55 protein-coding genes (1 of these 55 only partly in view) are annotated in these 57671 nt (G+C 50.0%); 45 read left to right on the top strand and 10 right to left on the bottom strand.

Annotated features, from left to right (window positions below):
* Nucleotides 1-395 precede the first annotated feature (395 nt).
* From PSAB_RS19540 to PSAB_RS24700, 29 genes are all read left to right on the top strand, one after another.
* Nucleotides 396-791, top strand: coding sequence for a hypothetical protein (locus tag PSAB_RS19540; protein WP_226991731.1), 396 nt, complete (start codon nt 396-398; stop codon nt 789-791).
* A 138-nt stretch (nt 792-929) separates the two neighbouring features.
* Nucleotides 930-1526, top strand: coding sequence for an ATP-binding protein (locus tag PSAB_RS19535; RefSeq protein ID WP_025336272.1), 597 nt, complete (start codon nt 930-932; stop codon nt 1524-1526).
* A complete protein-coding gene (locus tag PSAB_RS19530) occupies nt 1507-2028 on the top strand; it encodes a GNAT family N-acetyltransferase (protein ID WP_025336271.1) in 522 nt (173 codons plus the stop codon). Before PSAB_RS19535 ends, PSAB_RS19530 begins: the two co-directional genes overlap by 20 nt.
* A 248-nt stretch (nt 2029-2276) precedes the next feature.
* Nucleotides 2277-2645 (top strand): hypothetical protein, encoded by a 369-nt coding sequence (locus PSAB_RS19525; RefSeq protein ID WP_025336270.1) that lies wholly within the window; start codon nt 2277-2279, stop codon nt 2643-2645.
* A 233-nt stretch (nt 2646-2878) separates the two neighbouring features.
* Nucleotides 2879-3133 carry a hypothetical protein gene (locus tag PSAB_RS19520; protein WP_025336269.1) on the top strand — a complete coding sequence of 85 codons (255 nt, stop codon included), beginning with the start codon at nt 2879-2881 and terminating at the stop codon, nt 3131-3133.
* 329 nt (nt 3134-3462) lie between these two features.
* The gene (locus PSAB_RS19515) at nt 3463-3915 is read left to right on the top strand and encodes a hypothetical protein (RefSeq protein WP_025336268.1); all 453 of its coding nucleotides are present in this window, start codon (nt 3463-3465) and stop codon (nt 3913-3915) included.
* A gap of 129 nt (nt 3916-4044) precedes the next feature.
* Nucleotides 4045-4506, top strand: a complete 462-nt coding sequence (locus tag PSAB_RS19510) for a hypothetical protein (RefSeq protein ID WP_025336267.1) — start codon at nt 4045-4047, stop codon at nt 4504-4506.
* A gap of 27 nt (nt 4507-4533) precedes the next feature.
* A complete protein-coding gene (locus PSAB_RS19505; RefSeq protein WP_025336266.1) occupies nt 4534-5025 on the top strand; it encodes a GNAT family N-acetyltransferase in 492 nt (163 codons plus the stop codon).
* A gap of 87 nt (nt 5026-5112) precedes the next feature.
* The gene (locus tag PSAB_RS19500; protein WP_025336265.1) at nt 5113-5640 is read left to right on the top strand and encodes a hypothetical protein; all 528 of its coding nucleotides are present in this window, start codon (nt 5113-5115) and stop codon (nt 5638-5640) included.
* A 55-nt stretch (nt 5641-5695) separates the two neighbouring features.
* Nucleotides 5696-6268, top strand: a complete 573-nt coding sequence (locus PSAB_RS19495; protein WP_226991730.1) for a nucleotidyltransferase family protein — start codon at nt 5696-5698, stop codon at nt 6266-6268.
* The gene (locus PSAB_RS19490; protein ID WP_025336263.1) at nt 6258-6719 is read left to right on the top strand and encodes a GNAT family N-acetyltransferase; all 462 of its coding nucleotides are present in this window, start codon (nt 6258-6260) and stop codon (nt 6717-6719) included. The genes PSAB_RS19495 and PSAB_RS19490 overlap by 11 nt, the downstream gene beginning before the upstream one ends.
* Nucleotides 6720-6831: 112 nt before the next feature.
* Entirely contained in the window at nt 6832-7320 is a 489-nt protein-coding gene (locus tag PSAB_RS19485; RefSeq protein ID WP_025336262.1) for a GyrI-like domain-containing protein, read from the top strand.
* Nucleotides 7317-7838: a hypothetical protein gene (locus PSAB_RS19480; RefSeq protein ID WP_025336261.1), complete on the top strand. Its 522-nt coding sequence runs from the start codon at nt 7317-7319 to the stop codon at nt 7836-7838. Before PSAB_RS19485 ends, PSAB_RS19480 begins: the two co-directional genes overlap by 4 nt.
* Before the next feature lie 193 nt (nt 7839-8031).
* Nucleotides 8032-8718, top strand: a complete 687-nt coding sequence (locus tag PSAB_RS19475; RefSeq protein WP_025336260.1) for an HAD family hydrolase — start codon at nt 8032-8034, stop codon at nt 8716-8718.
* Nucleotides 8719-8795: 77 nt separating this feature from the next.
* The gene (locus PSAB_RS19470) at nt 8796-9623 is read left to right on the top strand and encodes a phosphotransferase family protein (protein ID WP_338045088.1); all 828 of its coding nucleotides are present in this window, start codon (nt 8796-8798) and stop codon (nt 9621-9623) included.
* Nucleotides 9624-9658: 35 nt separating this feature from the next.
* Complete coding sequence (locus tag PSAB_RS19465; RefSeq protein WP_025336259.1) at nt 9659-10180, top strand: SMI1/KNR4 family protein; 522 nt, start codon at nt 9659-9661, stop codon at nt 10178-10180.
* Between the two features lie 66 nt (nt 10181-10246).
* Nucleotides 10247-11122: a phosphotransferase gene (locus PSAB_RS19460; protein WP_025336258.1), complete on the top strand. Its 876-nt coding sequence runs from the start codon at nt 10247-10249 to the stop codon at nt 11120-11122.
* Between the two features lie 55 nt (nt 11123-11177).
* Entirely contained in the window at nt 11178-11753 is a 576-nt protein-coding gene (locus PSAB_RS19455; protein WP_025336257.1) for a hypothetical protein, read from the top strand.
* A 109-nt stretch (nt 11754-11862) separates the two neighbouring features.
* Nucleotides 11863-12009, top strand: a complete 147-nt coding sequence (locus PSAB_RS26230; RefSeq protein WP_226991728.1) for a hypothetical protein — start codon at nt 11863-11865, stop codon at nt 12007-12009.
* 22 nt (nt 12010-12031) lie between these two features.
* On the top strand, nt 12032-12325 hold the full coding sequence (locus PSAB_RS26595; RefSeq protein WP_476739327.1) for a GNAT family N-acetyltransferase: 294 nt from the start codon (nt 12032-12034) through the stop codon (nt 12323-12325).
* 215 nt (nt 12326-12540) lie between these two features.
* Nucleotides 12541-13335 carry an SDR family NAD(P)-dependent oxidoreductase gene (locus PSAB_RS19445; RefSeq protein ID WP_025336256.1) on the top strand — a complete coding sequence of 265 codons (795 nt, stop codon included), beginning with the start codon at nt 12541-12543 and terminating at the stop codon, nt 13333-13335.
* A 39-nt stretch (nt 13336-13374) separates the two neighbouring features.
* The gene (locus tag PSAB_RS19440; protein ID WP_025336255.1) at nt 13375-14541 is read left to right on the top strand and encodes an iron-containing alcohol dehydrogenase; all 1167 of its coding nucleotides are present in this window, start codon (nt 13375-13377) and stop codon (nt 14539-14541) included.
* A 28-nt stretch (nt 14542-14569) separates the two neighbouring features.
* Complete coding sequence (locus PSAB_RS19435) at nt 14570-14860, top strand: putative quinol monooxygenase (protein WP_025336254.1); 291 nt, start codon at nt 14570-14572, stop codon at nt 14858-14860.
* A gap of 40 nt (nt 14861-14900) precedes the next feature.
* A complete protein-coding gene (locus tag PSAB_RS19430) occupies nt 14901-16112 on the top strand; it encodes a multidrug effflux MFS transporter (RefSeq protein ID WP_025336253.1) in 1212 nt (403 codons plus the stop codon).
* A gap of 260 nt (nt 16113-16372) precedes the next feature.
* The gene (locus tag PSAB_RS19425; RefSeq protein WP_025336252.1) at nt 16373-18187 is read left to right on the top strand and encodes a cache domain-containing sensor histidine kinase; all 1815 of its coding nucleotides are present in this window, start codon (nt 16373-16375) and stop codon (nt 18185-18187) included.
* A 38-nt stretch (nt 18188-18225) separates the two neighbouring features.
* A complete protein-coding gene (locus tag PSAB_RS19420) occupies nt 18226-19854 on the top strand; it encodes a response regulator transcription factor (RefSeq protein ID WP_025336251.1) in 1629 nt (542 codons plus the stop codon).
* 170 nt (nt 19855-20024) lie between these two features.
* Nucleotides 20025-21302 carry an ABC transporter substrate-binding protein gene (locus tag PSAB_RS19415; protein WP_025336250.1) on the top strand — a complete coding sequence of 426 codons (1278 nt, stop codon included), beginning with the start codon at nt 20025-20027 and terminating at the stop codon, nt 21300-21302.
* A gap of 137 nt (nt 21303-21439) precedes the next feature.
* Nucleotides 21440-28366 carry a TIM-barrel domain-containing protein gene (locus PSAB_RS19410; protein WP_025336249.1) on the top strand — a complete coding sequence of 2309 codons (6927 nt, stop codon included), beginning with the start codon at nt 21440-21442 and terminating at the stop codon, nt 28364-28366.
* 65 nt (nt 28367-28431) lie between these two features.
* A complete protein-coding gene (locus PSAB_RS24700; RefSeq protein ID WP_025336248.1) occupies nt 28432-30081 on the top strand; it encodes an S-layer homology domain-containing protein in 1650 nt (549 codons plus the stop codon).
* Nucleotides 30082-30173: 92 nt separating this feature from the next.
* Here the strand turns inward: PSAB_RS24700 and PSAB_RS19400 are convergent, their stop codons facing one another.
* Entirely contained in the window at nt 30174-30386 is a 213-nt protein-coding gene (locus PSAB_RS19400) for a hypothetical protein (RefSeq protein WP_025336247.1), read from the bottom strand.
* 399 nt (nt 30387-30785) lie between these two features.
* Between PSAB_RS19400 and PSAB_RS19395 the strand changes: the two genes are divergently transcribed.
* Nucleotides 30786-31448: a YheC/YheD family protein gene (locus PSAB_RS19395; RefSeq protein ID WP_025336246.1), complete on the top strand. Its 663-nt coding sequence runs from the start codon at nt 30786-30788 to the stop codon at nt 31446-31448.
* Nucleotides 31449-31805: 357 nt separating this feature from the next.
* Entirely contained in the window at nt 31806-31949 is a 144-nt protein-coding gene (sda, locus tag PSAB_RS19390; protein WP_144240625.1) for a sporulation histidine kinase inhibitor Sda, read from the top strand.
* A 214-nt stretch (nt 31950-32163) separates the two neighbouring features.
* Here sda and PSAB_RS19385 read toward each other — a convergent pair whose 3' ends face one another.
* The gene (locus PSAB_RS19385) at nt 32164-33165 is read right to left on the bottom strand and encodes an NAD(P)/FAD-dependent oxidoreductase (protein ID WP_025336244.1); all 1002 of its coding nucleotides are present in this window, start codon (nt 33163-33165) and stop codon (nt 32164-32166) included.
* Between the two features lie 288 nt (nt 33166-33453).
* Between PSAB_RS19385 and PSAB_RS19380 the strand changes: the two genes are divergently transcribed.
* Together PSAB_RS19380 and PSAB_RS19375 are read left to right on the top strand one after the other, a co-directional pair.
* Nucleotides 33454-34647 carry an NAD(P)/FAD-dependent oxidoreductase gene (locus tag PSAB_RS19380; protein ID WP_025336243.1) on the top strand — a complete coding sequence of 398 codons (1194 nt, stop codon included), beginning with the start codon at nt 33454-33456 and terminating at the stop codon, nt 34645-34647.
* A 1-nt stretch (nt 34648) separates the two neighbouring features.
* Nucleotides 34649-34915: a hypothetical protein gene (locus PSAB_RS19375; protein WP_025336242.1), complete on the top strand. Its 267-nt coding sequence runs from the start codon at nt 34649-34651 to the stop codon at nt 34913-34915.
* Between the two features lie 158 nt (nt 34916-35073).
* Here PSAB_RS19375 and hemQ read toward each other — a convergent pair whose 3' ends face one another.
* Entirely contained in the window at nt 35074-35826 is a 753-nt protein-coding gene (gene hemQ / locus PSAB_RS19370; RefSeq protein ID WP_025336241.1) for a hydrogen peroxide-dependent heme synthase, read from the bottom strand.
* Between the two features lie 178 nt (nt 35827-36004).
* Here hemQ and PSAB_RS19365 point away from each other — a divergent pair, with 178 nt between their 5' ends.
* Entirely contained in the window at nt 36005-36301 is a 297-nt protein-coding gene (locus PSAB_RS19365; protein WP_025336240.1) for a YuiB family protein, read from the top strand.
* Between the two features lie 55 nt (nt 36302-36356).
* On the opposite strand, the gene PSAB_RS19360 is transcribed toward PSAB_RS19365, so the two are convergent.
* Complete coding sequence (locus tag PSAB_RS19360) at nt 36357-37259, bottom strand: LysR family transcriptional regulator (protein ID WP_025336239.1); 903 nt, start codon at nt 37257-37259, stop codon at nt 36357-36359.
* Nucleotides 37260-37386: 127 nt separating this feature from the next.
* On the opposite strand from PSAB_RS19360, the gene PSAB_RS19355 reads away from it, so the two are divergent.
* The 4 genes from PSAB_RS19355 (at nt 37387) to dnaI (ending at nt 41292) form a co-directional block, all read left to right on the top strand.
* The gene (locus PSAB_RS19355) at nt 37387-38178 is read left to right on the top strand and encodes an SDR family oxidoreductase (RefSeq protein ID WP_025336238.1); all 792 of its coding nucleotides are present in this window, start codon (nt 37387-37389) and stop codon (nt 38176-38178) included.
* Between the two features lie 49 nt (nt 38179-38227).
* Nucleotides 38228-38515 (top strand): Dabb family protein, encoded by a 288-nt coding sequence (locus tag PSAB_RS19350; RefSeq protein ID WP_025336237.1) that lies wholly within the window; start codon nt 38228-38230, stop codon nt 38513-38515.
* Between the two features lie 272 nt (nt 38516-38787).
* Nucleotides 38788-40314, top strand: coding sequence for a replication initiation and membrane attachment family protein (locus PSAB_RS19345; RefSeq protein WP_025336236.1), 1527 nt, complete (start codon nt 38788-38790; stop codon nt 40312-40314).
* A gap of 18 nt (nt 40315-40332) precedes the next feature.
* Complete coding sequence (gene dnaI / locus PSAB_RS19340; protein ID WP_025336235.1) at nt 40333-41292, top strand: primosomal protein DnaI; 960 nt, start codon at nt 40333-40335, stop codon at nt 41290-41292.
* A 352-nt stretch (nt 41293-41644) separates the two neighbouring features.
* On the opposite strand, the gene PSAB_RS25550 is transcribed toward dnaI, so the two are convergent.
* Nucleotides 41645-41803 (bottom strand): YqzM family protein, encoded by a 159-nt coding sequence (locus tag PSAB_RS25550; RefSeq protein WP_144240545.1) that lies wholly within the window; start codon nt 41801-41803, stop codon nt 41645-41647.
* Nucleotides 41804-42207: 404 nt separating this feature from the next.
* On the opposite strand from PSAB_RS25550, the gene trxA reads away from it, so the two are divergent.
* A complete protein-coding gene (gene trxA / locus PSAB_RS19335) occupies nt 42208-42525 on the top strand; it encodes a thioredoxin (RefSeq protein ID WP_025336234.1) in 318 nt (105 codons plus the stop codon).
* 129 nt (nt 42526-42654) lie between these two features.
* Here trxA and PSAB_RS25545 read toward each other — a convergent pair whose 3' ends face one another.
* Entirely contained in the window at nt 42655-42897 is a 243-nt protein-coding gene (locus tag PSAB_RS25545) for a hypothetical protein (protein WP_144240544.1), read from the bottom strand.
* An 87-nt stretch (nt 42898-42984) separates the two neighbouring features.
* Here PSAB_RS25545 and uvrC point away from each other — a divergent pair, with 87 nt between their 5' ends.
* Entirely contained in the window at nt 42985-45042 is a 2058-nt protein-coding gene (gene uvrC / locus PSAB_RS19325) for an excinuclease ABC subunit UvrC (protein WP_226991835.1), read from the top strand.
* A gap of 172 nt (nt 45043-45214) precedes the next feature.
* Here the strand turns inward: uvrC and PSAB_RS19320 are convergent, their stop codons facing one another.
* The gene (locus tag PSAB_RS19320) at nt 45215-46468 is read right to left on the bottom strand and encodes an MFS transporter (protein WP_025336233.1); all 1254 of its coding nucleotides are present in this window, start codon (nt 46466-46468) and stop codon (nt 45215-45217) included.
* A 212-nt stretch (nt 46469-46680) separates the two neighbouring features.
* Complete coding sequence (locus PSAB_RS19315) at nt 46681-48426, bottom strand: CPBP family intramembrane glutamic endopeptidase (RefSeq protein ID WP_025336232.1); 1746 nt, start codon at nt 48424-48426, stop codon at nt 46681-46683.
* A 217-nt stretch (nt 48427-48643) separates the two neighbouring features.
* Here PSAB_RS19315 and PSAB_RS19310 point away from each other — a divergent pair, with 217 nt between their 5' ends.
* A complete protein-coding gene (locus PSAB_RS19310) occupies nt 48644-50002 on the top strand; it encodes a TrkH family potassium uptake protein (RefSeq protein ID WP_038597395.1) in 1359 nt (452 codons plus the stop codon).
* Nucleotides 50003-50014: 12 nt separating this feature from the next.
* Entirely contained in the window at nt 50015-50695 is a 681-nt protein-coding gene (locus PSAB_RS19305; RefSeq protein WP_025336230.1) for a potassium channel family protein, read from the top strand.
* Between the two features lie 306 nt (nt 50696-51001).
* Here the strand turns inward: PSAB_RS19305 and thrS are convergent, their stop codons facing one another.
* Entirely contained in the window at nt 51002-52915 is a 1914-nt protein-coding gene (gene thrS / locus PSAB_RS19300) for a threonine--tRNA ligase (RefSeq protein WP_025336229.1), read from the bottom strand.
* Nucleotides 52916-53324: 409 nt separating this feature from the next.
* Nucleotides 53325-54233, bottom strand: a complete 909-nt coding sequence (locus PSAB_RS19295) for a LysR family transcriptional regulator (RefSeq protein ID WP_025336228.1) — start codon at nt 54231-54233, stop codon at nt 53325-53327.
* A gap of 352 nt (nt 54234-54585) precedes the next feature.
* Between PSAB_RS19295 and PSAB_RS19290 the strand changes: the two genes are divergently transcribed.
* The 3 genes in view from PSAB_RS19290 to sdhB are tightly spaced (at most 23 nt apart) and all read left to right on the top strand, a layout consistent with a single transcriptional unit that may run on beyond the window.
* A complete protein-coding gene (locus PSAB_RS19290; protein ID WP_025336227.1) occupies nt 54586-55254 on the top strand; it encodes a succinate dehydrogenase cytochrome b558 subunit in 669 nt (222 codons plus the stop codon).
* A gap of 15 nt (nt 55255-55269) precedes the next feature.
* Nucleotides 55270-57015 carry a succinate dehydrogenase flavoprotein subunit gene (gene sdhA, locus PSAB_RS19285; protein WP_025336226.1) on the top strand — a complete coding sequence of 582 codons (1746 nt, stop codon included), beginning with the start codon at nt 55270-55272 and terminating at the stop codon, nt 57013-57015.
* 23 nt (nt 57016-57038) lie between these two features.
* On the top strand, nt 57039-57671 hold the 5' portion of the coding sequence (gene sdhB / locus PSAB_RS19280; protein WP_025336225.1) for a succinate dehydrogenase iron-sulfur subunit. 132 nt of this gene lie beyond the right edge of the window; the window shows 633 of its 765 coding nt (coding positions 1-633); it begins with the start codon at nt 57039-57041; its stop codon lies off the right edge, out of view.

Raw genomic sequence — 57671 nt, 5'->3', positions numbered from 1 at the left:
TATTCGAAGAGGGAAAAAACATCCGATAACACCGCATTCCCCCATCGGGCCTTACGGCCTTTTGTCGCCAAGGGGGACTTCGAGGAAATTAGGCGACACTCCGCGCAGTCGCGCCTGGTCGGGAGCTAGCTGGGATCTGGCTCTGAGCTTCCTTTTATGTGGTGGGTCGGGAACACAAGAACGCTGTCTGATATCATTGCAAATGTTTTTTAGAATGTGATTCCAGGTGGTGAGTGAAAATCAAAATTCGTATAATAGGGGCTTGTGGTAGCGGCAAGTCCTACATCGCAAGAGAACTTTCGGACAAGTATGGAATAAATCACTATGAAATGGACAATCTTGTATGGGATCGGAGCGCTGTGAATTTACGATTTCCAATAGAGGTAAGAGATTCAATGTTAGATGAAATCATACATAATGGAAATTGGATACTTGAAGGAGCTCATTATAAATGGGGACAGGAGAGTTTTAGGAAAGCTGACTTAATATTTATTCTTCAACCTAATAGATACATTCGTAATCTAAGAGTAATACAAAGATTTATAAAGACAAGAATGGGAATAGAACAATGCAATTACAAACAAACTGTAAAGAATTTATATCAAATGCTATTTATATATAATCGTGGATACGATCAGGAAGGTATGCAGCAGATACTAGAGATTACAAAAGAATATGAGGATAAGAGAATAATAACAAGGAACAAGCAAGAAATATTGGAACACATTGAAGAGTATTTGTTAGCTGACTCAAGAATGCAACGACATCACAAAACACAGCATTCACGCTGAGGGCTGACGCTCTAGGTCTGCAGAAGAGGTTTCGGCGGCACTTACTAGGTGAAAGATCTGACCCAAAAAAATATAATAATCGACTCAAACGCAATGTCCTGTTGCTTGATGCTAAACCGGATAGAATGGGGATTAAAATTGAAACGACGGGTAATTATAACAGTTGGTAAGACTCATAGTGGTAAAACCACTTTTGCAAGAGAGTTAGAACAACAATTAAAAAATTCAATAGTAATTGACCAAGATAACCATGCTGAATTCATAAATACTTACTATAAGTCATTACGTCCGGTACAAGGGTCAAATACCTTCAAATATATCCTCACAAATACAATAGTCGATTATGCTATACAAAAAACTGATCTGCATCTAATACTTTGTAATTCAAATCGCAATCGTATTGGTCGAGCGGAGCTGCTTAGTTATTTCCATAATAGAGGCTTTGAAAGCATATTAGTGTTTTTTGACCTGCCAGACGCTATCCTTCAAGACCGAGTGAGTAATAATCAGCGCAGTAAAACTATATTTCGTACAGCATCTAGTTTTACCGAAGTACTTAACAGACAAATAGCTGAATCACAAAATGAGAATATATCAGATCCTGAAGAAGGGGAGGCAAATTACTTATTTATAATTAAAGAATCAAACCAAGTTCAGTCTGTTATACAAAAAATAATAAATGTTTTTGGATATGCTTGTTATAAAGGAGATCGCTATGAGCGAATTGATGATTAGATGGGCGGATTATCAAGATTGGTTCCAACTAGGCTTGGTTAGTTCAGAATCGTATCGTGAGACTTATTCCGGCATTATCCCAGATACCTATTTAAATGCTTTTTCAATTGAAAAACGACAGATACACTATAAAAGAGCATTACTAGAAGATGCTAAAACTATTGCAATTCTTTTAGTAAATAATGAAGCTGCTGGCTATATAGGATTTGGAATGAATAAAGATGCTGACTTAGATAATACATATGGAGAGATTTATAACATTTATACGTTAAAGAGATATTGGGGGAATGGGTATGGAAAGAAGCTAATTTTTTGGGGGATTGATAGGCTGCAAGAAGCAGGATATTCTAATGTTTCCTTATGGGTCCTTAAAGAGAATACAAGTGCAAAGTGTTTTTATGAGCATTTGGGATTTATAAATGATGGATTAGAAAGAACAATTACAAGAGAAAAAGAGCTAATCCAATTGAGATATTCAAAGCGCCTTGATGAGAACAATTAAGAAAAACTGCAGAAGTTTTACTCGAATAAGTCATCTCCATCAGCACCGTATTCCCGCGGCGGATCGCAAGCGATTCTTAGTCTGCAAGAGGAAATTCGAGGAAGTGAGTTCAGCAGATATACATGTACCGACTAACCACATCGCGGCTGTCCTTATCGGGGCTTAAGTTAGTGAGGCGTCGGGAACACAACAACGTTATCAGAAATCCCCGAGTGAACATATTCAAATTAATAAAAAAGGAGTTTTCGATGAAGAAAATAATAATGATTAGTTACATTTTAACGACTATGTTGGTGGTACTAACATTATCCGCTTGTAGTAATGATAAAAAATTAAACTTAAGTTCAAATACAGCAAAGGAAGTAGAACAAATAGGCAATATAATCTCAGTTGAACGATATGAGAATGTAAAAGCGATTTATAAAAACGAGATAGACGATGATTTCATTTTGATAACAATCGATGGACAGGACAAGACGTTAGGAATGAAAGGAGATTTTGATCTAAAGGAATATGTGGAAGGTGAGCCGATCAAGATTAGTTATGAGATCACTACGAAGCAGGTAGTGGACGGATTTATTAAAAGACCTTATATAACTAGAATTGATAAGAACTAAAATAGAAGATTCAGCTACGAAGTCGGGGACAGTTATAACAAAGCACTCACGCTGCTGGCTAACGACTTGAGTCTGAGGACAAAGTTTCGAGAATGCAATTGGAAGGCAGACAACCCTGCGAGGCTAAGTCTTCGACCTGGCGCTGACGGGCTTTAAGCCTCTCGGGTTCGTGAATACCAGAACGTTAGACGAAATACCCGAAGATTTTGTGAACTTTATATGGGGGAAAGACAGTGAAGCTTAGAATACCAATTTTTATATTTGCACTGGGAGTTGTTTCTGGAATCGTTCAATTGATTAATAATAACTTTACATTATCAAAGACTGAATCATACATTGAAATCATTTTGTTTTTCTTGATCTTAGGTGTAGCAGTATCTACCTGCGAGCGAATAGGAATGAATGATAAGAGAGTCAATTTATATACCGGAATATCTCTAATTGCTGCTGGCATTAATATTGATTTATTTCTTCTTAGAGGCTTGTAAGAGAAAAGAGAAATAACAGAATAAGAGAATAAGGAAATAAGAGACATAAGGATCGATAAATACTGTTTTAGTAAATCGAAGATGTCGGGTAACTCGCCTAACACTGTTTTCACGCATCGGGCCATTCGGCCCTCGGTCTGCCGGAAGTGGTCGGCACGGAAGCGAGTTCAGCGGACACATCCGCGCCGACTAACCGTGTGCGACCGGTTACTGACACAGCCTTAAGTTGATGGGACGTCTTGAATACAAGAACGTTATTTTATATGAAACTCAGCTAATCAATAATAAAACTATTAAAGAATAATTTTAGCCTAGAAGAAGGGGTAAGAATGAAAGAAAATTGGATACCTTTAAACACTCAAGAAGATATTGATAAATTAATCAATATATTTGGGGGATTTCATGATGCATGCTTAAAAGAGTTGTACATGTGGACGGAACATTATGTGGATTTCGACTTATCGATGAGTATAAGTGATAAGTTGGATACTCGAATAAGAGCACTTTTTCAAAGACAGTGGGAGAATCCCTCAGCCTTAGAGCTTTTATTTGAGGAAGTGACAAGATTAAGTATTACACCGAGCACTGAAAACTATGATTCAATTATTTATGATGGAACACTTTTATATAAGGCGGGGCTATTTTACTGGGCAGACGATAAAAATTGGACTCCAGGAAAAGAGACTAATTATGGCGTGAACTGGATTGCAGCAAAAAAGGTAAGTTGGAGAGAAGTAAGTCAGTGGATGGGGAAACAACAAAGATATGGAATAACTAAATGATTCCATAGTAACTTATAGAAGAGCTGAGCATCTCATAACATTCATGCTGCCGACCCTAATATCAACCAAGGCTACTAGAATTCGGGCTAAAATAGCGTGGGGATTACTATTGGATCGGAGAAAGTATTGATGGGGCATCCAATAATGAAATTTCAAAGAAGCATTTTCGCCAAGGTCTTTCTCGGAGTTATTTTATTGATATTCAATGCAGCAGGGATATATTTCGCCGGCATAAAGGTGGCAGCAGTTTTTTTAATACCTTCTATTGCAGCCCTTCTGGCTATTATCGGCAACAGTTATCTAGTGTCTAACGGCACAGTGACCAAATACTTTTTTGGCTATAGACTCTTAGAAATTGATATTCTCGAAATAGATTTAATAGAATTTTATAGCGTGAAAAAATTTGGCACTATAGAAATCAACATAGCCTCCCCCGAAGAAGATGAATATAGATTGCATTTGAAAAATGGAAAAACGATAAAAATACCATCAAATTATACAGACGGAAGAGTAACTATAGGGAGCTACATATGTAAGAAATATAAAGTGAAGAAGAAAGAAACGAGGAAAATAAGATATTTTTACTCCTAATTTTCAGCTCGTGAATTGGAGGACACTATGGAGATTAAACTTGTTCCAGTAAAACAAGAAGAAAAAAACATACTGTTGAATCTATATCAGTTGTACTATTACGATTTTAGCGAGTTCACAAACCAGGATATCAATAAAGAGGGAAAGTTTGATGTGAATATTGATTTCTTTTGGGAAGGAGATCATAGATGGCATCCTTATTTTATAGAGACATCCGGAAGGATCGCCGGATTCGTAATTGTGCTTCTTGAGAATTTAGATGTAGATCCAGATCCAACACATGTTATTTATGATTTTATGGTTATGAAGAAATACAGAAGAAAGGGTATCGGGCATGCAGCAGCAATCCAAGCATTTAAGTTGTACAAAGCGAACTGGAAAATAGTCCAGATGGCGACTAATACTCCTGCAATATCGTTTTGGAGAAAAGTGATAAAGGATTATACAAAAAGTAAATACACTGAAATATTTAGGGATGATGTAAAGAAGTATGTTCAATCATTTAGCACAAAGCCATAAAAGAGTAAATGAGGGGTTATTTTTGTCGGCATCGGCTAACACCGAATTTCCGCATCAGTAGTTAGTACCGGAAAGGAGTTTAATCATTTGAACAAATTTTCTACAATCCTTCTTCTGTTGTTGTTTATGTTGTGTGTTTTACCTGGCTGTACTTCAGATGTTATTGATACGCCAGAGTACAAAGGCAAGCATATAGTTATCGGTATCATAGGAGAACCTCCTACAATAAGAGAAGGAAATGTAAGCTTTAAAAAGATGACTTTTACTCAACTAAAGGATTTACATTCCCTGTCTGAATATGACGCAGTTTTCATTACCAAAGAAAATCTGCCCGAAGCGGCCGGCCAAGAGTACGCAAAAATTTATAAAAGCGCAAGGTTACCATTTTTCTTTATTCAATCTAAGAAGTCCTATCTGCCCTTTACAGACGAAGAACTGTCATACGACGAAGTTCCAGACCTTTCATCCGATACGTATGCCACTGGTTTCTTTCAAAATCATAATAAAATTCAACATTGGGGTTACGGGTTATACAATGACAAATTAAGCAGCTCGAATATTGAGGATGTCTACACACGGATCTTTGAAACCATTGAGTCAATAGCAAGTACGTGAACATCGGGAACGTTATGCGAGAGATCGAAGATATTTTTGTAGATAGGTGGATCAAATGATGCTTGTAGAACGACTTATCAAAATTATGCGTACATATGATTTTTTGAATAGGGATATTGAATTGGTCCGGCAACTCGAACTACCGAATTGGTGGATTGCGGCTGGATATGTGAGAAATTATGTGTGGGATGATTTGCATGGATATTCTAGTCGAACTCCACTGAACGATGTGGATATCCTTTACTATGATCCGAGTGACCTGAGCGAAGAATCAGAAAAGAAATTTGAAGCGTTATTAAAGGCTAAATTGCAAGAATATAACTGGAGCTGTAAGAATCAGGCGAGAATGCATATAAGAAATCAGGACAATCCTTATGATTCAGTGGAGGACGCAATGAAGCGGTGGCCGGAAACCGCAACGTCCGTTGGGATAAGTTTGGGTAGAAATCAGAACATTGAAATCATTGCGCCTCATGGATTGAATGATCTATTCGATTTGGTAATTAGAAGAAGTCCATTTTATAAGGACGAAGACTATTTTTACAAAAGGGTACAAAGCAAGAGATGGCTTGAACTCTGGCCTAAACTAAGATTGATTGAAGAAGAGGGTGATTTCTTTGAAGATTGAGTATCTTGAGACAGACCAAACCGCTTTTGAATTAGTCCAGCCTTTATGGGAACGGCTTAGAGATCGCCATGCTTCGTTGCCCACACACTTTTCAGAGCAAATATCAAAAAATACGTTTGAAGAACGATCAAGAGATCTACTCAACAAGTCTAAACAAGGAAAATTAAAGATCATATTAGCTCGCGACGCGGTAGAGAAGAGGTTATTAGGATATTGCATTAGTTCGATTAATGAAATGAAACAGGGAGAGATCGATTCGATTTTTATCATAGATGATTTTAGAGGTATGGGCATTGGAAATGCATTAATGAAACGGACACTTGATTGGTTTGAGATCAACGGAATTCATAATATTTGCCTATCTGTTTTATTCGGAAATGAACAAGCATTGAAATTTTATGAGAAGTATGGGTTTTATCCAAGAACATATTTGTTAAAGAACAGGGCTTAAAGGGAAATCTATGAATTATTACCATATTGATACACAAGAGCGGGATAAAGTGTAAAATAAGTTAAGGGAGCCAACAACCCGATGAGGCTAAGTTAACTTAGGAGGATGGTTCATGGAGGTACACATTGAAGAAAAACAATCTTTTACCGTTATCGGAAAAATGGGACAGGGACTTTCATCCAAAAGTACAGAGTGGATTCCAAAGCTGTGGCAAGAAGCCAATCAAAATTTTAGTGAAATTAGTAATTTAGCCAAGAAAGACAGTGCAGGTAACCTGGTTGGGATTTGGGGAGCAATGAGTGATGTTTCCGAGAGATTTGAACGTTGGACAGAGCAGGGGAAGTATCTGGCTGGTTGTGAAGTTTTGAATGACTCGGTAGCTCCAAGCGGCTGGACTAAATGGATAATCCCTTCATATAAGTTCGCGGTAATGAAATGCAATCAGAATACATACCGGGATAAATTCAAATACATGGTTAATGAGTACATTCCCAATCATAATTATTCAATCGTGGGAGCCGTGCATGAATACTACAATCCATTCGAAGAAATTGGAGATTTAAATTTGTATTTTCCGATAGAAAGAATCTATGACAAATGATCACGAAGATCATTTTATTGTTAATTGGATTAGTGATTGTAACCGGCTGTGCAGCCCATGGGAATCAGCAAATTCATGTGAGAACACCTACAGATCAGGAATTGGAACGTTTTTTAAGTATAGAAGGAGTTAAAGCACTAGCAGTAAAAAAATACAAGGATCATGCCATTATTCTAGGCGACAGCTCTGTTTACACCTTGTCCATAACAGCGGATAACCAATTTCAGTATGTAGGAAGCTCATGGAGCGGGGGGCCTGACCGGATAGATATAACGGCTGTTACACAGGAAACCCCTTTTATTGGGGTTTTCATTCATCGAAATGATGTATTGGAGCACGGCAACAAAATGAAAATAACCTTTGCAGACGGAATTTCGGTTGAAGAGATTATGCACAATGAGAAAGCTTATATTGTCGACCATCCCCTTGGAAAGCTGACCAATTCCTCAGAGGCTATAGTAGAAATATTTAATGATAAAGGCGAAATGATATATAGTTCGGATGCTAATAATCATTGATGCATTGTTGGAAGGTGAGATCATAATGATATCTATTTTTTTCATGATAATAGTCATTTTTGGGCTAGTCAGTATAGATCAGTCTCTTAGGAAAAAGTTGAAGAACGATGAGAGGATTATAAACCGACTTGATTTGTTGTGGAGTGAAATAAACAAAAGCAATGAAAGAAAGTAAGTTTGGAGGTGGGTCTGCATGAAAGCAATTGGCTTCGACTTAGGGGATACGTTGATTTTTTATCGCAATGTTCAGGCCAGTTGGACCGACCTCTATGAAAAGGCGCTCACAAAGCTTTTGCAGGATATGGGTATGGATCATAACGGCGAGTTAATAGAAGCCGCAGCCCAAATTTTAAAAAAGTTCAATACGAGAATTAATCCTAGAGATTATGAAGTAAAGGATACTGATATTTTTCAAGAAATCCTCCAAGAATGGGGAACAAATAAGGATATTAAGCAAATGATCCATACGTTCTTTAGTTTTTTTCAGGCAGGGTCAGACATATTTGACGACACATTCCCTTTATTGAAATATCTAAAAGAACGAAACATAAAAATCGGAATTCTTACCGACGTACCCTATGGCATGTCTAGAGAATTAGTGATGAAAGATCTTAAGGGATTTGAGCAGTACGTGGACGTTCTGATTACATCGGTAGAGGTAGGCTACAGAAAGCCGCGGAGTGAAGGCTTCATCCAACTGGCCAATCAACTGGGATGTCACCCTGAACAGATGAGTTACGTGGGTAACGAAAGAAAGGATATTGTGGGGGCTAAGCTACTGGGGATGAAAGGGATACTCATCAATCGGGAACGATTAGATATAGATTGGGGACAAGATGTAACGATTTCAGAACTTCATGAGATAGAGAAATTATATTAATAACTCAGGAGGAATTCCATGGAAGAGAGAAAGTTAGAATACATAAAATATATTAAAGAAAAATACCCGGATAAGAAATACAAAAAATCAACTCTAACTTAACGGATGGTCTCCATAACGATGTGATTATAATCAATGATAGGGATGTTTTTCGTTTTGCCAAACACGATTTTAGTAAAAGCCTCCTACATAACGAATACAAGGTGCTTCAAATGGTTAAACCATTCGTTGATTTGACTGTGCCGGATTTAGACATGATTGATGAAGGGGTATCGAAGTATACCTACATAAAAGGCAAACCTATTTATCGGAGAAATATCCTGAAATTAAGCGAAGACGTTCAAGAGCAGATAGCTCAACAATTGGGCGTTTTTTTATCTCAACTGCATTCCATCCCGATGAGCACAATAAGCGAAAATAGAATCAATGCGTTTCCTGGTAATGGAACTAGGTACTCCTATTTAGATTTATTTTCAAGAATTGAAACAAAACTATTTCCCCATATGAAGAGCTATGTCATCGATTGCGTTCGAGATATCTTTAATCCCATTTTTAATCACACGAATTTTCTTGATTACACCCCAACCTTAATACATGGAGATTTAGCTCCCTACCACATCCTTGAGGAATTGAATGAAGTTATCGGGGTTATTGATTTTGGTGTTTCAGGTTATGGCGATCCTGCTCATGATGTTAGTGTTATTCTTGATACATTGGGAGAGGGATTCATCAATAAATTAAGTAAGTATTATACAGGTATTGATTCATTTATCGATAGATTCAGGTTTTATGCCAATGTCTCGTCAATTAGATGGGCACTGATCGGATATGAAAATAATGATGTATCATGGCATCTTAACCATCTGTTTACAGCAAAAGATATAAGTCCATATGGTGGTTGGTGAATAGCAAAAAAAATATGACTAAAGGACGAAAAGGAATGAACATAGGAGAACTTGTAAAAACACTTAAAAGAAGAAGTGATTGTATACTTTTTGAACCAAGTAGCTTACCGAAACTAACGGATAAGATTGATATACCTCAAGAACTGATAGAGTTTTATCGATTATGTGGAGGTGGAACCTTATTTGTTGATAGTGCAAGACCTATTGAGATTCTAAAGCCTAGTGAGGTTCTACCTGCAAATTTGGTCATTCTTGGGGAAGAGGCATACGAAGAACTTTTACTCAATGAAGAAAACGATATTTCTATGAAGTGGTATGTAGTCGCCCAATACGATGAGACAGAATACGTCACAATTGACTTTGACCAAGATCGGTGTGGTCGTTGTTATGATAGTTTTCATGAAACCCATGCTGTAGCAGGAAGTTGTGAAATTATTGCTTTAACTTTTTTGGAATTTCTATCTAATTTGTTAGAAACAACGACTAAAACAAGTGACAGTTTGTATTGGCTAAGAGATTTTGTTCGAATAGGTGATGCGTATGAATATGATTCATAGGAGATCGTGAGGAGTAGAGTTTATATGAGAAATTTCGATTTTACTAGGGAATAAGGAGAAGAACGAATGATAACTGAACCTACTATCCAAGAAATTAATAGAATATTTCAATTGCATCTTGTCAATGAAGAGATCGTAAAAATTCAAAGGTTGTCTGGAACAACCAGTGGCCGTGTTTATAGGCTTGATTCCAGTCAAAACAATAATTATATATTGAAATTTGACGAACCCAATCAAATCCAAATGGTCGAACAATTTCTCAATACTTATCAAAGTTCGGTGCTATTACCAAATATTCTTTTTACCGCTCAAGATAAATCACATTTTATTTACACTTACATCAAGGGTACAACTCATATTAACCGTGGATCAAAGAAAAAATGGTTAACCATACTAGTGAATGAATTGTTCAATAAATACAACAAATATCAACATACAGACACTTGGGGTAGATTAGAGTATCTTCTTCGTTCTTGGAGGGAATTCAATGAAATAAGTGTGGAGGAAGCTAGAGTCAACATTGGAAATGTTTTAACAACGGATGACTATATCTTTGCTAAATCACAGATTATTAAATTATTTGGAGAGGAAATAGGACAAGGAGAAAAATATTTATTGCATGGAGATACAGGGGTACATAATTTTGTATTTGATCAATTCAGTTTAATTGGTGTAATTGATCCATCACCTATGGTGGGACCAATAATTTATGATTTTATTTACGCTTTTTGTTCTTCTCCCGACGATATTAATATTGATACTTTATATGCAGCATTTGATAATCTTAAACAAGGACGCATTGACAAAGTAAGATTGATTGATGAGGTTTCAGTACAGCTATATTGCCGAGTGGGGCTTAGTTTAAAACACCATCCAAATGATTTATCTGAATATCTAAAGGCATGGGAACATTGGAAAGAGCTTTGTAAGAAAACTCAATGAATTAGAATAAAAGGTGAAATATACGTATTGCCAAGGCTGTAGAAAGGAACAACCAATGAAAAAGAGATCATTAATCGTTATCTTAGTCATTTCGTTTCTTTTATATGGGGGTTACCAAGGCTATGAATATTATAGCGATCATTTTGGAGATCAAAGAATAATACAGAATATTTTGGAGCGGAATCATTATGCTATCACCAAAAAGGATGCTGCTGTAAAGCTCGATCTTTCTATTAAACCTGAATGGATTCCTTTCAAGACGGAAAAACCACAAAACCTGAATATTAAGACTGCAGAAAGCCACAACACCAATATCATACTCCAACAAGTGTGGAATCGCGGCAATGATATCTATTTTAGTTTCCATACTACTTATGATTTGAACTACAAAAAGGGAAAGTTTCTATACAACATGTTGTTAAATGATGACGGTACGTATACAACGAAAGGGTCGCCAGAGGATTTCCAGCTAACCAATCTCCGTGGAAGCCAGATTCAAATAGGTCAGACCGGATATGGACCGGGTTCTGATTTTTCCTTCGGAATTGATCCAAGTGAATATGAGAGAATTCGAAACGGATTTAATGTAAGGTATTCGGGGATGATTTTGTATGAGTATTCTAGAAAATAATTCTTCGCATAACAGAAAGACTTAGATGCTATGGCAGTTCATATGGAGAGGCCAGGGATAAGATGAAGAGTATATGATTTATTTTTATAAATAAAGGGAGAATCAAACCATGCTTATTATGCAAGCAGAAGAAGCGGATCTCGAAGAGATTTTAGAGTTGCAGCGTAAGGCTTTTGTGGTTGAAGCGGCGATATACAATGATTACACGATTCAACCGCTGCGGCAGACATTAGAAGGAACTGAAATCGGAATATGAAACACAGACTTTACTGAAAGCGATGGTAGAGGGAAATATTATTGCCGGCTCTGTACGAGCTTTTGTTAATGGGGATACTTGTAATATTGGAAGGCTAATTGTTCATCCGGATTTTCAGAATAGGGGAATTGGCTCCAGGTTGCTTCGTGAAGTCGAACAGATGTTTAAGGAATACAGAAGATTTGAGTTATTTACAGGGCATAAGAGTAAGAAGAATCTTTATTTGTACGGCAAGAAAGGATACAAGATTTTTAAGTCGCAAGTCATAAATGAGAAATTGACGATGATGTATCTTGAGAAGAAGGAAATCTCCTAACACAAGGCACCTTTTAGTACCTATATTACTAAAAAGTACCTACTTTCCATTCGTGCCCATTAGAACTATAATAGCACATACTCATCAAAACCAAGTGTACTTAAGTTTCGGTTTGTACAGGAACTATTTACAGCTCGCGCGATTCGTCAGACCTCTGGCTTGTCGTTGATGGCTATGGACTTGACGGGTACATAATGACACGAAGGAGAATGGTTATGGAATTGAACTTGAAAAATAAATTAGTGTTGATTACAGGATCGACGGCGGGGATTGGTAAAGGAACAGCCATAAGCTTTTTGAAAGAAGGCGCCAAAGTTATTATTAACGGTCGCTCTGAAGAAAATGTTAAAGCAACGGTTAAAGAACTCTCGGCACTCGGAACGGTTTATGGAATTGCCGCAGATGTTGCCGATAAAGCGGAATGCGAGAAACTCATCAATAAAGTGAACGCAATCGGAGATTTGGATGTCTTGATTAATAATACGGGTGTTTTTACCGTAAAGCCTTTTGTTGATGTGACGGATGAGGAATGGCTGGAATATTACCAAATTAATGTGATGAGCGCTGTTCGTTTATCCAGAGCATTCCTGCCCAAGATGATTGAACGCAATGCGGGACGAATCATTAACGTTGCAAGTGAAGCGGGAATTAAACCCTATCCAGAACTCATTCCTTATGGTATATCTAAAACTTCGCTCATTACGCTTTCAAGAGGTTTGGCGGAAGTGGCTAAAGGAACCAATGTAACGGTTAACTCGGTTCTTCCAGGACCGACGTGGACGGAAGGATTCGGCACTTTCATTACAGACCTGGCTAAAGAGAATGGAAAAGATTTGGATACCTTTGTCAAAGATTACTTTAAGTATGACCAGCCGACTTCTCTGATTCAGCGTTATGCCACAGTCGAGGAAGTAGCGGATACCATTGTATTTCTTGCATCCGATAAAGCATCAGCCATCAACGGCGCGGCTCAAAGAGTAGAGGGCGGGATTATCCACAGTATTTTGTAATAACGCGGCTGATGCAAAAAGAAAAGGAGGAGTACACATATGAACCCCTTTAAATTTAGTAATCCTACGAAAATCCTTTTTGGGCGCGGGCAAGTCGAAGAAATTAAAAATGAAATTCCATCCTATGGACGGCGTGTTTTGCTTCTATATGGGGGCGGAAGTATTAAAAAGAATGGGATGTACGATCAAGTGATTAAAGCCCTGTCTGAAATTACAGATGTTCATGTGGTGGAACTGAGCGGAGTAGAACCCAATCCGCGATTAACAACGGTGAATAAGGGAATTGACCTTGTCAAAGACAATAATTTGGATTTTATCCTTGCTGTTGGCGGCGGAAGTGTAATTGATTGTGCAAAAGCTATCGCTGTAGGTGTATACTACGAAGGCGACGTATGGGATATTGTAACGAATAAGGCAGCAGCGGAAAAAGCCGTTCCTTTCGGTGCTATTTTGACCATCTCTGCGACAGGATCTGAAGTGAACGGCGGTTCGGTCATTACGAATTGGGAAGAAAAGGATAAGCGTTTTTTTGTCTCTGATCTTACTTTCCCTAAATTCAGTGTTCTGGATCCGGAAAATACTTTTTCCGTACCTAAAAACCAAACGGTCTACGGTATGGTAGACATTATGTCCCATGTCTTCGAGCAATACTTTCATGCTTCATCCAATGCCCCGCTGCAAGAACGGTTCGGTGAATCCATCCTGCAGACAACAATGGAAGCTGCGCCCAAGTTAATTAATGATCTGGGTAATTACGATTACCGCGAAGTCATTATGCTTAACGCATCATTAGCTTTAAATGGCATTCTATCCATGGGTGTTCAAACGGATTGGGCGACCCATATGATCGAGCATGCGGTCTCAGCCGTTCATGACATTCCTCATGGCGGAGGATTAGCGATTTTGTTCCCTAATTGGATGGAATTTGTCGCTTCCAAGAGACCGGAAAAAGTGGCTCAACTAGGGATTCGCGTTTTTGGAATTGATGCCAAGGACAAAAATGACTCTGACGTGGCGGCTGAGACGATTCAAAAATTACGTGAGTTTTGGACTTCGCTGGGAGCCCCTGAGAAGCTTTCCGATTATGGAATCGATGATACGGAAATCGGCACAATGCTTGAAAGAGCAATGGTAGCCGAAACCCTTGGAAGCTATGTCCCTTTAAATAAAAACGATGTGGAGACGATTTTAAGAAAATCATTATAATCTTTCTAAGAAGGGAGATGAAAGTAAATTGAGCGCTATTTCTATTACAGCCATCCTTCAAGCAAAACCGGGAAAAGAGCAGCTTCTGTATCAAGAGTTAGTGAAAGCAGTAACACCTTCCAGATCAGAAGAGGGATGCATAAAGTATGTCCTCCATCAATCTATCGAAAATAAAGCCGTTTTTGTATTTTATGAAATCTGGAAAGACGAAGAGTCTATCAACTTCCATATTGAGACTGACCATTATAAGCAATACCGGCGTAATACTGAGGATCTTATCGAGTCAAGGCAAGTATACCGACTGCAGGAAGTTAATTGATAATTGGGCTTAATTGCATAAGTCAGGAGAAAATCAAACGATGTCTTCAACAAAAAATGTTAACCGCCTTAGACTGGTCTTGCTGTTAGGCGCTTTTTCGGCACTGGGTCCACTTACAATCGATATGTATTTGCCGTCATTTCCTGAAATCGCTGCTGACTTTGGCACCCGTGCTTCTCTGGTGCAGCTTAGTCTAACTGCTTGCCTGGTAGGATTAGGCCTGGGTCAAATCATTATGGGCCCTTTGAGTGACGTTCATGGAAGACGGAGGCCCATAATAATCTCACTTATTCTCTATTTGATCGCTTCATTTGTCTGCGCGGTCTCACCTAATATTGTCTATTTCATAGCAGCACGTTTTGTTCAAGGCTTTGCCGCTTCCGCAGGAATTGTTATTTCCCGGGCGATCATCCGCGATGTTTATAGCGGACCGGAACTCACCAAGTTTTTTTCACTGCTTATGCTGGTAAATAATATATTTCCCTTAATTGCACCAGTGGCTGGAGGCAGCGTCATAGCCTTTACTTCATGGGTGGGTGTTTTTGTGGTTTTAGGTACGGTTGGATTGGTTTTAGTTATCCTTGCAACCGTAAACCTGAAAGAGACGTTACCTGCTCAGAAGCGAATTTCAGGCAACTTTGGCGAGCTGATTAGAGGTATTCGAACCTTGCTTAAAGATCGTGAGTTTACCGGATACGCGCTTGCACAAGGGATTATGATCGGAGGGGTATTTGCTTATGTATCGGGGACTCCTTTTATCTACCAGAATATTTATGGCGCCTCTCCACAACTGTTTGCAATTTTATTCGGATCAAATGGGATCAGCTTAATTCTCGGTTCACAAATCGTTGGACGCTTTACCCATGTGATCTCGGAGCGGCAATTTCTGCGTTTTGGATTGCTGCTATCCGGCGCGTCCAGCCTTGCGGCCTTACTTGTAATTCTTTTACACGGCCCATTACTGGCATTGGTTATTCCGCTTTTCTTTTTTGTCGCATCGATCGGAACAACTTCAACCGCTTCGTTCTCTCTAGCCATGGGGTCACAAAGTCATATGGCAGGGAGCGCATCTGCACTTCTTGGATTGCTGCCTTTCCTGCTGGGAGCATTCACGTCTCCATTGGTTGGCATTGCCGGTGAATATACCGCAGTCCCAATGGGAGTTATTATCTTGTCGACCAGCTTATTGGCTATCCTAGCTTACTTTGGACTTGCACATAAATCGCAAGCAAGCTATTCTCCGTGCTCTTAATTACAGACCATCTGAAAAGGAACGATAAAAGTGCCGCAGCATCAGTGCATAGCACTTTAGCCCGCTTTAAAAGCGGGCTTTTCACATTTATTCCTCTCCGGTTGCCACCGGATTCTCCTCATAGTTGATTCAGTCGCCCCAGTTTGACACGTCACAGAGATCAATGAGCCGTTAAAATTTGAATTCCAATAGAGTCCCCAAACAAATTGTGATAAAATATTGAAAACGCATTCATCACTATGGGTACCGGCGGTGAGAGGATGAAGCTTTTTCTATTGAATCGGTTCCGAAATTTCACCCGCAGGTTAGGGAATAAGCTGGGGCTGGCTTTTTCGCTCATCGTTTGTGTGCTGATTCTGGTGCTGGCCACCGTCTCCTATTACCGGACAACCTGGATAATTAAAGACAACTATCTTTCCAATACGGCCAAAGAGCTGGAGCATATGAATGAAAGCCTGGACAACTTTGTGGCGCAGATTGACGCGTTGTCGCTGTCGTTCAGGCGGGACGACAACTTTATGGAGGCGCTGATGAGCGATGAGGAGGATTTCTCCAGCCGTCTCTACATGGAGAACCAGCTACGGAATCTGTTCTACTCCTCCAGCGGGGACATCGCCGCCGTCTCCCTGTATATTCCCCGGACCGGGGCCAGGTACACCATATCGAGGCTGACGGACTCCCCGAAGCTGGTGGTCGATCATCCCCGGAACATCACGTCGAACGGGTGGTACAAGGAGGCCAGTACGAGAGCCAACGCATTTCGCAGCATTGAGCCGCCGGCGCAGGGACCGTCAGCTGGGGCTTATGATGCAGAGAACCAGCGGCAGTTTTTTACCTTTCACAGGGCACTCATCAATATTCCGAGTCAGCGGCCTTTGGGAATGGTGTCCATTACGATCAGCTCTGCCTACCGGGATCAAATGATCCGCGATATTCTGGAGCAGGATGCTGAGGCTGTGGCGATTTTAGACCGGAATAATACGAGCTTTTATCACAGCGGCGAGAAGAGCTTATACGATGAGGCCTCATTGCTGCGGTCCATTAATTGGATAAAGCCGGAAGGCTATTTAAATTGGAGCGGCGAACAGCAGGCTTATCTGGTCACTTACAACGTGTCGCCGGGCGACGGCTGGAAGCTAATCAAGCTGATCTCCACCAGCGTCTTGAACGAGCGGGCCAAGAATACGAGAAATCTGGAGTTTTTAATCGGGTTGGCCTTTTTGCTGATCGGCACACTGCTTGTCACCTTTGCAACGAAAACGATTACGCGGCCGCTGAAACGGTTGTCGAAGCAGATGGAGAAGTTGGGGGAAGCGAACTTTGACGTGAAGATTGATATTAACGGGAACGACGAAATCGCTTATCTCTCCAAAAAATTCAACACTATGGTAGCCAAGATCAACGAGCTGATTAATGAGGAGTATAAAGCCAAGCTGGGTGAAAAGACCGCGCGTATGAAGGCGCTTGAGGCGCAGATCAATCCGCATTTTCTATATAATGCCCTGCAGACGATATCGACGGAGGCGCTCGTTCATAGGGTCGATCATATTGACCGGATGGTGCAGGCGCTGGCATATATTTTGCGTTATTCGATTCGGACCGGCGACAATGTAAATCTGGCCCAGGAAATGAAACATGTCGAAAGCTATGTCATGCTGCAGCAGGCCCGGTACGGCGAGAGATTATCCGTCGACATCGCGCTTGAAGGAAGCATAGGCGAAATCCGCGTTCCCAAAATGGCCGTTCAGCTTCTGGTGGAGAATTCGATCAAGCATGTTCTGGAGCAGACCTTGGACCCGGTTCGGATCGCGGTTCGGGGGTATATTGGGGAAGACGGGCTTGCTGTCATCGAGGTCAGCGACAATGGTCCCGGTATTCCGGAAGATCGACTTAAGGAGCTGCAGGAGCTGCTTCAGCAGGATAACTGGATAGTCGGGCAGCAGGAGAGCATCGGTCTGAAAAATTTATCCGAAAGATTGAAGCTGCTTATCCATACGGGCGCCAGGCTGGATATCCGGAACCGTCCGGAGGGAGGAGTATCGGTACAAATCATCATGCCTGCAGAAGACCGGTAGAATAGACAGAGGGCAATCGAACGGGAGGGATCTGACGCATGTATAAGGTGTTAATTGTCGATGATGAACGTCCTGTCCGGACAGCGATCAGGCTGGCGGGCGAATGGGAGCAGCTTGCGGTGTCCGAAATCGCGGAGGCGCCGGAAGCGCGCACGGGTCTGCAGCTGCTGAAGGAGTGGAAGCCGGACATCGTGCTGGTCGATATCAAGATGCCCGTGATGGATGGGATGGAAATGCTGCGCAGGGCAAGCGCCGAGCATCCGGAAGTCAAGTATATCATTATCAGCGGCTTCGATGAGTTTGAATACGCCAGACAAGCCCTCCATTACAAGGTACTGGATTATTTACTGAAGCCGGTCGACCGGACCGAGCTGAACCGTTCCCTGCGCCAAGCCATCCGGCAGCTTGATGAGGAAAGACAAGAGCGCGAGACCGAGCAGCGCCAGCGCATGATGAATAATTTGTCCCTCCCGCTGTTCAAGGAAAAGCTCCTGACCATGATTATCGAAGGTGACCGCGTGCATCCCCCCATAATTGAGGATTACAAGCGATTGACCTCCATGACGAAGCAGGGCGTACTCTATGGCTGCGCGATTGTCCAGCTTCTAAATTTTAATAGTGTATGCGCTGCCAAGTTTAAGGGCGATTCTTTCTCCTGCTATTTTGCCGTGACGAATATGATCGATGAATGCTGCGCCCCTTGGAGCCAGGGTTTCAGCTTCCGAAGCTATAAGGCCGATCATGAGATTATTGTCGTGCTCGAAATTGGCGCTCGCCCGGAGCCCAAAGACTTCAGCGCGGCCCAAATAACGGAAATGATTGCTTCACTCCAGAACCTGTTTGGATTCACTTCGATCGCCGCCGTCGGCAGCTTCTCCCCCTCCTTTGAACAGCTCAGCGTCTCTTACAGCGAAGCGCATGCGATTAAATCCGGCATCAATATTTTGAAGAACGGAAACCGGGTATTCACGGAGATTCAAACCGGGCGCAGGGCGGAAATGCCGTCAATCCTGAACAAAAAAGAGCTGCTGATCCGTGCCTTCGAAAGCGGGAATATCGAGTTCACCCGGGGGATTGTGGCCGGATATTTTGAACACGTCAAGCAGTCCGGTTATTTCAGCATGGACGACGCAAGAAAGGCGGCAGCCGAATTTATCTTTTTAATTGAAGATATTGCGATTCAGCTCGGGGTTGCGGAAGACCTGCAGGGAAAGCCGATGTCCTTTGGAACCGTCCAATCCTATTCTTCCTTCGAGGAATTTAGCGATTTTGTCTTTCGAGTCATCTCGCATGTATTCGACAGAATTCAGGCAGGACTGAAGGGATCGGAGACATTCAACATTATCCGCATCAAGAACTATATCGACGACAATTTTTTTACCGACATCCATTTGACGATGTTCTCGGAGCAGTATTTTTTGAGCAAGGAGTATTTGTCGAGACTGTTCAAGGAAAGATTCGGGTTCGGCATCTACGAGTATGTGCTCAAAGTGCGGATGGACAAGGCCAAGGAAATGCTCGATGATCCGGCCATCCAAATCCAGCAAATTTCCAGCAAAGTCGGATTTAACGACAACGCCTATTTCAGTAAGGCTTTCAAGAAATACTCCGGCTTGTCGCCAAGCGAGTACCGGAACCGGATGCTGCAATCCAAGAAAAGCATGTGAACGGCTCGTCGTTCCATTTTCCATTTTCGTAGTGTGTCACTGGCAATCAGAGTTCAGGATATTCCTATAAATCCATCATTTTTGTACATTTCAATCGGGAGGGCTTCACGTTATTCTGGCATTGAGGGACCTTAAACGTTTACGTGGAGCCTGAAATGGGGAGTTTCAGAATGAAGAAGAGACCGGTATTTCTCGCATTAAGCTTGATTCTCTTAGTTGTGCCGTTCACAGGCTGTTCGGTTGGCGGCAGCCATTTTGCTGCGGATACGAAGGAAGCGGATACCCAGCCCCAGCCGGTAATTCTGAAAATGTTCACCTTCGGGGAAGGTCTGTCGGAGCAGCTTCATGATATGGCGGATAAATACCACACGCTGCACCCGGAAGTTACAGTGGAAACCGAGCTGATATCAAGCGAATATGATTCGGTTCTCAAGACCAGGCTGAATTCCGGCGATGTGCCGGATATTTTCATGACTCAGGGTTATTGGGCGAACCGGACGTATAAGGACCTTGTGGTGGAGCTTACCGGGGAGCCTTTTGTAGGCCAGATTGAAGACAGCGCCCTGAAATCCGCCGAATGGGACGGCAAAATCTACGGGGTTCCCGTCAGCATCCAATCGTACGGCTTCATTTACAACAAAAGAGTGTTCGAAGCGGCCGGCATTTCCTCCCTACCCTCGACTTATGCCGGACTGGAGCAGGCGGCCAAACGGATCAAGGCCATAGGCGTGACGCCCTTCGCCAACTCTTTCAAGGAATGGTGGGTGTTCAAGCATATTGCTACCCAGGCGCTTGCTGCCGAAGAAGGGGATTATGAGCAGACGGCGCAGGACATTTCGCAAGGGAAGAAGATCTTCAAGGACCTGCCCTTATTTGGCCGGACCTTCGACATGATTGACCTCATGATGAAGTACGGTAACGATCAGCCGCTTGCGACGGATTATGGTACGGGAATCGCTCTGGTGGCGCAGGGCAAAGCGGCCATGGTCCATAACGGGAGCTGGGCGGAAGGAGATTTGCTGAAGGCGGACCCGTCTGCGGAGCTCGGCTTCTTCCCGGAACCGGTCGGGGACGATCCTTCGAAGGCAAGGCTGATGGTTGACTCCTCCGTGCTCCTCCGCATCAGCGACACCTCCAAGCATATTAATGAAGCAAAAAAATTTCTTAATTACATCGTTACCGATTATATCAAGCATTATGGATGGCACGGCGAGGTCCCTGTCGTGAAGGGCGGAGCATTGCCAAGCGGCCAGCTGGCTGCCGATACGATCCGCTACATGAAGTTGGGCAGGACTTATCCATGGGTTCAAGGCTACTGGCCGGACGGTTTCGATACGCAGCTCGGGGCGCTGTTTCAGGAATATGCAGCCCATGCCAAGTCGAGGAATGAGGTGCTGGAAGAGTTGACGAAAGCCTGGGTCAAGCTGGTGAAGGCGGAGAATATGTAAGAAGGAACCTTTACACAGTCGGTTGATCGCTGCAGCCATGCCGAAAATTTTTGTTAAGGAGGTGAGTTCGCAGCCGGGTGCGATGCTGTTGCAGGCAGGGTTATTCACTCTAAGATGAAACGGGAGGACACTAGGGGATGCAAACAAAGAATAGAAAGCGATTACATCGGTTGATGGCCTCGATCATGGCGTTCAGCCTGGTCGTTCCGGCTTTCGGCTCGGGTTCCGTCTTGGCGAGAAACAGCGAGTTTACCCGAAATGGCTCGGGGCCGATGTACTGGATTTCGTATGAGCATCAATGGACCCAAAATACGTTCATGCCGGAAGACCGCTGGAAGGCGAACATCGACTGGATGGCGGAAAATTTTCAGCCGTACGGCTACGATATGGTCAGCACGGACGGATGGATTGAAGGAGCCACGCTATTAAATGAGAACGGTTACATTGTCTCGCATAACAATCGGTGGATGACTGATCCGCTGGGGGCGGGCGGTGAAACGGAGCCGGTATACGGTGTGGTTAACGGGAACTTCAACGATGAAGAGACCAAAGGCTGGACCTTTACCGGACCGGCCGGTCACGGGCGGAACGACGATAACGGCAATAAGTCGTTATGGACGTGGAAGGATGAACCCCATAAAGAAACCGTCAGCCAGAATGTGTATCTGAAGGATACGGGCCTGTACCGTTTAAGCGCCAGAGCCAAGACCAAGAACGGCATGTTCGCGGACGGCGTACCGGCCTACATGAAGATCAAGGGCTATGATGCCGCCGATCCGGAAGCAGAAACGGTAACGGCGATTACTTATGAAGATTGGACGGATTACAGAGTCGAGCTGAATGTCACCAACCCAAGTGTGGTTCTGGAATTCTCCTATGACTCTTTGTCCAAAAATAAATTCAGCGCCGGGCTCGACCTCGACGATGTAAAGCTTGAGAAGGAAACGGATGAGGTCGATACTTCGAACCATGTCGTCAACGGCGATTTCACTCAGGGAAATACGGACGGCTGGAATATTACCGGCACGGGCGGCGGCGGATTCGGCATTAATGAAAACGAAAAGGGAGCATACAAATCCCTGTACACCTGGAATCCGGGAGCCGATGAGGTACAAACGGTCTCGCAAAGCATTCATTTGCCGAACGGTCTGTACACGGTAAAAGCCAAAGCCAAGACCAAGAACGATATGATCAAAAATGGAGCGACCGCAGTATTCCAAGTGGACGGATACAACACCGAAGTGCCGGAAGCGGCTCTGGCCAAAACGGTGTCCAGCGAGAGCTGGACCGACTACTCCATGACGGTGGATGTGACGAGCGGCAAGCTGGACCTCGCATTTGTCGTGGACCCTAAAGGCAAGGCCGGCTTCGCGGGAATCGATGTGGACGATGTGGAGGTCAAATGGGCCGGTCCGAATGACTGGCAGGGCTATCCTTCCGAAGTCTACCCGGACGGCCACACCTGGAAGTACTGGGCCGACTACATCCACAGCAAAGGCATGAAGCTTGGGATCTACTATGATCCGCTGTGGGTCAGCCCGGAAGTATTGAAGCACCCGGACAAATACCATGTCACGGTTAAGAATGACGATGGCAGCACCGAGCAGATTCCGGTCGCCAGCCTGATCAAGACGGAGCCGTACAACCTCGGCAACGGCAAGCAGCTGAACGGCGACCGCTTCGACGGCGGACAGGGCGCCGACCAGGCGCTGTACTGGCTGGACGTCAACAAGAAGGGCGCCAAAGAATACCTTCAAGGCTATATCAGGTTCCTGGCCGAGCAGGGCGCTTCCTTCCTGCGCGTCGATTTTCTCTCCTGGTATGAATCGGGCTACGACCAGGGCCTCGGCCAGATCGGAACAGGCCACGATTCGGATACGGAATACGCCAAAGCGCTGCAGTGGATGGACGAAGCCTCCGCTGAGAACCATATGTACCTCAGCCTGGTCATGCCGGATCTGAAGGGCCATGGCAAGTATGAGCAGCAGTTCGGCGACATGATCCGCATCGACGAGGACGTCTTCAGCGGCGGCTGGGATCATACGAGCGGACGCCGCCAGAACTGGACGGCCAGCTGGTCGCAGTGGGCCAACTCCTTCCAGGGCTTCACGGGATTCTCCGATATTTCGGGCCGCGGATCGATGATTAACGACGGCGACTTCCTGCGCCTGAACACCTATAGCGGCCAATACGCCGACAACGAGCGGAAGACGGCTCTGTCACTGTTCACGATGGCGGGCTCACCGATTACGATCGCCGACCAGTACGATACCATCGGGGACAATGCCAAATTCTATCAGAATCCGGAACTGATCGAGCTGAACAAATCGGGCTTGGCGGGCAAGCCGATCTATTATTCCGATGAGCATTACAAGAACAACGCCAGCCGTGACAGCGAGCGGTGGGCCGGACAGCTGCCGGACGGCACATGGGCTGTCGCCCTGTTCAACCGCAGCGACGAGTCCAAGGCGCTCTCGATGAATTTTGTCAAAGAGCTGGGAATTGCTGACGGAGCCTATGTCCGCGATATTTGGGAGCACAAAGACCTTGGATACAAGGCACTCTTCTCCAAGACGCTGGAGCCGCATGACGCGGTCGTGCTCAAGCTGATTCCGAAGACGGCCTCCAAATCGTATCAGGCGGAAGTGGCTTCGTATCAGGGCGGAGCGATCTTTGGCAATGATGCGGCGGGCTACCAGGGCTTTGGCTATATCGCCGGGCTTGAGCACAAAGGCGCCAAGCTGACCTTTGCCGTCAGTGTTCCGCAGGATGGAAATTATCCGCTCAATGTCCGCTATGCCAACGGAAATGAAGCGGACGGTTCTCTGGCGGTTACTGTGGAGGATATTGCCGGCAGCCCGGTCGATTCGGACACGGTGACTTTCAAATCGCTGGGTAAATCGGCTTGGGATAAGTGGAGCAGCGCGGAGAAGACGATTTCGCTGAAAAAAGGAACGAATCTGATCACGCTGGCGCAAACGGAGGACAGCGCGGGTTCGGTTCATATCGACTCGATTTCCTTCAGCTCCGGAACCGGCCAACTGATCAACGGTGATTTCGAAACGGGCAATGAGACCGGCTGGAGCGTAGATACGCAGGGTACTACCATCTGGCACGGCGTGGATACCAATGATGCCTATGCCGGTCACAAGCAGTATCTGTACTCCCCGGATGCGGGCGGAAAAGCGGTCTCCCAGCAGAGAATTACCAGCCTGAAGAACGGACATTACACATTGTCGGCCATGGTCAAGCTGATGCCGCACACCGACCCGACATTTGCGGGCGGAAAAGCGAAAATGATCATTTCCCAGCCGGGCAAAGATGATGTCACGGTGGATATTACGCCTAGCCTGAAGGATGGAGTCCCATCCACAGGCAAGACGAAATGGGATGCGGGCGATTTTCAGTACAAGGAATTCAAAGTCGAAGCGGATATTACCGAGCAGGAAGCGACGGTAAAATTCATTCTGGAAGCTCCCAAGCCGGATACTTCCATGCAGATCGACAACGTGAAATTTACATCCGAGGAATCGGCGGCTGAGACTTTGTCCGTAGCCTTGTACAATCCGAGCTTTGACGAAGGCTTCGCCGGATGGAGCCGCACGAACATGACGCATCAGGCGATTACGCGGGACGGGGATAACGCTTTTACGCAAATCGGCGGCGCAAGCGACTACTCCTCCGATATTTGGCAGTTCGGCAATGCGCCGGCAGACGGCGTGTATCAGCTGACGCTGAAGACCCGCAAGACCGGTGAGCTCGGCAAAGCCCAGGTCTACGTAACGTATTCCGGCGGTACCAAGACGCTTGATATTCCGGCCGGGGCGGAATTTACGGAGCTGAAGCTGCCGAATATTCAGCTGGCCATGAATGAAGTGGTCAAGGTCGGCGTGATCTCCGAAGGCAAAGCGGGCAGCAGCTTAAGCATCGACGACTTCTTGCTGCAGAAGGATAATGACCAGCAGTATAAGGATGTTACCTTCGTTAACAGCCTGTCGGAAACCGATCCGTACCAGGTATCCGCAGACGGACGGGCGGTTGTGCTGAATTCGCAGGGCAGTGCGAAGGTGAAGCTTGAATTCGTGAAAGCCGATACGGCCAAGGTGTGGATGGAGCCGACCGGCACGTTTGCCAAGAAGGATACCTTTGTGGTGGACAGCGAGCAGGGCTCCGTAATCCCATCCGTTAAAGATATGGGTGATGAAGGCTATATTTTGATTCAGACGGACGCCTTGAGCATCCGCGCCTACAAGTCGCCGTTCCGCCTGGCTTACTATGACGCTTCGAACACCAAGCTGCTCTCGGAGCAGGTTGGCGGCGCAGGCTTCGGGTATGACGGTGACACCGGCGTATACAGCGAGATGGCTCTGGCTCAGGATGAGCATTTCTTCGGGCTCGGCATGGACCGCGACGCGCAGTCGTTCGACCGTCTGGGCAAGAAGGTGGTTATGAACAATGCAATGACCGGAGGCTATGGCGGCAATACCTCCGATGTTTCCAGCACGTTCTTTACGAGCACGAAGGGGTATGGGCTTTATTTTGACAATACGTACGAAAATGTGACCTTCGACTTGGGTGCTGCAGATGCCGGAAAATACAGCTTCAGCGCGCCGAACGGGGAAATGCTCTACTATTTCATAGCCGGCGACACCGGCGGTTCCCTGAACAGCATCATGAAGAGCTTCTCCAGCCTGACCGGCACCGCTCCGATTCCGCCAATGTGGGCGCTGGGCTATATGCAATCCAGATTCGGCTACAGAAGCTGGAACGAAGTGGACGGCATCGTGGATACCTTCCGCAGCAAGGATATTCCGCTCGACTCCATGGTGCTGGATGTATACTGGGCGAAGAAAAATCATTATTTCGATATGACCTGGAACGATGATCCGGCGCAGGATTTTTCGAGTCCAAAGGCCAATATGGCCGAGCTGCAGGAAAAAGGCGTGAACATCGTAACCATCGTCGATCCTTATATCCAGGTAACAGCTTCCAACTTTAAAGAAGGCGACAGCAAAGGTTATTTCGTCAAGGACGCTTCCGGCAAAACAGTCATTTACCCGGCCTGGTACGGTAAAGCGGGACTGATCGACTTCACGAATCCCGAAGCGGCCAAGTGGTACAGCTCCCAGGTGAAAAAGCTGCATGATGCCGGCGTGAAGGGCTACTGGATCGACCTTAACGAACCGGAACAGCCAACCGACTCGTTAAGAGACCAGTTCGCTGCGGGCAGCGCGGCGGAAATAACGAACGTGTACGCATTGAATGAGGCCAAAGCGTTCTATGACGGTCAGCGCAGCTATACCGGCGACCGGGTCTGGACGCTGGCAAGATCTGGATTTACCGGCATCCAGCAGTACGGCACTACCGTCTGGAGCGGTGACATCGACGCCAGCTGGGTTTCCTTCTCGCATCAGCTGCAGCTGGGTCTCAGCGCGGCGGCATCGGGCATCTCCTATTTCACTAACGACACCGGCGGATTTAATGGCAAGCCTTCGCCGGAGCTGTACACCCGCTGGATGCAGGCGGCTTCCTTAATGCCAATCTTCCGGTCGCATGTGGCTCTCGGCGACAATCCTTCGGACCCGACCAATATCCGGGAACCGTGGGCATTCGGAGCCGAAGCGGAAGCTTCGGTGACGAAAGCGATCAATCAGCGCTATCAGCTGCTGCCGTACATTTATTCCACCGCCAAGCAGACAGCGGACGGCGAAGCTTCGCTGATGAAGCCGCTCGTTATGGATTATGCGAACGACAGCAATGTATATAACATTCAGGATCAATGGATGTTCGGTGGCTCCATTATGGCTGCGCCGGTAAATAAGGAAGGCGCATCTCAAAGAATGGTGTATCTGCCAAGCGGAACCTGGTATGACTGGAACTCCGAGCAGAAATTTAATGGAGGACATGAAATTACGTACAATGCCGATCTGAATACCATTCCGATGCTGGTGAAGGAAGGCGCCATTATTCCGACACGAGCGGTTCAGGACTTCGCGGAGCAGACGCCGGCTAGCGAATTGACGCTCAAAGTATATCCGTTAACCAGCGGAGAAACTTCCAGCTTCACGCTATATGAGGATGACGGCAGCACGTACGCTTACGAGAAAGGCCAATCTGCGGCAACCGAGATCAAGGCAAGTGCTCAGGCTGACAAAGTGTCGCTGAATATCGCGGCAATTAACGGCAGCTACACTGGTAAGGTCGAAAGCCGAGTATGGGCTTCTGAAGTGAAGATCGGAGCCGAAGATAAGGACGTCTACTCGGTCAAACGGAACGGCAAAGAACTGACAGAGGTTGGCTCGAAAGAGGCCGTTCAAGCAGGCCATGATGTCTGGTTCTATGATGCGGCTGCCCATAAGCTGTATTTCCGGACGGCCGAGGCAGCAACCTCCGAAGCGCAGCAGATTTCAGCTTCGCTTACAGGTAGAGGCGCACCGAGCATCAAGGACGTGACGCTGGACGCAGCCATGCACCGCGCCGGCAGCGCAAAGGACGTACAGATTGTCGTTCATACAGCCAACGTCACTGACGGAACGGCTGTCAAAGCCGTACTGCTGAAAAACGCCCTGCCCTATGCGGGGGTTCCGGCGGCATCCGGCTCTATTACGGGCGGTACAGCGAACCTGACGCTGTCCCTTCCGGCCACACTGCCTGCGGGTCCGTACCAGATCCGGGTCGAAGAGGGAAGCGTATCGTATACGCTGGATTACACGGTGCTGAAGAGAATGGAAGACAGCTTCAAGATGGAGCCTTCGTTCAACATGAATAAGCTTGAAGCCGGCAAATATCTGGATGCCAAGGTCAAAGTTACGAACGCTTTGTCCGAAGACAAGCAAGTGCTGATTATCGCTGCGCTTTATGACGGGAACGGCGGACTGAAGATGGTTAACCACGCTTACAGCTCCTCCCTGGTCAAAGCGGGTCAGACCCTGCAGCTGAACGCAGGCTTCCAGCTTCCTGCAAGTGTGGCGGGATTCAAGGTCAAGCTGATGGTTTGGGAAGGCGAGGATCTGATGAACACCACCATGATGCCTCTGGCAGACGTAGTAGAGTTGACCCCTTGAACGATTAGATGAACAATCCGGCGGGATTTCCCCGCCGGGGTTTCTTTGCAAAAAGGAGGCAAACAATGAAGAAGAGCATTCCTGCGCTAATCCTGATTCTGCTCCTGTCTACGTTCTGGCAAGCATTGGCGACTGCTTCCGAAACTGTCTGGTTCACAAATGTTACCGCAAGCGCCGACATATCAACCAAGCAGGCAACGGTAACGGGGAAGGTGGCGTCCGGAGCGGGACAACTGGTGACGCTGAAGGTGGCGGAGCCCGGCGGCCAGCTTTTTCTGGATAGTATAACAAGCGGAGACGGCGGTGCCTTCACGTTTACATGGAATATTTCCGCTGAAGGCAAGTATGAGGTTCAGCTTGGCGTGGAGAACAGCGACACTCCTTACAAGACGAGTTTCAGCTATGGGCAGCTGGCATCGGCGCCGCCTTCATCAACGCCTAGCGCCAAGCCGAGCGCGGCTCCAAGCGCCACTCCCAGCGCTGCTCCAAGCGCGACTGCAAGTGCTACACCGAGTGCGGCCCCAAGCGCCACACCCACCGCGTCTCCAAGCGCTGCGGCATCGACAGGGCCGGGAACGCCGACATCCCCGGCGCCGACTCCCTCTCCGGCCGTCGTGCGGGTGACGGAGGATAAGCTCACGATGAACGACGCCTTGAAAGAGGCGACGTTCACGCTTGGAACAGGCACGGAGGCGCGCATTCCGGCCGCGCTGCTGGATAAGCTGGCGCAGGACGGCAGCGGGCTGAATTTGGCGGGGGCCGATTTTACGCTTAAACTAAGCGCCCAGACGCTCGGCGAACTGGTCGCCGCGGCATCCAAGTCCGGCGGCGAAGCGGCTTTAAGCGTTGTGAAGGTGCCGCCTGCCGACAGCGTGCCCCTGCTTGCGCTTGCGAAGCAGCGCGAATTCGCCGATTTGAAGCTTGCAAGCGATATCTACGAATTTAAAGCGAAGCTGATCTCAGCTGGCGGAGCGGAAACGCCCGTAACCGCATTCGCGCATCCGGTGACGCTTCAGCTCAAGGCAAGCGGGCTTGCCGCCGCCAAGCTGGCCGGTCTCTATTATCTTTCCGATGCGGGGGAGCTTGAGTACATTGGCAGCCTGTCCGCAGGGAATGTGGCAATCGGCCAAACGGATCATTTCAGCAAGTACGCGGTGCTGGAGTACCGCAAAACCTTCATGGATGTTCCCGCTGGAAGCTGGGCCTATGGCGCCGTTACTGAAATGGCGGCAAAGCATATCGTGGAAGGGGTCAGCCTGAAGGAGTTCGCTCCCGCCCGCCAAGTAACGCGCGCGGAATTTGCGGCGCTGCTTGTTCGGGCCCTGGGCCTTGGCGGAGGCGGCGCTGCCTTCACGGATGTTCCCGCAGCCAAGTGGTATGCGGATGAAGTGGCCGCGGCTTATCAGGCCGGAATCATCAAGGGAACCGGCCCGGATACCTTCAGGCCGGAGCAGACCATCAGCCGCGAGGAAATGGCGGCCATGCTCGTTAGAGCCTGGAGCATCCTCCATACGCAGGCCAAACCGGATGCTGCGGCATCCCCGGTCTTTAACGACCAGGCCGCAGTCAGCGTTTGGGCGCGCGATGCCGTGAGCACAGCGGCGGGACTCGGCCTGATGAAAGGCCGAAGCGCTTCGGCGTTCGTCCCGCAGGGGACGGTGACCCGCGCGGAAGCGGCCCAGGCGATCGCGAATATCGGGAATGCCGGAAACTAAGACCCGGTACCCGGTTAAATAAAGAAAGATGCCTCGCTAATCACGCGGGGCATCTCTTTTTGTTTGCCTGAAAGCAGGGAATTCCCCCTCTCTCAAGCCGCCAAAATAAACTTGTAATTAATCATCAATACGATCAGGGCCGCGGATACGAGCGAGAAGGCGATGCAGCCCGCGCCCAGCGCCCTGCGACGGTCTTTAATGAAGAATTTGAAGCCCAGCGCACAGACCAGAAGCGTGGTTGCGGCCAATACGACGGACGAGCCGATCATGGCGAGCCAGTATAGAATCTCAAACAATTGAGCCATCGCAGCGCCTCCTTAAGGATAAACGAAAGATGGGATTACTTTAACTATAAGCGATACGACACTGTATGAAAAGGGTTACATTATTAGACCTGCCGTCTCTCCACGGCGCTCTGCTTAGCTTTTCCGGAAGTGCGATCATTCCCTGGAGGAAATTTGTCGGCTGGTCTGCGGAGGCGATGCGACAATTTCCTCCATTTTCTCTCTTTCGGATGGCGGCGGCGTGGATGCTGTCGGATAAGCGCGGAATATTTCCCCGGTGAACGGAACTTGGGGCGGGATATAAGCCGCGGCATAGCAGCCCCTTTTTATACGAACGCCTTCTATCAAGGACAATCATACAAGAGGGCCAAACGGAGATTGAGTACAGTATAGCAGGCTTTCAGAAAGGAGAGAGGGGCAATGGCGGGGAGACAACTGGCCAGCAAATGGCTGAAGACCAAAGCTTTGCTCAGCGACGGCCGGATCGCCGGTTATATTCCAAGAACGGTGCCTTACAGCAATTCAGCACTGCGTTCCATGCTTGGCCGATTCGGAAATGTCGTGATCAAACCGATTGTCGGCGGAGGGGGGTACGGCGTTATTAAGGTATTCCGTGACGGCAGGGGCTACGGCTTTACGTATATGGCCAAAACGAGGATGTACCGGGACTTTGCCGGTATGACGGCTGCGCTTAAGAAAGTCAGGGTGAAACGCGGCTATTTGATCCAGCAGGGCATATCGCTTGCGAGAATCGCCGGACGTCCGATAGATTACAGAGTTAAGGTAGTGAAGAACGGAGAGCATTGGGAATTCCGCTCCATGGTCGGCCGTCTGGCGAGACCCGGACTGTTCGTGACCAATTTGTGCAAGGGAGGCAGCATGCTGACCTGCAGGGAAGGACTCCGAAGATCGCTCCCGCGGATCAATTCTTCGGCAAAAAGAAAGGAAATGCGCAATTTGACCCTGACTTGCATCCAGGTGATGGAGCGTCATTTTCCGGGAATCGGCGAACTGGGGTTTGACTATGCCGTGGACCGTTCGGGAAGAATCTGGATTCTGGAAGTAAACACGAGACCGCAATAACCACGAATGAACCAGTATGACAATAAAAATAGGCAAATGTATAAAAAGAGTTTTACATTTTTGCGCCAGATGTGTATCCTTAGTTCCGATATTAGTTCATTTAACAGGGGAAAAGAGACCGATTTTTTAAAATTATTATAGCAAAGCAGAAATTTTTTTATTATACTACCAAAGGCGAATCCTGTGTATAACTGTTATCCCCATAGTCCACCGCATGTACACTGCACTAATCGCCCTTACTCACACATTATGCACAGGATTTCCACATCTAGCTGTGGATAATAAGAACACTTGTTCGAAAATTGATAGTTTGCTATGATAGAGAGGAACCAAAAAAAGGAAAGGTAGGTGAACGTTGTGGTTGAATTATCGGACGAGATGCTGTTGGACTCTTACCATAAGGCCATTGAACTTCAGCTGGAGCATGATTTTATCGCGCTTCTGCTCGTTGAAATTCTCAAACGGAACTTACACTCTCCACACCATGCGGTACTCCAATAACAGACTTCTGGATTATCCATGAAGCACTACATAAACCTATACCGCTACCAGAATTTAAATAGGGTATCCTTTCGAGCTGCAGTTTATCTCAACCCGTCAGGATACCCTTTTTATATTAAATAACCCCTCATAAAGTGCAGCTTTGTCTAAGAAAAATAATTTTTGGGCACTTCAGCGGGGTCCCCGCAGACAATTGCTTATGCCAACACCGGTTTTACAGCTTCAGATTGCTGCTGTGGCCGGGAGACAGCTTCGCCTCAGGGTCGATGTAGACCTTGGCGTTGTTCACGGCAGTCGGTGCTTCGCCGAATCCGACGGCGATCAGCTTCAGCTTGCCGGGGTAAGTGGTAATATCGCCCGCGGCGAACAGACCCGGGATATTCGTCTCCATCCGGGAGTCGACGACAATGGAGCTGCCTTCGATCTGGAGACCCCATTCGGTAATCGGACCGAGCGAGGAGACGAAGCCGAAGTTGACAATAACGCTGTCCACTTCAAGCTCCTGGGTTTCTTTGGTCTTGACATTGGAAAGGGTCACTTTCTCTATGAACTCTTCGCCGTGCAGCGCGGTAATCTCGGTAGGCGTGATGACCTTGACTTTGGAATTCATCAGGTTCTCGACGCTGTGCTCGTGAGCGCGGAACTTGTCGCGGCGGTGGATCAGAGTAACCTCGGCGGCGACCGGCTCGAGCATCAGCGCCCAGTCGACCGCGGAGTCGCCGCCGCCGCTGATCAGTACCTTTTTATCTTTAAAAGCATTCAAATCGCTTACAAAATAGTGCAAATTCGCTTTTTCAAAGCGCCCCGCTTCGGGCAGCTCCAGGCGGCGGGGTTCAAAGGCGCCTACGCCTGCCGTGATGATGACGGCCTTGGCATGATATTCCGCTTTGTCGGTCGTTACGACAAAATGGCGTTCTTCCCGTTTCTCCACGGAAATGACCTTCTCCTCCAGACGGATATCGGTCTGGAACAGGCTCATTTGCCGGGAAAGATTGTCTACCAGCTCTTGCGCGGTAACTTTAGGGAACCCCGCTACGTCGTAAATATATTTTTCGGGATAGAGAGCGGCAAGCTGCCCGCCCAATTGGGGCATACTCTCAATAAGGGTTACAGACGCCTGACGCATCCCGCCGTAGAATGCGGCAAACATGCCTGCAGGGCCTCCACCGATGATCAGCAGGTCGTTAATGGGAGAATCGGATTGCTGGGAAGTCACAGGATTTTACACCTCCAAGTTGATATATTCAAATTGCCATACTACCCCATTATAAACATTGTGAGACCAGCCTGCAAAGGTCAGGTTCACAGAATTAACTGGAGCATTCGCCAATTGCTGTGAATGAATTCCATTTGATTAATGGCTAAGTAAGGTTTACAATATATATGATTATTTTCGAATTGCTTTAAGTTTTATTGGAATTTATTCCAACCTTATGTGTATAATTTCACAATAATCTTAAAATGAACAGTTAAATCAGATTCGCCTGTTGGAAGGAGCCGGAAAATGAATAGTATTCCCAAAATCGTAATTCTAGGTGCGGGATACGGAGGTATATTAACCGCACAGCGTCTGCAAAAGGCCTTAAACTACAACGAGGCGGATGTCACTCTTGTTAATCGCCACGAGTACCATTACTTTACGACCCATCTTCATATGCCTGCCGCGGGAACGGATTCGATCGAGGATTCTCGCGTTGCCATTTCCAAGCTTATCGATGAATTCAAGATCGATCTGGTGAAGTCGTCGGTGCAGGAAATCCGCACCCAGCAGAAAAAAGTCATTTTGGAGGACGGCACGCTGTCCTACGACTATCTCGTTATCGCGCTTGGCGGCGAGCCGGAGACCTTCGGCATTCCGGGACTGGACAAGTATGCCCTGACGATCCGCAGCATCAACTCGGTCCGTCTTATCCGCCAGCATATTGAGTACCAATTCGCCAAATACAAGAACGAGAACAACCCGCAGGAGCATATCAATTTCGTTGTCGGCGGCGCGGGCTTCAGCGGCATCGAATTTGTAGCCGAGCTTGCGGACCGGATTCCCGAACTCTGCAAGGAGTACGACGTCGATCCGAGTCTGGTCAACATCTACAACGTTGAGGCGGCTCCAACCGCGCTGCCGGGCTTTGCGCCGGAGCTGGTGGAGCATGCCATGAAGGTGCTGACGAAGCGAGGCGTGACCTTCAAGATCGGCGTAGCGATCAAGGAATGCACGCAGGGCAGCGTCCTGCTTGCGACGGGCGAAGAAATCAAGGCGTCGACGATCGTCTGGACGGGCGGCATCCGCGGGAACCGTCTGATCGAAGCGGCGGGCTTCGAGGCGATGCGCGGCCGCGTGAAAGTGGACGAATTCCTGCGCGCTCCGGGACACGACAACATCTTCATCATCGGTGACGGTTCGCTCATGATCTCGCCGGAAGGCCGTCCTTACCCTCCGACGGCGCAGATCGCCATGCAGCAGGGCGAGTGCTGCGCTAACAACCTGGTAGCCGCGATCCGGAGCCAGCAGCCGAAGAAATTCGCGTTCAGCAATAAAGGAACGGTGGCTTCGCTCGGCAAGGGCGAGGGAATCGCCGTGGTTGGCGACAAGAAGTACAAGGGCTTTTTTGCGGCCCAGCTCAAAAAAGTCGTCGATCTGCGCTATCTCTTTATCATCGGTGGCATTCCGCTGGTGCTGAAGAAAGGCAGATTCCTGTAGGATGCGTCATTGCAGCGTACAGGTGCGGGGGCTTTTGACCCGGGACGAGCTTGACCGTTACAACAGCCTGATTGAGGTTGGCTCCTATCTGGAGGACCAGGAAAGGCATGATCTGGCCTATACAGTCCAGAAAGAAATCGACCTGCTCATCATGCCCGCGATTGAGCGGCTGAAGGAGAAGAGTCGGACACGGGACCGGCAGACCGCCGATTATTTGAAGAGCTTGCAGGAAGACGGAGACGATGAAGCGTCTTCGGAAGAACAGTGAAAGAAAGGGTGTGCCCTTCGCGTGTTGACGCGAAAGGCACACCCTTTTTCGAAGTATCAGGTCAAGGATAAGCTTCGCGCTTAACCTTGACCTGATACTTTTACGAGAAACGGGTGCCCCCTCTTTCAGAGGACGGCGAAGCCGTTTCTTCTTACTTGCTATACTTTTAACATCTCGTCAAAGGATTCAAAAGTCAGCAGGTTGCCGACATAGAACGATCCGAATTCGCCGTATCGGGCGCTGACTTCGTCAAACCGCATCTCATAGACCAGCTTCTTGAACTGCAGCGCGTCGTCGGCGAACAGCGTTACGCCCCATTCCCAATCGTCCAGACCGACAGAGCCGGTAATGATCTGTTTCACCTTGCCTGCGTATCCGCGGCCGATCAGCCCGTGCGAATACATCAGCTCCTTGCGCTTGGCCATATCAAGCATGTACCAGTTGTCGGCCAGCTCGCGCTTTTTGTTCATCGGGTAGAAGCAGATATGCTTAGATTTCGGGAGGGCCGGCTTCAGGCGGGCGGCGATATGCGGATTCTGCATTGGGTCTTCTCCGCTCTCTCCGCTCGGATTATAATTGCTTAGCTCCACAATACTGACATAGGAGTAAGCTTTGGTTGTAAAAGCGGCAAATGCCGTCTTGTTGAAAGCGACCTCAAGCTTGTTCAGCTCTTCCAGGCTTTCGCGCAGATGCACCATCACAAAATCGGCCTTCTGTCCGACGATCGAATACCAGGCGGAACTGCCCAGCTTCGCTTCTTCTACACCGGACCATTCCTCTATAAAAGCATTCAGTTCATCCAGAGCCACAGCGCGTTCCTCGTCATCGGCCGCCGTCCAGGCGGTCCAATCCAGAGAGCGGAAGTCATGGAGCGCATACCATCCTTCCAGCGTCAAAGCGGCTTCACTCATGCGATCACTCCTCAAATGGTTGTCCTTCTAAGCATTGTAGCGCAAGCGTACGGTGAAGAGCAAACGGGGGCAAGGCGAGCCCTATGAATTTCGTTGCTTCGCCCCTTTTTTTCTAGTAAACTGACTACGGGTTGATGCTTTATTCGCGCTTCTTAATCGAGAGAGGGGAAGGGTAACGATGGGACTTATTCCTGTGTTTGTGCTCACCGTTCTGTTCTTTGTGATGATGTTCGGCATCGGCTTTATCCTCAATATGTTAATGAAGACCACCTGGTTTCCGGCTTATTTGTTCGTGCTCGTCATTTTGCCGGTGGTGGTGTATTCGATCTGGGACCGTTCTTCCGTGACGCTCTGGGAGCATCTGTCCTCGTTTCACCCCGTGGATTACCTGACCGGCATTGCGGGGCTGGCTGGAGCGGTGCTCAGCGGCTGGACTATCCGGCGTCTGCGGCTCGGCGGCTATAAAATGTTCTAAACGAAGACAAGTGTTCTAGACGAAGATAAGGCATATCAAGCAGGCTGTTCCCCGGCTACGTCAGGGGGACAGCCTGTTCCTGTTCCGGATAGTAGCTGAGAACAAAATCCAGAAACCCGCGAGCGGCAGGAGACAGATACCGGTCCGTCCGCCATTTAAGGCCGATCTCCCATGTCCAGTCCCGTTCTTCGATCGGCAGCCAGGAGATGCCTTCCAATTGAAGCCCCGTCATTCTGGGCAGTACGGACAACCCGAGCCCTGCGGAGATAAATCCTGCGACTGTCATTAAATCCTCGGCGTCATATATGACGTTCAGCTCAAAGCCGGTATTCATGAACCGGGTCGTCAGAGTCTTTTTCAGCCCGCAGTTCTTGTTCATGCCGATAAAAGCCTCCCCCGTAATCTTCCGAAGGCTGATAGAGGCTCGAGCCGCAAAGGGATGTTCTTTGGGTACGGCAAGGTACAGCGGAACGGTGCTGATGGACGCCCATTCATGCTTATCGTCAGCCGCCTCCTTGGATGTAATCATTAAATCCGAGTGACCGGCTTCCAGATGGGCGTTGATATCATCGTAGTTGCCCTGCGTCAATTCGAATCTTACGCCCGGTTTCAGCCGCTGATAATCTTTAATAAGTCGGGGTACCTGCTCGGCGCCTAGAATATTGAGATAAGAGAGGTTCACGATTCCGGTGTCGGGGTTGGTATTGGCTTCGATTTCATGGATGCCTGACTTCAGTTCCAGGAGTCCTCGCTCCACCCGCTTGGCGAACATGAGACCAAACGCATTGACCCGGATATTGCGCCCTGTTCGATCGAACAGGGGAACGCCCAGTTCGCTCTCCAGCTTGGATATGGCGTGGCTTAAGGCCGACTGGGTTACCCGCAGTTCCTCTGCCGCTCTGGTTAAATGCTGATGCCGGGCAGCCGTCAGAAAATATTCGAGCTGAGTCAGTTCCATGGAGCCTCCATTCTTTCATTAAAAATATTCATTGATTTGATGAAAATAATAAAATAGATTAATTGAAAAGTCCATTGTAAGATGTAGCTGTCCGATCGGAAGCACATGAAACAAAGGAGATGAGGTTATAGCTTTTTATAAAGGCACAGAGAAGGAATTTGCCGGGAAGCGGGTGCTGGTGACAGGCGGGACCAAGGGAATGGGCGCGGCGATCGCAGGGAGGCTGGCTGATTCCGGCGCCACAGTAATGATTACAGCCCGCTCGGCCCCTGAACCGGGAACCTTTCAAGGCCTTTTTGTTGAGGCGGATGTCAGCACACCGGAAGGAGTCGAAAAGGTGGTACAGGAGGCTTTGAACCGCCTGGGTGGAGTGGACATTCTGGTAAACAATGTCGGTGGCTCATCTGCCCCTTCCGGAGGAGCGCTCGTCTTAAGCGACCAGGACTGGCAGGAGACGATTAACGCCAATTTGTTCGCGTCCATAAGGCTGGACCGCGGCCTGCTGCCCGGTATGGTGGAGCGTAGAAGCGGGGTGATCATCCATATTTCCTCCATTCAGCGCAGGCTTCCCCTGTACGAAGCGACTCTCGCTTATGCGGCGGCCAAAGCAGCGCTTACCACATACAGCAAAGGGTTGTCCAAGCAGTTCGCACCTTTGGGCGTGCGAATCAACACGGTTGCTCCGGGCTTCATTCAGACCAAGGCCGCCGATGCGCTGTTGGACCGGCTATCAGTCGAAACGGGAAGCCGGGAATCGGCGCTGAGCGCCCTGATGGATTCGCTCGGTGGCATACCGCTTGGCCGTCCCGGCCTTCCGGAGGAAGTGGCGGAGCTGGTGGCTTTTCTGGCATCCGATCGTGCTGCCTCCATCACCGGCAGCGAGTATGTGATCGACGGCGGGACACTTCCGGCCGTGTAACCGGGAAGGTACACAGTTTCTATTACGTATAAGAAAAGGAGTTGTTGAGATGCTTATAAATAATTTGCTGATCAAACTCAAGGATAACAGCCCGGAAATAAGGGATCGGGTCCGGGAGACGCTACTCGGCATGAGGGGACAAATTGAAAGTCTTGCCGGGATTGAGGTCAGGGAGGATGTACGGACCGGACAATCGCCCTTTGACCTGATGCTGATTACACGGTACGGGTCCATGGAGGATTATCAGGCTTACCTTACGCATCCCAAGCATGTCGAGGTTTCAACATTTATGCAGACCGTGATTGAATCCGGCGCATCCTTGTTATATGAAGATTGATTTACGAATAACCCTATATTAGACATAAGGCGCAACCAGACGGCCGCTTCCCGGGTAAGAATCACTTGAGGATGCGGCCGTTTTAATTTGTTTCATCATATTTTCTAAAAAATCAGCATAGATCAGGATAAGGCGGACCGGATGCGAGCGAGCGGGAGAAAGCGCCCGATTTGGGCTTTTTTCCACATTTATTGACAGTCGATTTATGATAGAATAGAACTCTACTTTGAATAGAAATGTCCTAAGAATTCGTGAATTGGAGGTATCCGAAGATGCATATCAGTCATTTACATCATTTCACCGAACATCATCGGTACTGCGTTTCCCGCGAATTCGGTCTCAGTCCCGTCGACGAACGTATGTTGAGCTCCATTTACCAGCCTATGGTCGGCGCTTTAGCTATAAGTTTGTATCGTTTGCTGTATTCTCATGTTCCGGCAGAAGCAATCGGGTATTCGCCTGCGGAGCCGCAGCGGCGCCTGTTTCTGACGCTTGGTGTCGAACCGAACGAGAAGGGCCGCAGAACGATGATCGAACAGGCATCCAAGCTGGAAGCGGTCGGTCTGCTTCAGACGAGTCGGGTCTTCATACCGGAATCCGAAGATTATATGTACGAGTACGAGCTGATGACTCCGCTGTCGCCGTCGGATTTTTTTGCCACTCAGCATTTGACGCTGCTGCTGCGCGACAAGGTCGGCAAATTCGCCGTCTTGTCCTTAAGAGAGCAGTTTTGGGGCAGGGAGCCGGAGGAATGGAGCAGGGGAGCCGTTGGCAAGGAGAATATCTCGCGGCCGTTCTACGATATTTTCGAGCTGAACACGCATGTCATCGACTACGAGCTGGAGCAGGCGCTGACCGAGGTAGCCGCCGTCCGACAGCCCGTTAAGAATGGGGAAGGGAAGCTTGAGATCGGCTACAGCGACATCATTTTGCGGTTTCCGCGGGAGTCGGTGAACCGGGCGCATGTCGAGAAGCTGCGTTTCGATTATGAGCAGATGGGGGTCATCAACTATGTGGCCCACAAATATAAGCTCAGCGCGCAGGATCTATGCCGGCTGCTTGACGAGGACGGTATTTTTGGTCCGGACGGCGATGTGCTGCTGGATGAGCTTCAGCACCGGGCGAGCCAGCATTTTCGGCAAAATATGAAGCGGCAGGAGCAGCGTGAAGTTGCCGCCGCAAAGGTCGTGTCCATCCGGGCGGCCGAGCAGGCCGAAGAACCGATCGTGCCCGATGAGCAGCCGGTCGAAATGGAATATTATGTGGAGGTTCCTCCGCAGTTCCTCTCCAAATGCGATATTCACCAATATAATATGATGCTGCGCAACGAGCCGTATACCCGGCTGCTTCAGACTTTTTTTCCGGGGTCGGTGCCGGGTCAGCTGTTGGATATTTTCGAGAAAATCGATCTCAATTACAAGCTGCCGGGCGAAGTCATCAACATTCTCATTCACTACCTGATGGCCATGGTCGCCTCGGGAGGAGAACAGCGGATCAACCGCAATTTTGTTGAGGCCATTGCCTCCAATATGCTGGTCAAGCAGGTTAACAGCTACGAGAAGGCGGTACGCTACATACGCGATCAATCCAAGGTCAAAGGAAAAGCGGCCTCCGGCGCGCCGGGAGCGCGTTCGCGTTCTTATGGGAAGGGCGCAGGCCGGTCCGGGAAGCCCGAAATCCAGATTGCGGTGGATGATGGTCAGTCAGGAGCCGTGAGTGAAGAGGAATTTGCGGCAATGATGCAGATGGCTGCCGATATCAAGGCCAGTAAGAAAAAAGGAGCGGCGAAGTCGCCGTAAGGAAAGTGAGGGGTTAAGGTGGAGTCGATGGGCGAAGTGCTTCGTTCGATGAATAATCCAGCGCTGCGCCTGCGTTCGAGGGATTTGGAGCATGAACTGCTGAACCATCCGCTCGTGCTTCGGCTTCGCAGCGAACATCCCGAATTGGAGGAATCCAGGCTCAGGCTTCATTTAAGCCGCCTGTATCAATATGTGGAGGAAGCGCGCAACTGTGCGAATTGTCCCGGTCTGGAGCGGTGCCCTAACGATTTTCAGGGGCATTACAGCAAGCTCACGGTAGAGAGCGTCGGCGGGTTGCCCGATTTGTATGAGCGCAAGACCGCATGCGAGCTGCAAGTTGCCAAAGATAACCAGGATCGCATCCGCAGACGGATTCGCAGCTTCTATGTCGACGAGCGTGTGCTGAACGAAGGCTATGACGAGATTGAAATTATGGGCAAGGACCCGCGACGGGCTCCGGCGGTGGGCCAACTGTTCCAGTACATCGAGAACACCAAAGAGACGGGGCTGTCCGAACGCGGATTGTACCTGTACGGTTCCTTCGGCACCGGCAAGACGTTTCTGATGTGCTACCTGCTGCATGAGCTGGCGATCGCCGGATTCAGCGGCGTTATTGTGTACATGCCCGATTTCGTTGAGGAGCTGAAGTCGATCATGACGGACGGGCAAAAGCTCAAAGAAACCGTCGATACGATGAAGAACTGCGATCTGCTGATCTTTGACGATATCGGAGCGGAGAATCTGAACCCCTGGGCGCGGGATCATGTGCTGGGGCCGATTCTGAACTACCGGATGAACCGCAAGCCGACATTCTATACGTCGAACTATCCGCTGGATGGACTGGAGAAGCATCTCAGCTTCACCAGCAAAGACGGCGAGGAGGTTTACAAGGGGCAGCGCCTGATGAACCGCATTTCGCCTTATGTGGATGTGGTGCAGCTGGTTGGGGAGAATCAGCGGGGAGGGCGCTCCTCCTAAGGGATGCCCCTCCTAAATCCAAGGGATTCCCCTCCTAAATCCTCCCCAATGGGGAGGACCCCAAGGGCACCCGAAAATTTACGAAGGAGCGACGCTTCTGGTACGGAGTTGCTGTGGAGCATGGAGCGGTCCCTATTCGGCCTCCGCCCTGACGGGCGGAGGCCGAAGGACCTTTCATGCGAGGGGGCGGCGGATTGCGCATCAAGCGAGCGTGGTCCGCTGTCCCTGCGGGATGCGCTCTACGTTAGCGCGTGAAGGGCGGATTGCGCATCAAGAGAGCGTGCAGCCGCTGTCCCTACGGGATGCGCAACAAATAATAACGGCAGGTCCGGTGATCGGACCTGCCGTTTGTTCACTCCGACATCAGGAACTTGATGATAACCATGCCGAAAAAGACAACGAACATAAATGTGGTCATTCCCAAAAAACCGGTCACTAAATCGCCCAGGTCATTCCGGGGCTCTTCGTTTACATGCTCCCGGGGATCAGGCGTCCGCACATTGGTATCCATAGTTTGACCTCCTCGCCAAAATGGCCGTTCGCTGGGAATGCAGGAGTATGAAGATTGTCATTGACAGATAATGCGCTTTCTTTAAGTATATCCAACTTCTCAGCAGGTTGTAAAGAATCTTTCGAAATAAACGAGTAATGTGACATTTCACATATTCGGGTAAAATATGTTATACTGAGAACGTGTCGATAAATTGTAATCTGGTTATCATACTACATGAAAACATTTATTAACGCAGAGCATACGAAGCGGGCTATACCGAACGCCGCACCGCTTCACAGACGATTAAATATTACGAAGCGGACTCCGCTTCGCAAAACCCTTTGACATCCTTTCGCAGTCGGCATCGCTGATGCGTCTGTACGGAAGCCTGTCGCCACAATACATTTTAGGAGGAATATATCATGGCAATCGTTAATGTGTCTGACCAATCTTTTAACACCGAGATTCAAGGTCAGGGTACTGTTGTAGTAGACTTCTGGGCTCCTTGGTGCGGTCCTTGCAAAATGCTTGCTCCGATTCTGGACGAATTGTCCACTGAGCTTGGAGACGGCGTGAAAATCGCGAAATTGAACGTCGATGAAAATCCGGAAACGGCTTCCCGTTTCGGCGTGATGAGCATCCCGACGCTGATCTTCTTTAAAGACGGCCAGCCTGTCGATAAAGTAGTCGGTCTGAACTCCAAAGAGTCGCTGAAAAATATCGTAGCGAAGCATCAATAATTAATTTCCGTTAGCTCCCGGGTCATTGGCCCTGCCCAGCGCCTTCGGTTTAAACCGGAGGCGCTTTGTGCGTATGATAAGCGAATCCCGAAGGGAGAGCGGGTGCCGACAAGTATAGGCATTACCCCGTCAAAGCACGAAGTAAAGCGAATCCCGAAGGGAGAGCGGGTCGCTGCACGAATGGAGAGTAATACGCCGTATTACGCAGTAAAGCGAATCCCGCAGGGAGAGCGGGCGTCCGCACATATGATGGGTAAGCGCCGGTGGACGCGCCGCATGAAAGGTCCCGAGGCCGCCGCCCGTCAGGGCGGGGACCGAGAAGGGACCGCTTGATTCAAACCAGGTCACCACCCCAGGCTCAGCGCTGCTCATTCGCCCATTTCCGGGTGTCCAGAGGGCGGAGCCCTTGGGGTCCTCCCCATTGGGGAGGATTTAGGAGGGGAAAACCACGTGGATTACATGGACAATATCAGGGGCAAGCTGGCGCTGCTGCCGGACCTGCCCGGATGTTACCTGATGAAGAACGAAGAAGGCACCATCATCTATGTTGGGAAGGCGAAGGTGCTGAAGAACCGGGTCCGCTCTTATTTTACGGGCAGCCATAACGGCAAAACCCAGCGGCTGGTCGTGGATATCCGCGATTTCGAATATATTGTCACGGCCAGCAACATGGAAGCGCTCATTCTGGAGTGCAACCTGATCAAAAAACATATGCCGCGCTACAACGTGCAGCTCAAGGACGACAAGACCTTCCCCTACATCAAAATTACGAATGAACGGCATCCGCGCCTCGAAGTGACGCGCCGGGTGCTTAAAGATAAAGCGAAGTATTTTGGACCGTATCCGAACGCCTACGCGGCCCAACAGACGAAGAAGCTGCTCGACCGGATGTATCCGCTGCGCAAATGCGGAGCGATGCCGAAGGAGGTATGCCTTTATTATCATATGGGCCAATGCCTGGCGCCGTGCGAGAAGGAGGTGCCGAAGTCGGCGTATGACGAGATCACCCAGAGTATTTCAACGTTCCTTGGCGGTGGTCATGAAGCGGTCAAGAAGGATCTTCAGCAAAAAATGCAGGAGGCCGCGGAGGAGCTGTATTTTGAACGGGCCAAGGAGCTGAGGGATCAAATCAACTATATCGAAGCCCTGATGGAGAAGCAGAACATCAACACAGCAGACACGAAGGACCGGGACGTATTCGGCTATGCGGTGGATAAAGGCTGGATGTGCGTGCAGATTCTCTATATGAGACAGGGAAAAATGATCCAGCGCCACTCGTCCAGCTTCCCGTTCTACGGTGAAGCCTTCAGCGACTTCATGTCGTATGTGACGCAGTATTACAGCGAAAATCCGGCGCTGCCGCAGGAGATTCTGCTGCCTGAAGCGCTGCTGATGCAGGACGCGGCGTCCGTGCTTCCGCCGGATGGTCCGGCCGCTGAGGAAAGCGGCGCGGCCGAAAGAGCGGCTGGCGCCGGAACAGCGGCGCCTGCAAACGCCCCGGCAGCGGAGACGGCCGGCGAAACTTCCGCCGGCCCCGCTGCCGGTGGCGGCGAGCCGGCGGAGAACGCCTTCTCTGCCGAAGACGCTGCCGCCGCCGATGAGGACGCGCCGGAGACGGCCGCGGAGACGGCACAACGCGCTGCCGCTGCCGTGGAAGCCGCTGCGGCAGGCGTGGTGGATGCCGCCGGCGGGGCCGCCGCGCTCCAGGAATGGCTGGGCGTCAAGGTGCTGGTGCCGCGGCGCGGCCTGAAGAAGAAGATGGTCCGCATGGCCTGCGAGAACGGGCGCGTGGCGCTCGAAGAGAAGTTCCGCCTGATCGAGCGGGACGAGGAGCGCACCTCCGGAGCGGCGCAAGGGCTCGGGCAGAGCCTTGGGCTTGAGAGCCTCAGCCGGATCGAGGCGTTCGACAACTCGAACATCCAGGGAGCGAATCCCGTATCGGCGATGGTCGTGTTCATCGACGGCAAGCCCGCGAAGAAGGAGTACCGCAAATACAAGGTGCGCACCGTTCAGGGGCCGGATGACTACGAAACGATGCGCGAGGTCATCCGCCGCCGCTACGAGCGGGTACTGAAGGAGAGTTTGCCGCAGCCCGATCTGATTGTCGTTGACGGCGGCAGAGGCCAGATATCCGCCGCCGTCGATATTCTGGAGAACGAGCTAGGCCTGTTCATTCCAGTCTGCGGACTCGTTAAAGACGCCAAGCACAAGACCGCGCAGCTATTGGTCGGCGATCCGCCGGAGCCGGTTCATTTGGCCCGGGACAGCGAGGAGTTTTATCTGCTCCAGCGTATTCAGGATGAGGTGCACCGCTTTGCGATTACATTCCACCGCGAGCAGCGCGGCAAGTCGATGGTCACTTCGCGGCTTGACGCGATCCCGGGAATCGGGGAGAAGCGGCGGAAGCTGCTGCTCAAGCATTTCGGCTCGCTCAAAAAATCAAAGAAGCGACGGTCGAAGATTTCCGTCCATTGTCCATCGGCGACAAGCTCGCGCGGCAGATTCTGGACGCGCTAAGAGATGAAGAAACGGTATAACAAGGTAAGCTTGCCGAGCCATTTATAAAGTCCATATTTTACAGCAACAGCCCGGGAGTCGCTAATGCGCTCCCGGGCTGTTTTTCGGACTGGGCCCGAATATTTTCAACGCTTGTATGCAGAGCATCCGATTTGAGCTGATCCAGATGTGCTCAAAGTTTTCGGATCGGCGTCACCAGCGCGATGACTACCTCCAGGATTTTGGCGCCTGCCGCTACAGCGAATACCGCTCTTGGATCGGTCCATCCCGACAGGGTGGCTCCGGACATCGCTCCCAAGGGCATGGCCAAACGGGTCAGCACTCTGGAGAAGCCAAGCACGCGTCCGATCATATCGGATGGAATGGTCTCTTGGCGTACGGAGGTGACAATCGTATTCCAGGCGACGTTGCAGACCGTGACCGCAAAAAAGGCGATCCCGGGAGCAAGCCAGAAATGACTGACTGAAGCAAAAAGGAAACCGACCGTTCCGACCCCCAGCAGCACGGGGATCAATGTGCCCCTGCGGAACCGCTTCTCCAGCGGAACGGCCAGAATGCTTCCGATGATGCCTCCAAATCCTAACAGGGTATAGTTGATGCTGCTCTGCTGGGTATTCAGATGGAGAGTGTTCAGCAGGTAGAACATCAACACGCCGAAAGTCGCGCTGTAGCCGAAATTTCCAATCATCGCCTGGAAGGAGAAGGAGAGATTGATTTTGGAACGGATGAGCCATTTGAACCCTTCGCCGATGTCTTTGAAAATCTGCGACAGGCTGGACATCGACTTGGGCTTGCCGAAGCTTGGCATAAGCATCAAAACGACAAGCGTTCCCGAGAATGATGCGGCATTGAGCCAAAGCGTGTTGAATCCTCCGATGGCTACGATAATCACGCCGGCAAGCAGCGGTCCCGCCAGCTCCGCGATTTGATTGGTCAACTGACAGGAGGCGTTAGCCCGCGTCAATTGTTTGGGCGCCAGTGAAGGAATAATGGCAACAATGGAAACATCGAACATAAGCGAGAGTATGGTGAGTATGAAGGAAATCACGTAAAGATGCCACAGCTGCAGAACTCCAGCAAAGTGCAACAGGGGGATCAGCGCGACGAGCAGCGCTCTGGAGCTATCGGTAATGATCATCAGCTTTTTTCGTTCCCAGCGGTCGACCATACTGCCCACAACCGGCCCGAACAAGACGATCGGCAGAACGCTCACCGCGTACATGGGCCCCATCACGATACCGGATTGGGTTAATTTGTAGGAGATCCAGGGAATGGCGAAAGTAAACAGGGAATCTCCCAATCTGGAAATGAACATCCCCATCAGAAACCGGATATAGGAGAGGGGCAGTTCCAGCAGCTTGAGCGCCGGAACTGCCTGCTCATCCGTCTCAGGCTGCAGGGATGAAGACGTACTTGAATTTGTCATAGATTAACCCTTTTCACCTCGGGAACGTAATTCAGGATTCGCTCCGCGATTTGTTCCACATGGGACTCCTGAATAAAGGAATAATGATCTCCTGTCGCCTTGGGTGTTCATGGCTCCCTTACGTCTTGCCCGGCGCTTACTGCGCCGGCAAGACGTAAGCATTCACGGTCGTCCACGCGCAGACTCCCTTTTCCCAAGCAACCGTCCTGCGGCTACACGATCGTCCCAGGCTCTGGGCCCGGTCCGGAACCCGGCCCGGGTCCTGGCCCGAGATCAAGGAACTGCGGCTTGCGCTCCCGCCCCGGCGGGTTGAAGCGATAGACGATGTAGCCGACGACAAACGGCATCGCGATCGTAATGAATCCCGCGGCTACATTCACAGGCTCCCGCATGAAGATCAGGGTGGCGCCCATCAGAATGCTGTCGAAGACGACATGGCTGAACATGACGGCAATGAAGCCGAAACGCAGGAAAATATAACTGAACAACAGCCCGATCACCGTCAGCTCAATCGGCCGGGAACTGATCGGATAAATCGGATAGAGTGTGTGCCCGAACGCCCAGATGACGGTCGTAATCAGGCTGGCTAGCAGAGTGCTGCGCACGATTTTTTTGAGCATCCGGATGCCGAACAGCCGGTAAACCGCCTCTTCGGAAAGTCCGGCCAACCAAGCGACAATTGGCAGCAGCCAGGCATAGCGCATATTGTAGGGCGATTGGGAAGGGTCCGTCGTCGACCAGTTATGCAGCGTGTACTGCAAAATAATGAACATTATCGTCTGCACGCCGAGCAGCACGAATGCCCAAATATACCCAGCGTAGACGCTGTCCATGACGTATTTGCCGTAGCCCGGCTCCTTCGCCCGCGGCCAGGGGTTCAGCCCTTCCTCTTTCCTCCAAAGGCCGTTTCCGCCGACCAGAGAGAAGTAAAGCAGCGCCGACATCAGCAGACTGTACAGCGTATAAATGACGAACATGACAACGGACGTAATCCGGTCCTCCGCGCCGGTTCCCGCCGTTTCGGGGAGCATATTGTACGTGCTGATCATCATAATGGCAAAGTGGGCTGCGCTCAAAAAGGCGCCGCGCGCAAATGAAGTATGCTGCCGGCGGAGTATGCTGTAGATCAGCGCCAGGACGCCGAGGGCGAAGGTAGGCAGCCCGTAGCCGAACAGCGTGTACCGGGTCGCCGCAGAAGTCTGCGATTCCACGTAGGCCGTATGCCACTCCGGAGCGGAGAATCCGGGCCTGAAGACGGACACTTCGCCAGCGGTGAACTTGAAGGCATAGCGCAGCGAAGCTTCGCCAACTTTTACCGAATGATCGGTATAGATCAGGCCGTAGCTGCCTGTAGAAGAAGAATTCCGCTCCAGCCGCGAAGGGTCGGCTCCCCATTTTTTCAACCAAGGCTCCGCCAGCCGTTCCTTCTGCTGCGGGCTCAATGAAGACTCGCTGATGATATCTGCGGTCTCATCTTTGCCGGTCAATGCGGCTTCGGTCCCGTTTCCCTTCTCTCCGGTTCCGGCGGGAACTCGGGTGAAGCCGGCAGGCGCGCCGGTATACATATTCAGATCGACGGCCAGGTTCGCCCATTTATCATCCTGGGAATCGAGGGAAGCATGAAAGGTATCGAAGGGATAGAGACGGTCCAGCTTTCTTTTACTGTAATCGTCCAAGAGGCTTTCCCTTGACATGTAGCCGTAAAAAGAGGAATCCGACTTATAAGTGACGATCCAATGGTCGCCGGGTTCCGGTATGTATCCGAGCTGTTTGGCCGCAAAAAGAGCCGCCTGCTCACGGGCCTCCGATTTGCTGATCGCCGATTCGCCGGCGAAGTCTTCCTGGGTAAGGGATGGAACAATCTGGAACAAGACAAACAAAATCAGACCGATCAGGCCTGAGATCATGAGTGTTCGGGAGATGGGCCGCTGTTGTAAAGGTTGGCCTACGGGATTCATGAAACGCCTCCTTGGATAAAAGATTTCTATAGAACCATCTGACTAAAAATGGTCTGACTATCTTAAAATAGCACAGCATGGATGCGGAAATCCATTATTTGGAGGGTGAAGGGGCGATAAACACGGAAAAAACAAGTGAAATCGCCATCCGAATTTGGTAATATCGCCTAAGATAGCATATGAAGAGAAATCGGATTTTATGGACGGGGGGATGGATATGGCCTTACAACTATCAAAGGTTTCGGAATTTCGCTGGCTGAAGCTGTCGCCGCCCCAAATTCTGGTGATCGGGTTTGCCGTTATTATTTTGATCGGGGCATTGCTGCTGATGCTGCCGGTATCGCATGCCGCCGGGGAGCCAATCGGTTTTTTGGACGCGCTGTTTACGTCTACGTCGGCCACCTGCGTGACGGGACTCGTTGTAAAAGACACCGGCACGTTCTTCACGACCTTTGGCCAGATCGTCATCATGCTGCTGATCCAGGTCGGCGGCCTTGGATTCATGTCAATGGCGACCTTGTTCGCCCTGGTGTTCCGGCGCCGTATTTCGCTGCGGGAGCGGCTCGTGCTTCAGGAAGCGATGAACCAGAGCTCCATGGAAGGCATCGTTCGGCTGATTCGCAGCGTCCTGATCTATTCGCTGGTCATTGAAGCCTGCGGCGCGCTCTTACTTACGATCCGCTGGGCCTTTGATATGCCGCTGGGACGGGCTGTTTTTTTCGGGATATTCCATGCTGTTTCGATGTTTAACAATGCCGGATTCGATCTGTTCGGCGGGTACCGCAGCCTGACCGGCTACGCGGGCGATCCGGTTGTCAATATCGTGGTGATGTTTCTGATCGTCTCCGGCGGCATCGGTTTTATCGTAATGTCCGATATTATGGATTACCGGCGCAAACGCAAGCTTTCGCTACACAGCAAGGTTGTGCTGTCGATGACGGCCGCACTGATCGTGATCGGTGCCGTTGTTCTTTTTGTCTTCGAGTTTACGAATCCGAGGACCCTGGGTTCCCTGGGCTGGGGCGGCAAAATATGGTCTTCCCTCTTTCAATCCGTAACCCCGCGCACGGCAGGCGCCAACACGCTGGATATGACGGGCCTTAGGCAGGCCTCGCAGTTTTTTATCGTGATCCTGATGTTTATCGGGGCTTCTCCGGGCTCCACCGGGGGCGGCATCAAGACGACGACCTTTACCATCATGATTGGAGCGGTTATCGCGATGCTGCGCGGACGGGAAGATATCGTGCTGTTCCGCTGCCGCCTGGCTCAAGAACGGGTGTTCAAGGCGCTGACCATTACGCTGCTGGCTCTGCTGCTGATCGTCGCCGTCTCCATGGTGCTCTCCACCACGGAAGATACGTCTTTTTTGAAAGTGCTGTTTGAGACGACATCCGCTTTTGCCACGGTGGGGCTCAGTCTCGGACTGACACCGGAATTGTCCGCGGCGGGCAAAATCCTCATCTGTCTTACCATGTTCGCTGGCAGGCTGGGCGTATTGACGCTGGCTTATGCACTCGGGCCGAAGAAGGGTAAGGAATTATATCGCTACCCGGAAGGCAAAATGATTATCGGATAAGGGGATACGGAAATGAAAGCACAGCAGTTTGTCGTGATCGGCCTGGGCCGCTTCGGCGCGAGTCTTGCGCTTGAGCTGATGGAGAAGGGATATGAGGTGCTCGGCATCGACCATAACGAGGAACGGGTGGAGGAAATGACAGACAAGCTTACCCATGCCGTTATGGCGGATGCCACGGATGAAGGCGTCATGCGGTCGCTTGGCGTACGGAACCTGGACTGCGGCATCGTCGCGATTGGGGACAATATGGAGCGGAGTATCCTTACCGCTATTCTTTTGAAGGAATTGGGCGTCAAAATGGTCGTGGCCAAGGCGATTTCGATCCTGCACGGCCGCGCTTTGGAGAAGCTGGGGGTGGACCGGGTTATTTTTCCGGAGCGGGATATGGGGATACGCGTGGCGCATCAGCTGGTGACGCCGCATCTGCTCGATTACATCGAGCTGTCCAAGGATTACAAAATCGTCGAGCTGACCGTTCCGTCCTGCATGGACGGCAAGAGCCTCGCCGAGATCAACACCCGGGCGAAATACGGCTGCAGCATTATCGCATTGAACCGCGAAGGCGGGGTTATCGTCGCTCCGACGGCGCATGATTACCTGTATGCGGGCGACATCATGGTGGTCATCGGCTCCAACGAGAGCATCGACCAATTTGAAGAGGAAGCGGTGAACCGCGAGGAAGCCGAGGCCTGATAGTCCATTTAGCGGCTGACAAAAGCACGGCTGGTGGGCATTGCTGGATGACTAAGGGGGAAGCTCGCTCCTTACCTTTTCCGGTAGTCCCATACCCGCGTAGCAGCAGTTAAAGCAATGAGAAAGACTCTCCAAGGCCGTGGCGGGCCAAAAGAGAGTCTTATTTCGAAATATAAGTCCATCTATAAGTTTACGCTTATAGATGGACTTATATTTTTACGAGAAACGGATGCCCTCCTCCTGAGAGGACGGCGAAGCCGTTTCTTCTTTCATATTAGCGCCGGGGCGGAGCCGTCGGTACGCGCTTTATCGTTTGGCGCGGATTTCTTCGGTCATCTGCCCGATCAGCTCCGTCAGGCTTCGGGAACCGAGATCGCCTTCGCCCCGTTTTCTCACGGACACATTGCCGGAGGACTGCTCGTTCTCACCGAGAATGAGCATATACGGCGTTTTTTGCAGCTGGGCTTCGCGGATTTTGTAGCCCAGCTTCTCGTCTCTAAGGTCCATGCCGGCGCGGATACCGGCGTCTTCCAGCGATTTTTTCACCTCGAAGGCGTATCCGTTAAACTTCTCCGAAACGGGCAGAATCTTCGCCTGAACCGGCGCAAGCCAGAGCGGGAAAGCACCTGCATAATGCTCGGTGATAATTCCGATGAACCGGTCAAGCGAACCGTACACGGCGCGGTGGATGACGACCGGACGATGTTTCTGGCTATCTTCACCGATATAGGAGAGATCGAATTTCTCGGGCATCTGGAAATCCAACTGTATGGTCCCGCACTGCCAGCTTCGTTTCAGAGCGTCGAGGATATGAAAATCGATCTTCGGACCGTAGAACGCTCCGTCTCCTTCATTCAGGCGGTATGGAATGCCGCTGGCCTCCAGACACTGTCGCAAAGCCTGTTCCGCTTCGTTCCACAGCTCTTCGGAGCCCATGGAATCTTCCGGCCGCGTCGACAGCTCGACAGTGTACTGGAAGCCGAAGACCTGGTAAATATGGTCGATCATTTCTATGACGCGGCCAATCTCTTCCTCGATCTGCTCCGGCAGCACGAACAGGTGCGCGTCATCCTGGCAGAAGGTGCGGACCCGCATCATCCCGCCCAGCGCTCCGGATAGCTCGTGGCGGTGTACCTGTCCGAATTCCGCCAACCGGATGGGCAGCTCCCGGTAGGAATGCAGATTATTCTTGTAGACAAGCATATGGCCCGGGCAGTTCATCGGTTTAAGGGCATATTTTATTTCGTCCACATTGGTGAAGTACATATTGTCCTTGTAGTGATCCCAATGCCCGGACTGCTCCCACAGCCGGTTATTCATCATCAGCGGCGTACGCACTTCGTTATAGCCCCGCTGTCTCTGAAGTTCCCGCGCAAAATTCTCCAGCTCGTTACGAATCGTCATCCCGTTCGGCAGATAAAAAGGCATTCCCGGCGCTTCCTCGGAGAACATGAACAGTTCGAGCTCCTTGCCGAGCTTGCGGTGGTCGCGTTTTTTGGCTTCTTCCAGAAAAAGCAGATGTTCATCCAGCTGCGGCTTTTTCGGAAACGCGGTTCCGTAAATGCGCTGAAGCATCTTATTGCCGGAGTCTCCCCGCCAGTAAGCCCCCGCCACGCTTAGCAGCTTGAATGCCTTGATACGGCCTGTCGATGGAAGATGGGGCCCGCGGCACAGATCGGAGAATTCGCCCTGCTCGTAGATGCTGATAACAGCATCCTGGGGCAGATCCGCGATCAGCTCCAGCTTGAGCGGCTCTTCCTTCTCCTCGAAGATGCGAACGGCTTCGCCTCGGCTGACAACCCGGCGGACGATGGGGAGATCCTCCTTGATCACGTTCTCCATCTCTTGCTCGATTGCCGCAAGATCACCGTCAGTCAGCGGCTTCTCTATATCAATGTCGTAATAGAATCCGTCTTCGATCACCGGCCCGATACCGAGCTTGACCGCTTGGGGGCCGTATATGCGTTTAATGGCCTGGGCCATAATATGCGCCGCGGTGTGTCTGTAGATTTCCAGTCCTTCTGTGCTGTCCGCCATAACCAGCCGCAGGAGGCTGTCCTGATCGATCGGTTCACTCAGATCCGCCGGCTTCCCGTTGAGCAATCCTGCTACGGCCTGTTTTTTCAGTCCCGTACTGATGGACTCCGCCACTTGTTCAATTGTCGTGCTTTGCGGGTACCTCCTAATTGCGCCATCTGGTAAAGTTACTTTGATTTCCATCTGTCCAGCCTCCATTTCCTGATTATTTTTGTAAAACACAAAAAACGCATCTCATCCACAAAGGGACGAGTGCGTTTAAGCTCGTGGTTCCACCCTGATTCGACCTGCGGCGCGTAATGACCCGGCTGCTGCCGGACACTGCCGCTGCAAGTCCTCATTGGTATCCGGTAACGGGGATAACGCGGTGCCGCATACTGCCGTGAAACTTAAGCTATCGGTTTCATGGGTTCAGCGCCACGGCTGCAAAGGGGTAATTTACGCATCCGGTTGCCGAAGAAGCTTTCAGCCTGAGCTTCTCTCTCTGGACGGCCCGTGAAGGAAATCATGTCTTTGGTCATTGCCTGATGGGGATGTTGAATTGGATGGATATTACATTACCTCACGTTCTAAGATCAAGTCAAGCGCCAATTTAAAGAGCAGCGGGTCGCCCCGCCCGGAACACCTCTTCCGTCACCTGAACCAGACTGCGAGCCGCGGCGCTCAAATCACCGGTGTCACGGTAGATCAGACAGGTGGTCCGCTGAGTCAGCTCCAGCTCTTTGATGTGCAGGGAAGCCAGCCCCCCTCCCGACAGCAGCTCCGGCCGAAGATAGGAATTGGGGAGCAGCGCCGCCGCCTTGATCGTCGGGAGCAGCCGGATAATGGCCTCAAAAGAGTCAATCTCCATGCGGATATCGGGCTGAACGCCGCTGCGCTGGAACAGGTCGTCCGTCATGCGCCGGTACCACGTTCCCTTGGAGAACAGGATCATCGGCAGCCCGTTCAAATGCTCCATCTCCAGCCGGGACAGCCCGGCGATCGGATGATGTCCGGCGACGACGAGCCGCAGCTGATCCTCGAACAGCGGGATGCAGCGCAAGCCGGGCTCGTCGGTGGCGGAAGCGATGATGCCGACCTCGGACCGTCCTTCGCGGACGGAAGTGACGATCTCATGCGTCTTGCCCGTAATGAGCTTCAGCTCGGCAGCCGGGTATTTTTCCATGTATGCATTGACGAGCGGCGGCAGCGTAGTCTGCAGCGTAGTCAGGCTGGCGCCAAGCGCAACAGACAGCGGCTCGCCCTGTTTGAACCTTGCGATCGCCTCCAGGAATTTGGCGCGCTGCTGCCGCTGCTCCAGGGCATAGGTGTAAGTGAGTCGTCCGACCTCGGTCAGCTCAAGCCTTTTGCCATGGCGGTTGAACAGCGTGACGCCCAGCCGTTCCTCCAGCTTGGAGATTTTGCGTGACAGGGCGGGCTGTGACAAATTTAGCTGACGGGATGCCCGGTTCAGGCTTGATTGTTCTACAACCGCCGCAAAAATATCAAGGTCATCAAACATAACGTCACTCCTTCCGGCTGCTCCGGATTTTCTGCGAGCGTCCAAGGGTACTCGACCGCTGCCGCCATTTGAAATTCCAGTCATTTTACAGGCAGTCTTATGCGTATAATTTATAACGAATAATAATTAGATTGCAATTCCCTTATAAGATAAAAAAGAGTAACATACAAAGTGACACAAGATATTCACAATTTGTGAAAAATGAAGCAAGGCCTTGCCAGGCGCGGAAGAGGGGGAAATGGACAGGTTCTTCGGCAGAGGAGACCCTTTGATTCCCTGTTTCAACTGCGGTCCAGCAGGTGTATGCTCATTAATGAAAACGCTGTTTTATTCGGAAAGGGGACCCCGCATTATGAGAGGCTTTTATTCCAGAAAAATTCATTCCTTGCTCGGTGTTATCCCGCTGGCATTCTTCTTCATCGAGCACATGCTGACGAATTTCTCGGCGGTGGAGGGGGGCTCTGAGGGTTTTAAAGACAGTGTGCTGTGGCTGAACAGCCTGCCGCTTGTCTTCTTCCTGGAATTATTGTTCATCTGGCTTCCCCTGCTGTACCATGGCGTCTACGGGCTGTATATCGCCTACCAGTCCAAGCCGAACCTGAACCGCTACAATCTGGAACGCAACTGGCGCTATACGCTTCAGCGGATCACCGGCATCGTCACCTTTATTTTTGTCATCTGGCATTTGTACGAAACCCGGGTGCAGGTGGCGCTTGGCAACGTTACGCATGAAGAGCTTGGCGGCGTGATGCATGATATCGTTACCCAGCCTTGGTGGCTTGCTTTTTATATCGTCGGCATTGTCGCGGCCTGCTTTCATTTCGCCAACGGGCTGTGGTCCTTCCTCGTCAGCTGGGGCATCACAGTGGGTCCCCGTTCGCAGCGGGTATCGTCCTATTTGTGCATGGGCTTGTTCGTTCTGGTGACGTTCATGTTCCTGCTGTCGCTGGTCACGTTCCGTGACAGCGATTTCAAAACAGCTGAGGCTATTGTCCAAACTGCAAATACTGTCATCCAATAAGGGAGTGAACCTGTCATGGCAACAGCCGATATCATTATCGTAGGCGGCGGTCTGGCCGGCCTGATGGCTACCATCAAGGCGGCGGAAGCCGGCGTTCATGTGCATCTGTTCTCACTTGTTCCCGTCAAAAGATCGCACTCAGTCTGCGCGCAAGGCGGCATCAACGGCGCCGTCAACACGAAGGGCGAGGGCGACTCGCCTTGGGTGCATTTTGACGATACCGTATACGGCGGGGATTTTCTCGCCAATCAGCCTCCGGTCAAGGCGATGTGCGAGGCGGCTCCGGGCATCATCCACCTCATGGACCGGATGGGCGTCATGTTCAACCGCACGCCGGAAGGGTTGCTCGACTTCCGCCGGTTCGGCGGAACGAAGCATCATCGGACGGCTTTTGCGGGCGCGACGACCGGGCAGCAGCTTCTGTACGCGCTCGATGAGCAGGTGCGGCGCTGGGAGGTCGAAGGCTTCGTGACGAAGCATGAGAATTGGGAATTCCTCTCCGCCGTGATCGACGACGAAGGCGTCTGCCGCGGCATCGCGGCTCAGGATTTGCGCTCGATGTCGATCGAGACGTTCCCGGCGGATGCGGTCATTCTGGCGAGCGGCGGTCCCGGCATTATTTTCGGCAAGACGACCAACTCGGTTATCAACACGGGCACGGCCGCAAGCGCCGTGTACCAGCAGGGCGTACATTACGCGAACGGGGAGTTCATCCAGATCCATCCGACGGCTATTCCGGGCGACGACAAGCTGCGGCTGATGAGTGAATCGGCGCGCGGCGAAGGCGGACGCATCTGGACCTACAAGGACGGCAAACCGTGGTACTTCCTTGAGGAAAAATATCCGGCCTACGGCAACCTGGTGCCGCGCGATATTGCCACCCGAGAGATTTTCAACGTCTGTGTCGATCAGGGGCTTGGCATTAACGGCGAGAACATGGTCTATCTGGACCTTTCGCATAAAGATCCGAAGGAGCTGGACGTCAAGCTCGGGGGCATCATCGAGATTTATGAGAAATTCATGGGCGACGATCCGCGTAAAATCCCCATGAAAATCTTCCCGGCAGTCCATTATTCCATGGGCGGCATGTGGGTCGATTACAATCAGATGACGAATATTCCCGGCCTGTTTGCGGCGGGCGAATGCGAGTACCAATACCACGGCGCGAACCGGCTCGGCGCGAACTCGCTCGTGTCGGCCATCTTCGGCGGCATGGTGTCGGGGCCAAAGGCCGTAGAATATATCAAGGGGCTGAAAAAATCGGTGCAGGACGTCCCCGCTTCCGTATTCGACAGCTACCGGCGCGTGCAGCAGGACAAATACGAATCGCTGCTCGGCATGAGCGGAACGGAGAACGCGTATGTCCTCCATAAAGAGCTTGGCGAGTGGATGACCGCCAACATGACGGTGGTCCGTCATAACGTGAAGCTTGAGGCGACCATAGGCAAAATCAAGGAACTGAAGGAGCGCTACCGGGGCATCAACATGAGCGATACCTCGCGCTGGAACAATCAGGGCGTGGCGTTTACCCGGCAGCTGTGGAACATGCTGGAGCTGGCAGAGGCGATGACGCTCGGCGCGCTGCTCCGCAACGAAAGCCGGGGCGCGCATTACAAGCCGGAGTTTCCTAAGCGCAACGACGAGGAGTTCCTAAAGACGACGAAGGCGTCCTGGACGCCGGACGGCCCGTCCATCTCGTACGAAGACGTGGATGTATCGCTGATTCCTCCGCGGGTCCGCGACTACTCCAAGGACAAATAATTTAACTTTTAGGAGGGGTAACTATGGCGGAACCAGCGGCAGCTTCCAAAAACGTGAAATTTATCATCACCCGCCAGGACGATCCGCAGAGCGCACCCTACACGGAGGAATTCGATCTTCCCTACCGTCCGGGGATGAACGTCATCAGCGCCCTGATGGAAATTCAGCGCAATCCGGTCAACGCCAAGGGCGACACCACGGTTCCCGTCTGCTGGGAATCGAACTGTCTGGAGGAGGTGTGCGGCGCCTGCTCCATGGTCATCAATGGCAAGCCGCGCCAGGCCTGCGCCGCCCTTATCGATAATCTGGAGCAGCCAATACGCGTCGAACCAATGAGCACCTTCCCCGTCGTGCGTGACCTCGTTATCGACCGGACCCGGATGTTCAATGCGCTGAAAAAGGTTAAAGCCTGGATTCCGATCGACGGAACGTACGATCTCGGTCCGGGACCGCGCATGGCCGAGAAAAAGCGCCAATGGGCTTACGAGCTGTCCAAATGCATGACCTGCGGCGTCTGCCTGGAGGCTTGCCCGAACGTTAACAGCAAGACCGATTTTATCGGCCCGGCGGCCATCTCCCAGGTCCGCCTGTTCAACGCCCACCCGACGGGCGAGATGAACGCCGACGAACGGCTGGAGGCGCTGATGACGGATGGG

This window comes from Paenibacillus sabinae T27 (genome assembly GCF_000612505.1).
GTDB lineage: Bacteria > Bacillota > Bacilli > Paenibacillales > Paenibacillaceae > Paenibacillus_AQ > Paenibacillus_AQ sabinae.
This window is presented reverse-complemented; position numbering and strand designations above follow the sequence as displayed.

Coding starts and splice junctions, on each gene's coding strand:
- PSAB_RS19495 (WP_226991730.1), top strand. CDS start 5,696: ATGATGCTTGTAGAACGACTTATCAAAATTATGCGTACATATGATTTT.
- PSAB_RS25550 (WP_144240545.1), bottom strand. CDS start 41,803: ATGGATACCAATGTGCGGACGCCTGATCCCCGGGAGCATGTAAACGAA.
- PSAB_RS19295 (WP_025336228.1), bottom strand. CDS start 54,233: ATGTTTGATGACCTTGATATTTTTGCGGCGGTTGTAGAACAATCAAGC.
- PSAB_RS19445 (WP_025336256.1), top strand. CDS start 12,541: ATGGAATTGAACTTGAAAAATAAATTAGTGTTGATTACAGGATCGACG.
- PSAB_RS19415 (WP_025336250.1), top strand. CDS start 20,025: ATGAAGAAGAGACCGGTATTTCTCGCATTAAGCTTGATTCTCTTAGTT.
- PSAB_RS19305 (WP_025336230.1), top strand. CDS start 50,015: ATGAAAGCACAGCAGTTTGTCGTGATCGGCCTGGGCCGCTTCGGCGCG.
- PSAB_RS24700 (WP_025336248.1), top strand. CDS start 28,432: ATGAAGAAGAGCATTCCTGCGCTAATCCTGATTCTGCTCCTGTCTACG.
- PSAB_RS19440 (WP_025336255.1), top strand. CDS start 13,375: ATGAACCCCTTTAAATTTAGTAATCCTACGAAAATCCTTTTTGGGCGC.
- PSAB_RS19530 (WP_025336271.1), top strand. CDS start 1,507: ATGAGCGAATTGATGATTAGATGGGCGGATTATCAAGATTGGTTCCAA.
- PSAB_RS19365 (WP_025336240.1), top strand. CDS start 36,005: ATGGGACTTATTCCTGTGTTTGTGCTCACCGTTCTGTTCTTTGTGATG.
- PSAB_RS26595 (WP_476739327.1), top strand. CDS start 12,032: ATGGTAGAGGGAAATATTATTGCCGGCTCTGTACGAGCTTTTGTTAAT.
- PSAB_RS19380 (WP_025336243.1), top strand. CDS start 33,454: ATGAATAGTATTCCCAAAATCGTAATTCTAGGTGCGGGATACGGAGGT.
- PSAB_RS19455 (WP_025336257.1), top strand. CDS start 11,178: ATGAAAAAGAGATCATTAATCGTTATCTTAGTCATTTCGTTTCTTTTA.
- PSAB_RS19315 (WP_025336232.1), bottom strand. CDS start 48,426: ATGAATCCCGTAGGCCAACCTTTACAACAGCGGCCCATCTCCCGAACA.
- thrS (WP_025336229.1), bottom strand. CDS start 52,915: ATGGAAATCAAAGTAACTTTACCAGATGGCGCAATTAGGAGGTACCCG.
- PSAB_RS19420 (WP_025336251.1), top strand. CDS start 18,226: ATGTATAAGGTGTTAATTGTCGATGATGAACGTCCTGTCCGGACAGCG.
- trxA (WP_025336234.1), top strand. CDS start 42,208: ATGGCAATCGTTAATGTGTCTGACCAATCTTTTAACACCGAGATTCAA.
- PSAB_RS19505 (WP_025336266.1), top strand. CDS start 4,534: ATGGAGATTAAACTTGTTCCAGTAAAACAAGAAGAAAAAAACATACTG.
- PSAB_RS19525 (WP_025336270.1), top strand. CDS start 2,277: ATGAAGAAAATAATAATGATTAGTTACATTTTAACGACTATGTTGGTG.
- PSAB_RS19410 (WP_025336249.1), top strand. CDS start 21,440: ATGCAAACAAAGAATAGAAAGCGATTACATCGGTTGATGGCCTCGATC.
- PSAB_RS19290 (WP_025336227.1), top strand. CDS start 54,586: ATGAGAGGCTTTTATTCCAGAAAAATTCATTCCTTGCTCGGTGTTATC.
- PSAB_RS19310 (WP_038597395.1), top strand. CDS start 48,644: ATGGCCTTACAACTATCAAAGGTTTCGGAATTTCGCTGGCTGAAGCTG.
- PSAB_RS19345 (WP_025336236.1), top strand. CDS start 38,788: ATGCATATCAGTCATTTACATCATTTCACCGAACATCATCGGTACTGC.
- uvrC (WP_226991835.1), top strand. CDS start 42,985: ATGGACAATATCAGGGGCAAGCTGGCGCTGCTGCCGGACCTGCCCGGA.
- PSAB_RS19485 (WP_025336262.1), top strand. CDS start 6,832: ATGGAGGTACACATTGAAGAAAAACAATCTTTTACCGTTATCGGAAAA.
- sdhA (WP_025336226.1), top strand. CDS start 55,270: ATGGCAACAGCCGATATCATTATCGTAGGCGGCGGTCTGGCCGGCCTG.
- hemQ (WP_025336241.1), bottom strand. CDS start 35,826: ATGAGTGAAGCCGCTTTGACGCTGGAAGGATGGTATGCGCTCCATGAC.
- PSAB_RS26230 (WP_226991728.1), top strand. CDS start 11,863: ATGCTTATTATGCAAGCAGAAGAAGCGGATCTCGAAGAGATTTTAGAG.
- PSAB_RS19360 (WP_025336239.1), bottom strand. CDS start 37,259: ATGGAACTGACTCAGCTCGAATATTTTCTGACGGCTGCCCGGCATCAG.
- PSAB_RS19480 (WP_025336261.1), top strand. CDS start 7,317: ATGATCACGAAGATCATTTTATTGTTAATTGGATTAGTGATTGTAACC.
- PSAB_RS19465 (WP_025336259.1), top strand. CDS start 9,659: ATGAACATAGGAGAACTTGTAAAAACACTTAAAAGAAGAAGTGATTGT.
- PSAB_RS19395 (WP_025336246.1), top strand. CDS start 30,786: ATGGCGGGGAGACAACTGGCCAGCAAATGGCTGAAGACCAAAGCTTTG.
- PSAB_RS25545 (WP_144240544.1), bottom strand. CDS start 42,897: ATGAGCAGCGCTGAGCCTGGGGTGGTGACCTGGTTTGAATCAAGCGGT.
- PSAB_RS19375 (WP_025336242.1), top strand. CDS start 34,649: ATGCGTCATTGCAGCGTACAGGTGCGGGGGCTTTTGACCCGGGACGAG.
- PSAB_RS19510 (WP_025336267.1), top strand. CDS start 4,045: ATGGGGCATCCAATAATGAAATTTCAAAGAAGCATTTTCGCCAAGGTC.
- PSAB_RS19475 (WP_025336260.1), top strand. CDS start 8,032: ATGAAAGCAATTGGCTTCGACTTAGGGGATACGTTGATTTTTTATCGC.
- PSAB_RS19460 (WP_025336258.1), top strand. CDS start 10,247: ATGATAACTGAACCTACTATCCAAGAAATTAATAGAATATTTCAATTG.
- PSAB_RS19350 (WP_025336237.1), top strand. CDS start 38,228: ATGCTTATAAATAATTTGCTGATCAAACTCAAGGATAACAGCCCGGAA.
- PSAB_RS19540 (WP_226991731.1), top strand. CDS start 396: ATGTTAGATGAAATCATACATAATGGAAATTGGATACTTGAAGGAGCT.
- PSAB_RS19515 (WP_025336268.1), top strand. CDS start 3,463: ATGAAAGAAAATTGGATACCTTTAAACACTCAAGAAGATATTGATAAA.
- PSAB_RS19400 (WP_025336247.1), bottom strand. CDS start 30,386: ATGGCTCAATTGTTTGAGATTCTATACTGGCTCGCCATGATCGGCTCG.
- PSAB_RS19425 (WP_025336252.1), top strand. CDS start 16,373: ATGAAGCTTTTTCTATTGAATCGGTTCCGAAATTTCACCCGCAGGTTA.
- PSAB_RS19430 (WP_025336253.1), top strand. CDS start 14,901: ATGTCTTCAACAAAAAATGTTAACCGCCTTAGACTGGTCTTGCTGTTA.
- PSAB_RS19320 (WP_025336233.1), bottom strand. CDS start 46,468: ATGACAAATTCAAGTACGTCTTCATCCCTGCAGCCTGAGACGGATGAG.